General features: G+C 69.8%; 48 protein-coding genes (2 of these 48 running past the window's edge). 25 read left to right on the top strand and 23 right to left on the bottom strand.

All coding sequences use genetic code 11. From position 1 onward, the window contains the following. Positions 1 to 835, top strand: partial view of a sulfite exporter TauE/SafE family protein gene (locus tag G4D86_RS29890; protein WP_163997476.1) — the 3' portion only. Its footprint begins 35 nt before the window's first position; the window shows 835 of its 870 coding nt (coding positions 36-870); its start codon lies beyond the left edge, outside the window; its stop codon occupies positions 833 to 835. On the opposite strand, the gene G4D86_RS29885 is transcribed toward G4D86_RS29890, so the two are convergent. The 6 genes from G4D86_RS29885 to G4D86_RS29865 all read right to left on the bottom strand — a co-directional run bounded on the left by G4D86_RS29885 (position 769) and on the right by G4D86_RS29865 (position 6,650). Continuing rightward, positions 769 to 1,623, bottom strand: coding sequence for a class I SAM-dependent methyltransferase (locus tag G4D86_RS29885; protein ID WP_163997475.1), 855 nt, complete (start codon positions 1,621 to 1,623; stop codon positions 769 to 771). The two genes, G4D86_RS29890 and G4D86_RS29885, sit on opposite strands and share 67 nt — an antisense overlap. Positions 1,624 to 1,678: 55 nt before the next feature. Further along, complete coding sequence (locus G4D86_RS52245; protein WP_205519818.1) at positions 1,679 to 1,927, bottom strand: hypothetical protein; 249 nt, start codon at positions 1,925 to 1,927, stop codon at positions 1,679 to 1,681. 152 nt (positions 1,928 to 2,079) lie between these two features. Beyond that, positions 2,080 to 3,342 carry an RNA polymerase sigma factor gene (locus tag G4D86_RS29880; RefSeq protein WP_163997474.1) on the bottom strand — a complete coding sequence of 421 codons (1,263 nt, stop codon included), beginning with the start codon at positions 3,340 to 3,342 and terminating at the stop codon, positions 2,080 to 2,082. Positions 3,343 to 3,345: 3 nt separating this feature from the next. Continuing rightward, positions 3,346 to 3,951, bottom strand: a complete 606-nt coding sequence (locus G4D86_RS29875; protein WP_163997473.1) for a dihydrofolate reductase family protein — start codon at positions 3,949 to 3,951, stop codon at positions 3,346 to 3,348. Continuing rightward, positions 3,948 to 4,307 carry a YciI family protein gene (locus G4D86_RS29870; RefSeq protein WP_163997472.1) on the bottom strand — a complete coding sequence of 120 codons (360 nt, stop codon included), beginning with the start codon at positions 4,305 to 4,307 and terminating at the stop codon, positions 3,948 to 3,950. Before G4D86_RS29870 ends, G4D86_RS29875 begins: the two co-directional genes overlap by 4 nt. A 120-nt stretch (positions 4,308 to 4,427) precedes the next feature. Further along, entirely contained in the window at positions 4,428 to 6,650 is a 2,223-nt protein-coding gene (locus G4D86_RS29865; protein WP_163997471.1) for a hybrid sensor histidine kinase/response regulator, read from the bottom strand. Between the two features lie 257 nt (positions 6,651 to 6,907). Here G4D86_RS29865 and G4D86_RS29860 point away from each other — a divergent pair, with 257 nt between their 5' ends. The 7 genes from G4D86_RS29860 (at position 6,908) to G4D86_RS29825 (ending at position 14,428) form a co-directional block, all read left to right on the top strand. Further along, a complete protein-coding gene (locus G4D86_RS29860; RefSeq protein WP_163997470.1) occupies positions 6,908 to 7,609 on the top strand; it encodes a hypothetical protein in 702 nt (233 codons plus the stop codon). An 85-nt stretch (positions 7,610 to 7,694) separates the two neighbouring features. Then, on the top strand, positions 7,695 to 8,120 hold the full coding sequence (locus G4D86_RS29855; RefSeq protein ID WP_163997469.1) for a GAF domain-containing protein: 426 nt from the start codon (positions 7,695 to 7,697) through the stop codon (positions 8,118 to 8,120). Continuing rightward, the gene (locus G4D86_RS29850; RefSeq protein ID WP_163997468.1) at positions 8,113 to 8,805 is read left to right on the top strand and encodes a TVP38/TMEM64 family protein; all 693 of its coding nucleotides are present in this window, start codon (positions 8,113 to 8,115) and stop codon (positions 8,803 to 8,805) included. The genes G4D86_RS29855 and G4D86_RS29850 overlap by 8 nt, the downstream gene beginning before the upstream one ends. A gap of 100 nt (positions 8,806 to 8,905) precedes the next feature. Then, entirely contained in the window at positions 8,906 to 10,372 is a 1,467-nt protein-coding gene (locus G4D86_RS29845; RefSeq protein WP_163997467.1) for a S41 family peptidase, read from the top strand. Between the two features lie 318 nt (positions 10,373 to 10,690). After that, positions 10,691 to 12,043 carry an AHH domain-containing protein gene (locus G4D86_RS29840; RefSeq protein ID WP_163997466.1) on the top strand — a complete coding sequence of 451 codons (1,353 nt, stop codon included), beginning with the start codon at positions 10,691 to 10,693 and terminating at the stop codon, positions 12,041 to 12,043. A 9-nt stretch (positions 12,044 to 12,052) separates the two neighbouring features. Further along, positions 12,053 to 12,619 carry an imm11 family protein gene (locus G4D86_RS29835; RefSeq protein ID WP_163997465.1) on the top strand — a complete coding sequence of 189 codons (567 nt, stop codon included), beginning with the start codon at positions 12,053 to 12,055 and terminating at the stop codon, positions 12,617 to 12,619. A 1,011-nt stretch (positions 12,620 to 13,630) separates the two neighbouring features. Next, entirely contained in the window at positions 13,631 to 14,428 is a 798-nt protein-coding gene (locus G4D86_RS29825; protein ID WP_163997463.1) for a hypothetical protein, read from the top strand. 129 nt (positions 14,429 to 14,557) lie between these two features. Here G4D86_RS29825 and G4D86_RS29820 read toward each other — a convergent pair whose 3' ends face one another. Genes G4D86_RS29820 through G4D86_RS29810 form a run of 3 tightly spaced genes read right to left on the bottom strand, consistent with a single transcriptional unit; the run spans position 14,558 to position 19,339 of the window. Beyond that, positions 14,558 to 16,393, bottom strand: a complete 1,836-nt coding sequence (locus G4D86_RS29820) for a hypothetical protein (RefSeq protein WP_163997462.1) — start codon at positions 16,391 to 16,393, stop codon at positions 14,558 to 14,560. A gap of 37 nt (positions 16,394 to 16,430) precedes the next feature. Next, on the bottom strand, positions 16,431 to 18,809 hold the full coding sequence (locus G4D86_RS29815) for an IPT/TIG domain-containing protein (protein WP_163997461.1): 2,379 nt from the start codon (positions 18,807 to 18,809) through the stop codon (positions 16,431 to 16,433). After that, complete coding sequence (locus G4D86_RS29810) at positions 18,806 to 19,339, bottom strand: hypothetical protein (RefSeq protein ID WP_163997460.1); 534 nt, start codon at positions 19,337 to 19,339, stop codon at positions 18,806 to 18,808. The genes G4D86_RS29815 and G4D86_RS29810 overlap by 4 nt, the downstream gene beginning before the upstream one ends. Positions 19,340 to 19,811: 472 nt before the next feature. On the opposite strand from G4D86_RS29810, the gene G4D86_RS29805 reads away from it, so the two are divergent. The 4 genes from G4D86_RS29805 to G4D86_RS29790 all read left to right on the top strand — a co-directional run bounded on the left by G4D86_RS29805 (position 19,812) and on the right by G4D86_RS29790 (position 23,952). Beyond that, positions 19,812 to 20,438 (top strand): hypothetical protein, encoded by a 627-nt coding sequence (locus tag G4D86_RS29805; protein ID WP_240360539.1) that lies wholly within the window; start codon positions 19,812 to 19,814, stop codon positions 20,436 to 20,438. A 248-nt stretch (positions 20,439 to 20,686) separates the two neighbouring features. Then, positions 20,687 to 22,273, top strand: a complete 1,587-nt coding sequence (locus G4D86_RS29800; protein ID WP_163997459.1) for a hypothetical protein — start codon at positions 20,687 to 20,689, stop codon at positions 22,271 to 22,273. 217 nt (positions 22,274 to 22,490) lie between these two features. Beyond that, entirely contained in the window at positions 22,491 to 23,432 is a 942-nt protein-coding gene (locus G4D86_RS29795; protein WP_163997458.1) for a hypothetical protein, read from the top strand. A 142-nt stretch (positions 23,433 to 23,574) separates the two neighbouring features. Continuing rightward, complete coding sequence (locus G4D86_RS29790; protein WP_240360538.1) at positions 23,575 to 23,952, top strand: hypothetical protein; 378 nt, start codon at positions 23,575 to 23,577, stop codon at positions 23,950 to 23,952. On the opposite strand, the gene G4D86_RS29785 is transcribed toward G4D86_RS29790, so the two are convergent. After that, a complete protein-coding gene (locus tag G4D86_RS29785; RefSeq protein ID WP_163997457.1) occupies positions 23,870 to 24,619 on the bottom strand; it encodes an esterase/lipase family protein in 750 nt (249 codons plus the stop codon). The two genes, G4D86_RS29790 and G4D86_RS29785, sit on opposite strands and share 83 nt — an antisense overlap. A 662-nt stretch (positions 24,620 to 25,281) precedes the next feature. Here G4D86_RS29785 and G4D86_RS29780 point away from each other — a divergent pair. The 4 genes from G4D86_RS29780 (at position 25,282) to G4D86_RS29765 (ending at position 27,737) form a co-directional block, all read left to right on the top strand. Continuing rightward, a complete protein-coding gene (locus G4D86_RS29780; protein ID WP_163997456.1) occupies positions 25,282 to 25,797 on the top strand; it encodes a MarR family winged helix-turn-helix transcriptional regulator in 516 nt (171 codons plus the stop codon). Continuing rightward, a complete protein-coding gene (locus G4D86_RS29775) occupies positions 25,763 to 26,608 on the top strand; it encodes a pirin family protein (protein WP_163997455.1) in 846 nt (281 codons plus the stop codon). The genes G4D86_RS29780 and G4D86_RS29775 overlap by 35 nt, the downstream gene beginning before the upstream one ends. A 169-nt stretch (positions 26,609 to 26,777) precedes the next feature. Continuing rightward, positions 26,778 to 27,488: an SDR family NAD(P)-dependent oxidoreductase gene (locus G4D86_RS29770; protein ID WP_163997454.1), complete on the top strand. Its 711-nt coding sequence runs from the start codon at positions 26,778 to 26,780 to the stop codon at positions 27,486 to 27,488. Positions 27,489 to 27,500: 12 nt separating this feature from the next. Beyond that, complete coding sequence (locus G4D86_RS29765) at positions 27,501 to 27,737, top strand: tautomerase family protein (RefSeq protein ID WP_163997453.1); 237 nt, start codon at positions 27,501 to 27,503, stop codon at positions 27,735 to 27,737. Positions 27,738 to 27,819: 82 nt separating this feature from the next. On the opposite strand, the gene G4D86_RS29760 is transcribed toward G4D86_RS29765, so the two are convergent. From G4D86_RS29760 to G4D86_RS29750, 3 genes are all read right to left on the bottom strand, one after another. Further along, positions 27,820 to 28,755, bottom strand: a complete 936-nt coding sequence (locus G4D86_RS29760) for a LysR family transcriptional regulator (protein ID WP_163997452.1) — start codon at positions 28,753 to 28,755, stop codon at positions 27,820 to 27,822. A 175-nt stretch (positions 28,756 to 28,930) separates the two neighbouring features. Next, the gene (locus G4D86_RS29755; RefSeq protein ID WP_163997451.1) at positions 28,931 to 29,569 is read right to left on the bottom strand and encodes a glutathione S-transferase family protein; all 639 of its coding nucleotides are present in this window, start codon (positions 29,567 to 29,569) and stop codon (positions 28,931 to 28,933) included. Positions 29,570 to 29,631: 62 nt separating this feature from the next. Next, a complete protein-coding gene (locus G4D86_RS29750) occupies positions 29,632 to 32,469 on the bottom strand; it encodes a hypothetical protein (RefSeq protein ID WP_163997450.1) in 2,838 nt (945 codons plus the stop codon). Positions 32,470 to 32,704: 235 nt separating this feature from the next. Between G4D86_RS29750 and G4D86_RS29745 the strand changes: the two genes are divergently transcribed. The 4 genes from G4D86_RS29745 to G4D86_RS29730 all read left to right on the top strand — a co-directional run bounded on the left by G4D86_RS29745 (position 32,705) and on the right by G4D86_RS29730 (position 37,232). Further along, positions 32,705 to 33,190: an RNA polymerase sigma factor gene (locus G4D86_RS29745; RefSeq protein ID WP_163997449.1), complete on the top strand. Its 486-nt coding sequence runs from the start codon at positions 32,705 to 32,707 to the stop codon at positions 33,188 to 33,190. Continuing rightward, complete coding sequence (locus tag G4D86_RS29740; protein ID WP_163997448.1) at positions 33,187 to 33,942, top strand: DUF4384 domain-containing protein; 756 nt, start codon at positions 33,187 to 33,189, stop codon at positions 33,940 to 33,942. Before G4D86_RS29745 ends, G4D86_RS29740 begins: the two co-directional genes overlap by 4 nt. Beyond that, positions 33,939 to 35,465, top strand: coding sequence for a caspase family protein (locus tag G4D86_RS29735; RefSeq protein WP_163997447.1), 1,527 nt, complete (start codon positions 33,939 to 33,941; stop codon positions 35,463 to 35,465). Before G4D86_RS29740 ends, G4D86_RS29735 begins: the two co-directional genes overlap by 4 nt. Positions 35,466 to 35,543: 78 nt before the next feature. After that, positions 35,544 to 37,232, top strand: a complete 1,689-nt coding sequence (locus G4D86_RS29730) for an Ig-like domain-containing protein (RefSeq protein ID WP_163997446.1) — start codon at positions 35,544 to 35,546, stop codon at positions 37,230 to 37,232. 126 nt (positions 37,233 to 37,358) lie between these two features. Here the strand turns inward: G4D86_RS29730 and G4D86_RS29725 are convergent, their stop codons facing one another. The 7 genes from G4D86_RS29725 to rdgC all read right to left on the bottom strand — a co-directional run bounded on the left by G4D86_RS29725 (position 37,359) and on the right by rdgC (position 47,981). Continuing rightward, on the bottom strand, positions 37,359 to 38,018 hold the full coding sequence (locus G4D86_RS29725) for a zinc ribbon domain-containing protein (protein WP_163997445.1): 660 nt from the start codon (positions 38,016 to 38,018) through the stop codon (positions 37,359 to 37,361). A gap of 175 nt (positions 38,019 to 38,193) precedes the next feature. After that, positions 38,194 to 38,667, bottom strand: a complete 474-nt coding sequence (locus G4D86_RS29720; RefSeq protein ID WP_163997444.1) for a hypothetical protein — start codon at positions 38,665 to 38,667, stop codon at positions 38,194 to 38,196. Positions 38,668 to 38,994: 327 nt separating this feature from the next. Further along, the gene (locus G4D86_RS29715) at positions 38,995 to 40,980 is read right to left on the bottom strand and encodes a tetratricopeptide repeat protein (protein WP_163997443.1); all 1,986 of its coding nucleotides are present in this window, start codon (positions 40,978 to 40,980) and stop codon (positions 38,995 to 38,997) included. A 742-nt stretch (positions 40,981 to 41,722) separates the two neighbouring features. Beyond that, positions 41,723 to 42,157: a DUF6209 family protein gene (locus tag G4D86_RS29705; RefSeq protein ID WP_163997442.1), complete on the bottom strand. Its 435-nt coding sequence runs from the start codon at positions 42,155 to 42,157 to the stop codon at positions 41,723 to 41,725. A 594-nt stretch (positions 42,158 to 42,751) separates the two neighbouring features. Continuing rightward, positions 42,752 to 45,931 carry an FG-GAP-like repeat-containing protein gene (locus G4D86_RS29700; RefSeq protein ID WP_163997441.1) on the bottom strand — a complete coding sequence of 1,060 codons (3,180 nt, stop codon included), beginning with the start codon at positions 45,929 to 45,931 and terminating at the stop codon, positions 42,752 to 42,754. Positions 45,932 to 46,654: 723 nt separating this feature from the next. Then, positions 46,655 to 47,344, bottom strand: coding sequence for a hypothetical protein (locus G4D86_RS29695; protein WP_163997440.1), 690 nt, complete (start codon positions 47,342 to 47,344; stop codon positions 46,655 to 46,657). Then, on the bottom strand, positions 47,331 to 47,981 hold the full coding sequence (gene rdgC / locus G4D86_RS29690) for a recombination-associated protein RdgC (protein ID WP_163997439.1): 651 nt from the start codon (positions 47,979 to 47,981) through the stop codon (positions 47,331 to 47,333). Before rdgC ends, G4D86_RS29695 begins: the two co-directional genes overlap by 14 nt. A gap of 101 nt (positions 47,982 to 48,082) precedes the next feature. On the opposite strand from rdgC, the gene G4D86_RS29685 reads away from it, so the two are divergent. After that, entirely contained in the window at positions 48,083 to 48,757 is a 675-nt protein-coding gene (locus G4D86_RS29685) for a hypothetical protein (protein ID WP_163997438.1), read from the top strand. Between the two features lie 148 nt (positions 48,758 to 48,905). On the opposite strand, the gene G4D86_RS29680 is transcribed toward G4D86_RS29685, so the two are convergent. Together G4D86_RS29680 and G4D86_RS29675 are read right to left on the bottom strand one after the other, a co-directional pair. Continuing rightward, positions 48,906 to 49,202: a hypothetical protein gene (locus tag G4D86_RS29680; RefSeq protein WP_163997437.1), complete on the bottom strand. Its 297-nt coding sequence runs from the start codon at positions 49,200 to 49,202 to the stop codon at positions 48,906 to 48,908. Between the two features lie 152 nt (positions 49,203 to 49,354). After that, complete coding sequence (locus G4D86_RS29675; RefSeq protein ID WP_163997436.1) at positions 49,355 to 49,648, bottom strand: hypothetical protein; 294 nt, start codon at positions 49,646 to 49,648, stop codon at positions 49,355 to 49,357. 211 nt (positions 49,649 to 49,859) lie between these two features. On the opposite strand from G4D86_RS29675, the gene G4D86_RS29670 reads away from it, so the two are divergent. The 4 genes from G4D86_RS29670 (at position 49,860) to G4D86_RS29655 (ending at position 56,382) form a co-directional block, all read left to right on the top strand. Then, positions 49,860 to 52,889 (top strand): ATP-binding protein, encoded by a 3,030-nt coding sequence (locus tag G4D86_RS29670; protein ID WP_240360537.1) that lies wholly within the window; start codon positions 49,860 to 49,862, stop codon positions 52,887 to 52,889. A 54-nt stretch (positions 52,890 to 52,943) separates the two neighbouring features. Further along, entirely contained in the window at positions 52,944 to 54,659 is a 1,716-nt protein-coding gene (locus tag G4D86_RS29665; RefSeq protein WP_163997435.1) for a hypothetical protein, read from the top strand. Further along, complete coding sequence (locus tag G4D86_RS29660; RefSeq protein ID WP_163997434.1) at positions 54,656 to 55,720, top strand: hypothetical protein; 1,065 nt, start codon at positions 54,656 to 54,658, stop codon at positions 55,718 to 55,720. The genes G4D86_RS29665 and G4D86_RS29660 overlap by 4 nt, the downstream gene beginning before the upstream one ends. A 107-nt stretch (positions 55,721 to 55,827) precedes the next feature. After that, on the top strand, positions 55,828 to 56,382 hold the full coding sequence (locus G4D86_RS29655; RefSeq protein WP_163997433.1) for a GNAT family N-acetyltransferase: 555 nt from the start codon (positions 55,828 to 55,830) through the stop codon (positions 56,380 to 56,382). 16 nt (positions 56,383 to 56,398) lie between these two features. On the opposite strand, the gene G4D86_RS29650 is transcribed toward G4D86_RS29655, so the two are convergent. Further along, positions 56,399 to 56,547, bottom strand: the 3' portion of a protein-coding gene (locus G4D86_RS29650) for a TetR/AcrR family transcriptional regulator (RefSeq protein ID WP_163997432.1). It continues 433 nt past the right edge of the window; 149 of the gene's 582 nt are visible here — the last part of the coding sequence; its start codon lies beyond the right edge, outside the window; the stop codon is at positions 56,399 to 56,401.

Below are 56,547 nucleotides of genomic sequence, written 5' to 3'. Positions count from 1 at the left end.
CGGCCTGTCGCTCGGCCTGCTCGGCGGCGGCGGCTCCATCCTCACCGTCCCCATCCTCGTGTACGTCCTGGGCTTCGGAGCCAAGGAGTCCATCGCCATGGGCCTGGCGGTGGTGGGCGTCACCAGCCTCTTCGGGGCCGCGGGTCACTGGCGCAGGGGCAATCTCCAGTTCCGGGCAGCCCTCGTCTTCGGGGCGGTGGCGATGGCGGGGACGTACGCGGGGGCGCGCCTGTCCGTCTTCATCTCCGGCGCCGCGCAGCTGCTGCTCTTCGCGGCGGTGATGCTCGTGGCCGCCTTCTTCATGTTCCGCAATGGGCGCAAGGAGGCCGCGCTGGCGGCGCGCAAGGAGGCCGTGCACGCGCCCGAGCCCCGCAAGGCGCCCTTCCCCGTCATGGCCGCGGCCGCCCTGGGCGTGGGCGGACTCACGGGACTGGTGGGGGTGGGTGGCGGCTTCCTCATCGTCCCCGCGCTGGTGCTGCTGGTGGGCCTCCCCATGAAGCAGGCGGTGGGCACCAGCCTGCTCGTCATCGCCCTCAACTCCTTCGTGGGCTTCGCCGGCTACCTCGGCCACGTCGAGGTGCCCTGGGTCTACCTGGGCGTCTTCACCGCCATCGCGGTGGCGGGGATTCTGGCGGGCACCTGGGCGTCCCACTTCGTGTCACAGGCGATGCTCAAGCGGGCCTTTTCCGCCTTCCTCGTGCTGATGGGCGTCTTCATCCTCTTCAAGAACCGGGATGCGCTGGCCCAGGTCGTTCACCACGAAGGTCATCAGGAACGTCCTGCCAAGGTGAGCCTCGTCACGCCCCCCAGGGTGACCGTCTCCCCGACGCGGTGAAGTTCCAGCTCGGCGCAGATGTCCGCCTCCCACGCTCGCTGCAGGTGCGCTGGCATTTCGTCGACGAGCTTCACCAGGGGCCCGCCCAGCTCCCGAATCCAGGCCACGATGCCGCTTCCATCACTGGCTTCCACGACGGGGATGTCCAGTTCCTCCACCGCCTCCGTGGAGAAGCCATTCCTCTGGAGGGCTGCGTCCAGGGTGGCGCGGTCCGCGTGACGAAACACCCCGGGGCCGTCGGAGCCTGAGATGGGCAGCGGGACGTCTCGATAGCGCTCGAGCATTCGCCGGGGGAGCGAAGCCCAGGGAACGCGAGCGGGTTCGGCCCACGAGGCGATGACGAGCACGCCACCAGGCTTCAGCGCACGGTGGATGGACTGGAGGGCCCGCTCTGGCGCGCGCATGTACATCAGGCCCCAGCGCAACGTCGCCACGTCGAAGGACTGCTCACCGGCCTCGAGCGCTTCGGCGTCAGCCACCTGGAACCCGATGTTCTTCAAGCCTTCACGACTCGCCCTCTCGCGAGCGATTTGCAGCACGCCCTCCCCCATGTCGGTCGCGAGCACCCAGCCGTGCGGCCCCACCCGGTGGGCCGCGGGCAGGGCGGGTTCGCCACGGCCGGAGGCGATGTCCAGGACGCGCATCCCCGTCGAGACGCGCCCCAGGTCGAGCATGCGCTCACTCACCGGACGGGTGAGCCGAGCCTCCATCTCATCGTGACGGCGCCAGAACCCGACCGCCCGGGCCCGGGCCGCCTCCTCCTGCTGCTTTCGCTCGACGTCATCCATGCCTGCGCCCCTCTCGACCGGGTTGGGAGCGAGGATACAGGCCGGATTCCCGTCGTCACACGGGCGATGCGCTCACGCCTGCCGCTCGCGGCTTCCCATTGCGCGCGTGTCGGCCTGGAGCTTCCGTCCGCACCCGCACCAGCGTGCCATGTGCGGCTGCCGGTGCCGTCACCGGCCGGCGCGCGAGCCGCGAGCCATTCCGGCGACGCTTGCGCAGCCACCACAGCGTCACGGCGGCGACGGCCACCAGCGCGCCCAGGCGCGTCAGCGACGGAAACAGCGGCGATGGATCACGAATGACCAAGAGGGCCTCCCGAGCAAGGACGGGCCCCGGTGTGCACCCGGGATGCCACTCTCCGCCCCTCGTGAGGCCGGGCGGTTGCGCGCCGGCAGCGGCCTCCGGTGCTCCAGACTGGCGCACCGGATTGGCGCAATCGCTCCATCCTGGGGCCCCCGTCACACGTCCGCGCTGCTCCGCAGGCGCTTCTCCAGGAAGCGACGTTCCGTGTCGTTCCTCGCGAGGCCCAGCGCCACCCTGAAGTGCTTCCGCGCGGCCTCCCGATGGCCGCGACGCAGCTCCAACTCCCCCAGCGCCGCGGGATGGAACGGATAGCGGGCCAGCCGTTCGGAATCGGCTATCGCATGCAGCGCCTCCAGCCCGCGCTCGGCGCCGTCGCGCTCTCCGATGGCAATTGCACGGTTGAGCGCAACGACGGGCGACGGAGCCAGCGCCATCAGCCTGTCGTACAGCGACACGATGGCCCGCCAGTCCGTCTCCTCCAGGCTTCGAGCGCTCGCGTGCGTCACGGCAATCGCCGCTTCGAGGTGATACGGCGTCACCTCCTCCCCCGACGCCGAGCGCTCGAAGAGCGCGAGCCCCTCCTCCATGCGTCGAGCATCCCAGTGCGTCCGGTCCTGGTCCACGAGCGCGCTCAGCTCCCCTTCGGAGTCGAGCCGCGCCGGGAGCCGCGCCGCATGGAGCCACATGAGCGCGGCGAGCGCATACGTGGTGGGCGTCGCGGCCGGCGGGTGTTCGAGCAGCAACGCAGTGAGGCGCATGGCCTCTTCGCACAGCTCCACGCGCACCGCAGCCTTCGCGGAGGCGCCGTGGTACCCCTCGCTGAACAGCAGGTACAGCGCGCGACGGACCGTGGAGAGGCGCGACTCGAACTCGGCATCCCTCATGTCGAACAACGTCCGCGCGCCCGCCAGCACCTTCTTCCCTCGGGAGATGCGCTTCTCGATGGCCGCGTGCCCCGTCAGCAGCGCGCTCGCAATCTCACTCGCGCCGAAGCCGCACAGGATGTTGAGGATGAGCGCGAGCTGCGCTTCCTCGGGCAGTCGCGGATGGCAGCACGAGAACATCATCCGGAGCTGCTCGTCGCGAATCGTGTTCGCGGTGAAGGCCTCGTCAATCAGGGGCGCGAGCGTCCACTCCGTCTCGAGCAGCCGGCCCAGCTCGGGCGCGAAGGTGCGCGCCGTGCGCTCGCGCCGGACGATGTCGAGCGCGCGGTTCTTCGCCGCCGCCATGAGCCACGCGGACGGATTCTCCGGAACGCCGCGAGCCTTCCACGCCTCCATCGCCCGGCAGAAGGCGTCCTGCACGACGTCCTCCGCCAGCGACAGGTTGTGCACGCCGAAGATGCGCGTCAGGGCGGCGACCATCCGCCCCGACTCGCGGCGGAAGAAGTGCTCGTTGAGCTCCAGCAGCGTCGCCACGGGTCAACCCGCGCGCGCGTAGCGGAGCGTGACGTTGCCCGCCGGGTGCCGCTTCACCTCCAACAACTCCAGCGGCGTGCGCTTCGACACGCCGCTGATCATCGGCAGGCCGCTTCCGAGGAGGACCGGGTTGACGATGAAGTGATACTCGTCAATCAACCCGTGCTCCGTGAGCTGAGACACGATGGAGCCGCTCCCGAAGATGAGGATGTCCTTGCCGGGCTGCCGCTTCATGGCCTGGACTTCACGGGGGTCGAGCTCCGAGACAAGGCGGGAGTTCTTCCACGTCACCTCCTTCCGGCTCCGGGAGAAGACCACCTTCGCCACGTCGTTCAACCAGACCGCCAGGGAATGGAACTCCGGAGACTGCCGCCCAGGACTGTGGGGGTCGGGCGCGGTGGGTCCTTCGGTGAGGACCCTGGGCCAGAAGCCCTCGAAGTTCTCATACGTCCGCCGCCCGAACAGGAGGGTGTCGAAGCCCGGCATGGCGTCCACGGCGCCCTTGTCGATCTCCGCGTCCGGCACGGCCCAGTCCAGGCCCCCATCGGCTCCAGCGAAGTACCCGTCCGCCGACACCCGGTTGAACACCACGATGCGTCGCGTGCTCATGACAGCGGCCCCTCCATCACCGGGCGCACTTCCACGGAGCCGGCGCCCTCCAACATGGGGCAGCCCTTCGACAGCTCCACGGCCTGCTCCAGGTTCTTCGCCTCGACGACGATGAAGCCCAGGACCAGGTCCTTGGACTCGGCATAGGGCCCGTCGGTGACCACCTTCTTCTTCCCGCGGACCACCGCGCCCGAGCGCTCGAGCGGCTGCCCCGGGTCCTTCAGGTGCCCCTTGGCTTCCAGCTCGCGTATCCACGCCAGCCATGCCTGCATGCTCCGCTGCGCGCGCTCGGGCGTGCCCATGGCCTCGCGCTGGTCCGCCTCGGTCGTCCGGAACAGATAGATGAACCCACTCATGGAATGACCTCCCGTGTCGCACCCTCTGTCGGGTGCTTTCAGGCCCTCAACGTGTGAGTGGACGGCCCCCGGACATCTATTTTTCGGCGCTCCACCCCAGGCGGGGAGCCGGGCCCCCGCTCAGGATGCCGCGCCCACCGTATCCCCTGAAGCGGAGAGCACCTCGCGCAGCCGGACGATGTCCACGGGCTTCACCACGTGCTCGTCGAACCCGGCCTGGATGGCGCGAGCCCGGTCCTCCTTCAGGCCGTAGCCCGTCAGCGCAATGAGCCGCGGCCCGCGCCCCGTCTCGGAGGACGCACGGAGTGCCCGGGCCACCGCGTAGCCGTCCAGCCCCGGCAGGCCGATGTCCAGGAGGACGACGTCGGGCCGCAGCTCGCGCGCCTTCTCCAGCCCGGACGGTCCGTCCTCCGCCTCGTGGACCGTGTGGCCGTCCGCCTCCAGCAGCTCGCGCACCAGTTGGCGGCTGTCGGCGTGGTCCTCCACCAGCAGGATGCGGCGCGCTACGCCGGGGCCCTCCGCGCCAGCTCGGGGATGCTGCGACTCCGCCACCGCGCCCCGGGGCAGGCGCACCGTGAAGGTGCTCCCGCGCGAGGCGCCCTCGCTGCGCGCCTCCACGGTGCCCCCGTGCAGCTCCACCAGGCGCTTCACCAGCGTGAGCCCCACGCCCAGCCCGCCCTGCGAGCGGTCCAGGGTGCCGTCCGCCTGGAAGAACAGGTCGAAGACGCGCGGCAGCACCTCCGGCGGCAGGCCCACGCCAGTGTCGGAGACCTCCAACACCACCTGCTCCGCGTCCACGTGCGTGCGCACGATGACGCGGCCTCCGTCCGGCGTGTACTTGAGGGCGTTGGACACCAGGTTGGTGACCACCTGGCCCAGGCGGTTCTCATCGCCTTCCATCACCGCCGGCTCGGCCTTCACGTCGAGCTGGTGCGCCTGCATCCTCCCGGAGGACTCCAGCGCGGCGACGGCGCGGTGCACGCACTCGCCCAGGTCCATGGCGCCCTTCTGGAGGGTGATGCGGCCGCTGCTGACGCGGGCCACGTCGAGCAGGTCATCCACCAGTCGGGCCAGGTGGAAGGCCTGCCGCTCCACCAGCGCCCGGGTCCGCTCGCGGCGCGCCTCGTCGCGGGCGATGGAGAGCACCTTCACGCCGCTGGTGATGGCGGACAGGGGGTTGCGCAGCTCGTGCCCCAGCATGGCCAGGAACTGGTCCTTGGCGCGATTGGCGGCCTCGGCCTCGGCGCGCGCGGCCTCGGCCTCGCGCATCTTCGCGCGCAGGGCCTCCTCCCGCTCGGCCACCAGCGCGGTGGTGCGTGCGAGCGCCACCCTCACCTCCTCCAGCTCGGAGATGCCGGTGGTGGACAGGCGCGTGAAGGCGGCGGGCGTGGCCGCGCTGTCCGTCGCCGCGCGGGCCAGGGCCCTCAGCGGGTGGGTGATGCGGCGCCCCATCAGCGTCGCCCAGCCCGCGGCGACGGCACAGCACACCAGCCCCGCCACCAGCAACGAGAGAAACGAGCGCTCCATGGGGGCCGAGAAGATGGCGCGAGGCGCGGAGAAGACCATCGTCCAGGGCACCACCTGCGAGCGCGCCACCGCCGAGTAGGCCTTCATGCCGTCCGCCGTCACCGAGGGGAAGAACCCCTCACTGCCGGCCGCGCGCATGCTCTCGATGAACGCCACCGGCGCCACCTTGCCGACGAGGCGCTCCGCGGCGCGGCTGCGCGAGAGAATGACGCCCTCTTCGTCCACCAGCGTGCCGACCCAGTCCGGGGGGATGCGCTGCTCGGTCCAGAGCTTGCTGAAGTGCTGCATCGAGTAGTGCGCGAGCAGGACGCCGGTGATGCGCTCCCCGCTGAGCACCGGCATCGCCACCACCACCGTGGGCGGCCCCTGCATTCGCGCGAAGGGGTAGTCCGAGATGACCGGGCGGCCCGTCTCCAGCACCCTTCGCAGATAGGGGCGGTCGACCGGACTGGGGACGCTCTCCCCGAAGGGCCGGTCGGTGGTGAAGTGCGTCCGCCCGTCCACGTCCACCAGCGCCAGCAACGTCCAGGGCTGGCGTGAGTGCACGACGGCCTTGCACGTCGCGTAGAAGGTCTCCAGGTCGCCACGTGACAGGGTCTCTGCGTGGGAGAGGACCTCCAGCGCGCGGATGGACTGCCCCAGTTCGCGGTCCACCGCCAGCGCCAGGGCCCGGGCCGTCTCGCGCATGCCCTGCTCGCGGGCCGCGCGCTGCGAGACGGCGAAGCGGTCCAGGACTCCCGCCGTGAAGACGACCAGGGGAATGAGCAGCCCGAGCGCGAGCCAGGCCAGATGGAACCGTAATGGACGCGCCTTCATCGACCTGCTTCCAGGAGGGACTCGAGCATGAGGGGAGGTCGGCGCCACCTCGCGGCGGCGCCCCGCGCATCCTGCCCGGCTTCACAGCCACCACCTACCCTCCCGCGCGGGACTGGCACGGGTTGAACAGTCCATCCCAGGCGACCAGGTTGCCGACCCGCACGTGGGGTGTCGGCGGACACGTCGCCATCCGCGATATCCTGAGGCCCGTCCCGCCCGAGCGGGGAAAAGGGGCCGCCGTGAGACTCGCGCCATGGATGCTGAGTGCCGTACTCATGGTGCTGGCCGGCTGCGCGCCCACCACCTTGAGCCCCATGGGCATCCGGATGGTGCCCGGCAGCCTGGACCACGTGACGGCGCGCGCAGGCCTGCGCACCGGGCCCCGGTTGACCGTGCCCCTCCAGGCCCCCGAGGACTTCGAGGGCAACCGCGCGCCCTTCTCCTCGCCTCAGTGGAGCGTGGCGTACGACGCGGACCTCCTCATTCCGGTGGGCGCCAACACCCGTGTGCATGTCGGCTTCCAGGGCGAGGTGGGCTGCGACGAGATTGAAGCCACCTGCCCCGTCCCCGTGCCCGGCTATGGCCTGTCCATGGGCCTGTCCCACTACTTCCAGCTCGGCGACGTGAGCGTCGCGCCCGCGGTGATGCTGCGCGGGGCCACGGACTTCGGCCTGGGCACGGTGGGAGGCCCCGGCAGCATGATGGGCGTGGAGGCCTCCCTGTCGCTCGCGGTGCACCTGGACGACACTGCGCTGGGGGTGGTGCCCTTCCTCGGCGTGCACCGGCTCATCATCTCGGAGCGCACGGCCTCGGCCACCTACGGAGGCCTGGCGCTCGCGGGCCACTTCGAATTGGGCGACGGCGAGTTCATCGAGCTCACCGCCGGCGCCGGCCGTGTGGACATGCGCGGCGTGGAGCCCTGGTGGGCGCCCATCTTCGGCATCCGTGGCGGCCCCTGAGTCCGAGGTCAACGTCGACTGCCGCATGGTTGCCGGGCCGGCGCGTTGACGCTCTCTCGGACGGGGGCGCACAGTCAGACGCGCCATGAGCATGAATCCCCCCTCGTACCAGGCGTGGCTGGAGTCCTTCGCCGCCGAGCACGGCGCCTCCGCGGGCACCATCCACCTGCAGCGCGGAGAGGACCTGGAGCTGGTGGCGGCCCTCAACATCCCGCCGCCCGTGCTGAATGCCGTCCGCCACGTGCCACACGGCAAGGGCATGGCCGGACTGGCACAGGTGCGCAGGGCGCCGGTGCAGACGTGCAACCTGAAGGAGGATGCCACCGGCCGCGTCAAGCCGGGCGCGAAGGCCGTGGATGCGCGCGCGGCGGTGGCGCTGCCCGTGCTGGACGGCACGGGGCAGGTGCGCGCGGTGGTGGGCATCGCCTTCATGACGGAGGGAGAGATTCCCGCCGAGCGCGAGCAATCGTTGATGTCCGCCGCGGCCCGGCTACCCTTCGGGGATGCTTGAGCCCGCACGGCAGCTGACGCCCCCGGAGACACAGCGTGCACGCGCCGTCGCGGGCTGGGTGGCCTTCTGCGTGCTGCTGCTGGCCCTGGTGTTGGTGCCCTTCGCTCTCTTCGGCGCCGACGTGGACGCGGTGGCCCAGCGCTTCCTCTCCGCGCGCCCTCCGGCGTGGCAGGTGTCGCTGGTGCTGGGAGGCCTGCTGGCTGGAGACATCCTGCTGCCCGTGCCCTCCAGCCTCGTGAGCACCGCGGCCGGAGGGCTGCTGGGCTTCTGGGGCGGATTGGCCACCAACTGGCTGGGGATGATGGTGGCCTGCGTGCTGGGCTACGGCCTGGGCGCGAGGGCGGGGACGGTGGCGCTGCGGCGCATGGCGGGCGACGCGGAGGTGGCGCGGCTGGCGCGCGCCTCCGAGCGGCTGGGCCCCTGGTTCCTGCTGGTGTTCCGCGCGGTGCCGGTGCTGGCGGAGGCCTCAGTCGTCTTCGCGGGCACCAGCCGCATGTCCCGGCGGAGCTTCTTCACGGTGTGCGCCCTGTCCAACCTGGGCGTGTCCGCCACGTACGCGGCCCTGGGCGCCACGGCGGCACAGCTGGAGTCCTTCCTCATCCTGTTCGCGGGCATGGTGCTGGTGCCCGGCCTGGCGCTCGCGTGGGTGCGCCGCCGGAGCCGCGCGCCCGGGGCTTCACGCTGAGTCCCGAAGCGCCCGCACGGGTGAGCTCGCGGGACGCGAGACGCGCAATGGGCGCTACGTTCGGCCGTCCTGAAGACACAGCCCGGAGTCTCCCCGCACGATGTTGTTCCCGACCCTCGTCATTGGACTGTCGCTGACCGCCACCAACCCCTGGGCGCAGATGGCGGAGCAGGACCTGAAGGCCATGCGCCAGGCCATCCTGGAGAACCACCCGGGGCCGGTGGACCCGCTCAACCCGTCCTTCAAGCAGTGGCTGGACGGTGGCTATCGACAGGCGCTCACCCGTGCCCGGCAGGCCCGCTCCTTCGGCGGCTATGACTTCGCCATCCGCTACTACGCCGCGGGCTTCCGGGACGGTCACCTCCGTGCGGGCGCCCATGTCGCGCCCCTCCGTGCGTCGTGGCCCGGCTTCATCCTCTCGCTGCGCCAGGGCCGGTACGTCGTCGCGAGCGTGGACGAGAAGGACCCGGCGCAGGACACGCTGCCCGCCGTGGGCAGCGAGCTGCTCGACTGCGACGGCCGGGCCGCTCAGCAGATGCTGGAGCAGGACGTGCTGCCCTTCGCCGCTGGCGCGGACATCGAGTCGCTGCGGATGAAGCTCACCCCCATCCTGCTGCAGGACGTGGGCAACCCCGAGGTGAAGCCGCCCTCCCAGTGCCGCGTGAAGACGGGCACCGAGGTGCGCACGGTGACGCTGCGCTACCGGCCCATTCCCACGGAGGAGCACGAGAAGAAGCTGCAAGGCGCGGCGTTCGGCCCGACGCCCTCCTTCGGCACGCACACGTTCGGCAAGAGCGGTGTCTGGGTCTCCATCCCCACCTTCGGCCCGCGCGAGGGCTCCGCCGACTTCGAGGCCATGCGCTCGCTGGTGCAGCAGGCCGGCTCCTGGGGCGGCGCGGAGGTGCTGGTGTTCGACGTGCGCGGCAACACCGGCGGCAACTCGGCGTGGGGCAAGCAGCTGGCCCAGGGGCTCTTCGGGGAGGCGCTGGTGAAGGCGCGCTACGAGGACGACCCGAAGGCCCGCGCCGTCTACGTGGACTGGCGGGCCTCGGCGGACAACGTGCGCTACCTCGGAGAGATGACCGCGCAGCTCGGGCGTCAGTTCGGCAAGGACAGCCACGAGGAGAAGTGGGCAGGCGCGGTCGCGAAGGGCCTCGCAGAGGCCCGGCGCTGGGGCCAGCCGCTCTGGAGTGAGAAGGAGGACGCCTCCTCCACCCCGCCCTCCTCGGAGCCCGCCAATCCCGTGCGCACGCGCGTGTATCTGCTCACGGACGGCCGCTGCGGCAGCGCGTGCCTGGACTTCGCCGACCTGATGCTGAGCCTGCCCGGCGTCACGCACGTGGGCCTGCCCACCTCCGCGGACTCCGTCTACATGGAGGTCCGCGCAATGGACCTTCCGTCGGGCACGACGCGCATCATTGTCCCCATCAAGGTCTACCGGAACCGTCCGCGCGGCCACAACGAGCCGTATGTCCCGGCGCGCCGCTTCGACGGCGACATCGGTGACACCGCCGCCGTGGAGCGCTGGCTGCTGGAGCAGGACGCCGCGCGGGACGCAGCGAACTGATTCAGGACGCGGGAAGACACTGCACTCCCTCTCCGGGTGGCGGACTCGCGGAAGGAACCTTCCTTCCACCGCGGTCGGCCGCCGGGGGGGCTCCTCACTTCGACATGTGCGGTGTGCCGCATCAGGACTGATGCCGCCGCGAGGAGTCTGCGGACATCCCACGACCCCTGCGGGCTGGCCCCTGCCATTCACGATTCGCATCCGCGTGGTTCCTCAGCCTATTTGAGACTCAGGAACCGGCCTCTCCGTGTCGTGTCGGACTCTTCTGGTATTCCCGGCCTAAGCTCGTGGGAACGCACCCGGCCCCGGAGGACGTGGATGAGAGCGCCTGGAGTCATCTGGTTGTTGCTGGCGCTTGCTGTCTCAGGCTGCTCGACCACGCGGGTCGTGCGCCTGGACACCGGAGACGGACCTCCGGTTGTCCACACGCCCTTCGAGGAGGAGGACAGCACCGGGCCCGTGGAGCTGGACGACGATGAATTCGAGGAGGCTGTAGTGGAGCTCGCCCGGGACGTGCGGCCCTTCGCAAATCCCCTCCGAGAGGCTCGCCAGCTTTTCGGAGTCCCCGAGAGAGGCGGCGTGTACCTGTACCAGCACCGGGGCCCTCGACTCATCCCTCAGGAAGAGGAGACGGCCCCGGACGGCCTGCGCCTCCTGGAGTCATACGCGGATGACGAGCTGACGCGCGCCTATGGCCGCTGGTGCGAGCGCAAGTCTCAGCCCGGCGACTGCCTGCGTCTGCTGGGAGAAGGCCCTCTGCTGGCCAGCGACGGCAAGTACTCGCTGGCCATGGCCATCGCCATGGACTCGGTCTGGGATGAGACCACCGAGGCGCTGAAGGACATGGCGGACCCGCAGGCGCTCATGGCAACGGTGACCGCCTCCGTCAGCATGTACCTGCTGCTCTGGTCGCTGCCCGAGCCAGTGAGCAAGGGTCTGGCGGCCCTGATGACGGCCTCGGCCATTGCCTACCTGGGCGTGGACACGGTGTGGCGACTGCTGGACGGGTGGATAGCGCTGGTGCGCGAGGTGGACCGGGCCACCACCTTCGCGCAGCTCAGCGAGGCTGGTGAGGCGTACGGCGAAGTCCTCGGGGAGAACGCAGCGCGCATCTTCGTCATGCTGGCCACCGCGGTCATTGGGAACACGGCGGGCCTGGCGGCGAAGGCATCGGGGTTGCCGGGCTCGGCGCAGGCGGCGGTCGCGGTGGAGACGCAGGCGGGCTATCAGTACGTGGCCATCGGGAGCGTGAAGTCGGTGGCAATGGCGGCCGAGGGCTTCACCATCGCGCTGGCCCCCAACGCGGTCGCCATGGCGGCCCGGGGAATGCGCGGCGGCCGGACCAGGGACCATCACCTCGCGACGGACAAGAACAGTGTGTCCACCGCGCGCGGAGGGCCTTGGACGCCCCGGTTCAAGAGACTCTTCAAGAAGGCCGGGATGGAGCTGAAGGACCCTGAGAACATCGTGCCGGTCGAGGGCCACAATGGGCCCCATCCGCAGAAGTACCACGAGCGGGTCTTCAGTCGGCTGAACAGTGCAACCGCAGGCTGTCGCTCGGTGGATGAGTGCCGCAAGCTCCTGACGAAGGCGCTTCAACAGCTGGCCAAGGAAGCTGTCACGAAAGGGACGGACATCAACAGGCTCCTGACCGAGCGCCAGCAGCGGTAGAACCGCACCATGCCGACTCGATTCTTCGACCTTGCCGAGAACGTTCAAGCCGGGAACTGGTACCTGGGGGACCCCGAGGACGAACGTGGCCAGGAAGTGGAAGACCCCTGGATCTTCAGGGCCGGACGGCCCGTCCAGGTCAAAGGCCCTCTGAAAATACCCGTCGACGAACCAGGCAAGGCGCTGGACTTCTCCATGGCGGGCGTGGGCGTGACGCCTGTGGTCCACGTCAGGGTGGCGGAGATCTTCAAGGAACTGGCCCCCAATGACGTGCAGTTCATCCCCGTGTCCATCCAGGGGCACCCGGACCAGTACCTCATCCTCGTGGCCACGAAGCTCATCCGCTGCATCGACGACGCAGCGTCCAAGGTGCAGCGATGGAAGCCGGAAGACGGACTGCCCGAGAAGGCAGGTCAGTACTACGCCGTCGATGACATGCGCATCGACCCCAGGAAGTTGGGAGATGCCAAGCTCTTCCGCACGGAAGGCTGGGACATCGCCCTCATCGTGTCCGAGGACATCAAGCAGGCCTTGGAGCGCGCGAAGGCTACCGGCGTGAAGTTCACGCAGGTGTAGCCCGTGCAAACGGCCCCCTTGTTCTCCGAAGCGCGCTCACACCAGGAGGCAGGGGTCTTGACAAGGGGTCGGGACACCGAGCGCCTCCAGGCATTCACGGATATACGCCGAGGCAAAGCCATCAACCGACATGCCTCAATGGCGCGGGTCATTGCAAGGGGACGAGAACGCCTGACATCCACGAAGCAAGCAATTGCGAAGGAGCTCTGCTCTCCCTATTGACCAACCATACCGTCTGGCTTCACAGTTGGCGCGCTTCCTTCTCCTAACAACGAGGTCCGAATGCGTTCAGGATTGGCCGTGCGCCGCTGGGCTATTGCAAGCGCGATGTCGCTGCTGATGGGTTGCGGTCCGGAAGTACTCGAGGAGAAGCAAACGCAGGAGCCGGTCACCTCCGGCGAGCAGGAGATGGTCGGCGGCAGTTGCTATCCGGGCGAGGAGCTGTGCAACGGGGTGTGTACCGACACCTTCAGTGACGTCAACAACTGTGGCTGGTGCGGTCACAGGTGCTGGGCTGTCCCTTCGGCGATGTGCTATTCTTACACATGCTACCAGTGCGATTACGATGGCACGAATTGCGTCGCCATCTAATCAAACTCACGCGGACCGGGGCCTCCTGGCGGACGTGCATCGCCAGGGGGGGCCAGGGACACGGCCGCCAGTGCCCCCATGAGGATGTGCAGCTGAGCCCCGGCTCCCCCATGCAGGTGCGGAGGAGGTGCGCGTGGCGCCCCAGGCAGCGGCGAGGAGGGAGCCGCTGAAGGAGAAGACGCCGCGAGTGCGGTCACGAAGCGGGCCCTGACATCCATGTCCGCTGGAGCGCCATGCCCACGTGCCAGACCTGGCACGTTATGCCCTCCGTCATCGCGCCCGGCGGAGCCCTGACTGCTTCAACCTGATGATTTCACTTCGGGTTCCTCCCTCCGCGCGCCCTGGTCCCACGCTTGCTCATGTGACTCCCCGCACCCGCCACGAAGCGCGAAGGCGCTCGCGGCTCAACAGGAGCGACACATGCAGAAGCAGCTGCTCGGAGGTCTGGTGTTGTTGGCGATGACGGGTTGCGGTGAGGACCCGCGCGCACCGGAGGACACGGCGGAGGAGCTCGCCCGGAGCCAGAATGCTCTCGTGGGAGACATCCACTCCATCCGGGGCGACACGGTGTGCCCGCCGAATGAGTACCTGATGCCCGTCGCGGAGGCGCGTGCCCACCAGGAGACCCTCTGCGCGCAGCTCGGCAGCTTCGACCTCATCCGGCTGGCGGGTGGAGGTACGCTGGCGGGGCCCGCCTACGGTTGCACCGTGCAGGACCTCGACGTCCGCACGCCGGGAGCCAGCCTCTGCATGCCGCGACCCCTGCCGGCCTGGTTCAAGTCGCAGGGAGACAACCTGTGCCCGGCGAACGCGGCCCTCATGAGCCCGGAGACCGCGGTCGCCAGACGCACGGAGCTGTGCGCCTACCTGGGCCGGTGGGACATCGTCCGGCTGTCGGGAGGCGGCTCGATGGTGGGCTCCGGCGCGGGCTGCGTCATCCGGACGCAGGACACGCAGCCCATGGGGTGGTCGCTCTGCGAACCCACGGGCTTCCCCTTCTCCGTGGTGGCCGCGGAGGGCCCGTGCGCGCCCGGGACGGCCGAGCTCTCTCCGAACGAGGCCCGTGCCCGGCAGGCTGAAATCTGCGCCACGCTCGGCAAGTGGGACATCCAGCGGCTCTCCGGGCGGGGAACGATGAAGGGCCCGGGGGCAGGCTGCGTCATCAAGGACTGGGAACCCAACCCCGTCGGCGCGACGCTGTGCAAGACGCTCCCGTGACGTAAGGAATTGAAGCGGAATGCCTCCACGGGCTCGAACCCGTGGAGGCGGCAGGGCCTGACTCCCGCTTCAGGGGCGGCCGGGCCAGGAGCGCTGGCCATTGACGCGGTACGGGACCTGGAGCTCCTCTCACTCCTCCCGCAGCGTGAAGCTCCATTCACCGGTCCGGATCGAGCTGCCCGAGGACATGAACACGGTATAGGTGCCAGTCACCGGAGCGGTGAACCGGTACCGCAGCGACGTGTGGTCCGGCGCGTAGGCCACCGCCGAGGCAACGCCTGTCGACTCCAGGAGGTAGGTCCGGCCCGCCTGGAGCACGACGGAGAAGGTGTCCGAGTCGGCCCCCGACTGGAGCGCGCCGGAGGCCGAGGCCGGCAGCGTCAGCGGCGTGGCCCCGAGCTCGTCGTCCCCGTAGTCGTCGGTGCCAATCCGTTCCACCCGCAGCGTGAAGGTGTAGGAAAAGCCCGCGCGGTGGACCAGCATGGCGATGGGCTCCGCGGCCCGAGCATCGATGATGTAGCCATTCGGCTGGCTCAGCCGGGGGACCCAGCCGCTCGGAGCCTCCAGGTTCATGCCGCAGTCCGGCTCGCAGGTGACGCGATAGATGCCGTCCGCGTCGGCCATGAAGCTGATGGCGTCGACTTCATACTCCTCGTGGAGCAGCCCCGTGACGGTGCTGCCCACGGCGATGCGGGTGGCCGTGGCCGCCGTGTCGCCATGGTCATCCAGACCCAGGTCCTCCAGCAGGAACGGGAAGGTGCTGCCCCAGGCGGAGGCGTTGGAGAGCTGCACGTAGTAGGGCCCGGCCGTCGTCACCTCGTAGTAGACCTTGTAGCCCCCGACGAAGTCCCAGCGCTTCAGCTCCGTCCCGGCGGCATTCGTGATGCGCACGAGGCCCTGCGACGCGATGCGGTAGACGTGGCCGGCCACTCCGGTGAAGGACAGCACGTCCACATCGGTCCGTGACTCCATGCGCACGGGGACCTCGGTGCCGGGCGTCAGGGGCGTCGCGCCCGTCGTCACGTCCGCATGCTGGTCGGCCCCCAGGTCCTCCAGCCGGCAGCGGTACGTCACCGGGGCGGGCACCTCCACGTAGCTCACCTCCACGAACCAGCTCGCCTCGCCCGCGGCCTTCACGCCCACGGCGACCCCGTTGAGCACGTTGGACGTGGAGTCCACACGCGCGCCCAGCGCCGTGCGTGCCTCGAGCCGCGGGCTGCTGCCGTTGCCCGGGTCGCAGGTGAAACGGTAGCCATGGCCCGCGACGGAGCGGAAGGTGAAGACGTCCACGTCGCCTTCGTACCCGAGCGTCACGTCGAAGGACTCGGCCGAGGGCTGGCGCACCGTGGCCGTCGCCAGCGCGTTGCCATGGTCGTCCACCCCCGCGGGGGACACCTGGAGGGAATACGCCCCCACCCGCCCGGCCAGCGCCCCGGAGACCTCCACGAAGAGGACCGTGGGCTGCTGGACCGGCCTCACGAGCAACCGCGCCGGCACCGCCGCGCCCTGACTGACGGCGGACCCCACCACCGCCCCCGAAGCGTCCATCAACCGCACCGCGCAGTCGGGCATCGTCCGGGGCGTGCAGCGCACCTCGTAGAAGTGCATGGCCTGCGCGGTGAAGGTGAAGACGTCCCGGTCCGCCACGCCCGCGGTGGGGAGCTGCACCGCCCCCTCCACCTCCTCGCCATCCGCGGCCAGCGCGGTGGCGTCTTCCGGTGAGTCGCCGTGCTCGTCCAGCCGCATCGCCGGGGTGACCTGCTCGCAGGTGATTCCGGCGGCCTCTTCCCACTCGGCACAGCGGCACCGCGGCTTGCCGTCATCCGCGAAGCAGAGGCCGGCGGAGCACTCGACGTCGGCGCAGACCTCGGCGTCGTCACCGGAGCTACAGCCGGCGAGCACGACGAGGAGGGCCGCGGTCAGCGGCCCGAGGGCATTCCGGGAAGAGGAACGGAACAGGGACATGACGGGACTCGACGAGGAAGAAGGAAGCGGACCGGGGCTACAGGCCCCGCACCGTGGACACCTGCACGCCGAAGCCTTCCGTGCCCACGTAGAGCCGGGTGGAGTCGGGGTGGAAGGTGATGGACCGGACCGACTTGCCGGTCATCCCGGCGCTGATGTCGGTAAAGGCGGAGAACACGCTGGGAGACACGGTGGCGCGCCACAGGCCCGTCGGGCCTCCCGCGAAGGCATTATCCTCGGGAGCGTCGATGAGGTGGACGACACGCCCTTGCGACAGCACCGCTCCCAACTGCCCGCCGTCTCCGCGTCCACTGAAGACCCCCCGCGGACTGGCCACGAGCACCATGCCATTGCTGGCCACCGCGACCTGTCCGAACGGCGACGTGTAGTCGGACGTGAACCGGCCCGCGAGCGTCCACTGCGTGCTGTCCGGGGTGAGCGCGAACAGGGCCCCCTGCTGCGTGACGTAGAGGGTGAAGGAGGGCCCCGGCCCCGCCACCGCGAGCCCCGTGGCCAGCCCGGACGTGAGGCCCGCGTTCATCTCGGCCCAGGTGTCGCCGCCATCCCGGGACACCTGCACGCCCACGTCCGTCGCGGCGTAGACGGTGGGAGGCGCCGTGGGCAGCACGGCCAGGTCCCACACCTTTCCCTGCGGACCCGCGGCCTCCCAGGTGCCACCTCCATCCCGCGAGCGGCGCAGCCCGGACGCGGAGGCCGCGAAGACGAAGCGGCCGTCGGCGCTGCCCACCCGCACCACCGTGACGGGAGGAGGCACCTGCTCCCAGGGCACCGCCTTCCACAGGTCCCCGTCGTCCAGGCTCTCGAAGAGGCCGCCAGTCGTCCCCGCGAAGAGGTGTCCGGAGCGCGAGCCGTCCACGGCCAGCGCGATGACATCCGCGGCGGGCAACCCCGTGTTGGAGGCCGTCAGTCCGCTCCCGACAGTGCCCCGGAACACGCCAACGCCCGCCGTCGCGGCGAGCACCCGTCCCCCCGTCACGTTCATCGAGTTCACCGCCATCGCCGGAGGCAGGCCCGCCACGGGCTGCCAGGTGACGCCCGAGTCCACGGAGAGCCGCAGCCCGGCGGACGTGAGGAGGTGGAGCCGCCCGGCCTGGCTGGCGTCGGGGAAGAGAGAGAGAACCCCGGCGGTGCCGTTGAGCCGCACGGGCGCCTTTCCCGGGTCCAACCGGTAGAGGCCCTGCGCCGTGCCGGCGTAGAGCGAGTCCGCCGCTCCCGGCACCGGGGCAAGACACGTCACCGGCACTTCCGTGCGCCAGCCCCACGTCCACGAGTAGTACTGCGTCCCCGTCGCGAGCCGGAACACCCCCGCCGAGGTGGCCATGTAGATGCGCGCCGGAGTCGTCGCGTACATGGACCGAACGACCTCCGCGTCACCGGTGCCGACGAAGAGCCTCTCCCAGTTGCTTGCCCCCGGCGCCAGCCGCATGAGCTCAAGGGCCTGCAGCAACAGCAGCGCACCGTCGGGGGCCAGCAGCAGGCTCCCGCTGTAGCTGAAGAACTGGAAGACCCGCGACCAGCGCTCCCCGAGGTCGGCGCTCACGAGGAGGATGTCGCCGACCATCGTATAGAGCAGCCCCGAGGACGGGTGCTGGACCAGGACCTCCAACGTCTGCCCTCTCATGCTCTCGACGGGCTGCCACGTGGCACCGCCATCCCGGCTGCGCTGCAGCCCGGCCCCGGCCACGGCGGCGAGCACGTGCGAGGCGTCCGCGGGGTTCACCCACAGCCCCCGGACATTGCCTCCGAGCAGCCCCGCCCGCTTCTCCACCCAGGGCACGTCGATGCGCATGGCCCCGGAGAGGACGGTGACCCCGCCGACCGCGTTGCGCACCTCCACGTCATGGGTGCCCGGGGGCAGGGGCGGAATGGACGCGGTGATGCGCGTCTCCTCGCGGTTGATGGAGGGGTACGTCACCTTCACGCCGCCGATGAAGACGACGGGCGAGGGCCCCAAATCCCTGCCCACCAGGGTGAAGGTCTTCCCTCCGTTGGACGAGGCATACCCGGGCGAGAAGGACGTCACCTCCGGCCGGGGCTCGTAATGGAAGGCCCCGGGGAGCGTCACCGTCTCGTACTTGCCCCGCACCACCACGTCCTGGCGTCCTGACGGATGCGGCGGCGTGACGAAGATGAGCCGCGTCGCGTTCATGACCTTCGTCGTCGCCGGGACGCCGCCCACCTCCACCACGGTCTGCGCGTCGATGGCGTTGCCCGTCAGCGAGACCTCCGTGCCCCCCGCCGCGGGGCCCACCGTGGGGCTCAGCTCCGTCACGCTCAGCGTGCACAGCTCGGGATGCTTCGCGCAGTAGGCGTCCCCGTCGAAGTCCAGGCACCCGGCGGCGAGCACTCCCGCCAGCAGCAGCCCTGCCCAGCAAAGGCTCCGGCGCAGGCTCATGGCAGCACCCCCTGGAGGGACAGCATGCCGCCGCCCGCTCCGGGCACGAGGGAGACGGTGGGGCCCTCCTGCTGGGGCACCGGCTGCAGGTAGACCCAGGTGGCCGCGCCGAAGGCGAGGAGCGACGCGCCGCCCAGCACCAGCGCCGTCGTCTGGGCATTGCGGCCGCGCTGCGTGGTGGAGAAGGCCTCGTCGCGCGTCAGCGCCTTGCGCTTGTCCAGCGTCTCGCGGGCGCTCAGGGCCTTGCCGTAGTAGAGCCCGCCGGCCGTGGCGAGCCCCAGCCCGGCGACGCCAGCCACCCAGAACAGGGGCCGCTCCAAGCGCGGATAGCGGGGAACCCGTGAGCGCTTCAGCGCCTGCTGGCGCACGGACTCCTTCGGCGTGTCTTCGGGCGCGGAAGCCGGCTCCGCCCGGGGCGCGTCCGGGATTTGCGAGGATGCGCTGCTCGAAGCGGCCTGGGCCTCCGTGGACTTCACGAGAGGCTCCGCCGAGGAGACCGACACGATGGTGAGTAGAAGGTAGGCGTTCATGGATTCCCAGCCCCTCATCCGGGAGAACGCTGCCTATCTATCGAATGGACGAAGCTCCGTGAAGCGACGGAGTGCGCTACTCCGGCCGCTCCTGCCGGAAGCCGGTGCGCCTTGCTGGAGGGCTTCTCTCTGCACGCCAACACGCACCTGCACGCGTGAAGGAAACGGGAGGGGTGCTCGCGATTCTGGAGCACCTGGGCTTGCCCACGGCAGGTGCGCGCCTGGCCCCGGCGCGTTAGCCCCCGCAGGCCGCGGGGTGTTGAGGCTCAAGCCGCCACAGCCAAGACAGCCAGGCCCCTGCCGCGCACCTCATGGGAGCGTGGCGAGGGCCGGCGTGTACCCCAAGCAGGCTCAGGCGGCCTCTCCACCGGCCGGGCTCTCTGCTCGGGCGGCTCCCGTCAGCGGCCCTCCTCGGCTCCTCCGCTCCAGCCCTCACCTTCAACATGGCTTCTATCCCGCCCATACGCACGGCGTGACGCGCATCCAGGGACTCACCTACAACAGCCACCGTCACCCGGGCTGGTATCTCTACGAGAACGGCTCGGAGTGGGGCTCGCTGCAATGTCCCTACATGCACGGGCTGGGCATCGCTCCGAACGGAGACGTCCTCGTCGCGAACGAGCAGATGCTCGGCGTGCTCGTGCCGAGCGACAAGCTCGAGGACTGGGACCGGGGGAACACCTGGGACGGGCCCACGCCCTGGAGGTTCAAGAGCTTCAACGAGGCGCTCAACGGGCAGGCCACCGATGACTACTGGCGCGCCTTCGAGCAGGTCACCTCGGGTCGCTATTACCTGGGCAGCCAGGAGTACGGCGTCTGGGCCATGACGCCGAAGTCCCGCTCGGCGGGGAACTGGTCCAAGCTCGCCGGGCTGCCGACGAATCGCATCCAGTCGCTCAAGGCGACGGACGATGGCGCGCTCTACATCGGCACGATTGGCGAGGGCCTCTGGCGGCTGGAGCCAGACGGCGTGACGCTGTCCCGGGTGCGGCAGGTGTCCGGTCAGCGCGTCCTGCAGCTCGTCTACGAGCCCACCGTGACGCCGAGCATGCTGCTCGTCCTCACCGACCAGGGCCTGACGGTCCTCCGAGGACCGTAGCGCGGGCGTCTCGCCGCTGGAGCTTCGTCTCGGGGCGGGCGGGATGCCCTCTGCATCCCGCCCGTGCGCCCTGTAAGGGTTTCCCCGTGTGGGCCCTGGCCCACGGACGGTGCGGGCAAACCCGCCTCAACAAGACGCGCGCTGTGCGTTCTATACGCTGACGACCCGGGTCAGGTGGTCGTCACGTATTCCGTCAAGGGCCGTGGTCCGCGTCAGGGCCGCCCCCAACGCCCACGGTACCCAGCGCCATGCGTCCCATGAAAACCGCCCTCTTCTGCCTGGCCTTCACCGTGGTGGGGTGCGCCACCGCCCACAACCGCGCCAGCGACCTCTTCGCTCGCGGTGAGTACGAGGCCTCCGCCGAGGCGTACGAGGCGCTCCTGGGGGAGCAGCCGGAGCGCAAGGAGTTCCGCCTGCGCCGGGACACGGCGCGCTCGCACGCCCTGCTGAAGCAGGCCCAGGCGGTCCATGACTTGCGCACGAGCGGCCGGATTGCCGAGGCGCTGGGCGCGGCCGACCTGCTCCTCTCCCGAAGCGACGCGTGGGCGCCGCACGGCGAGGACGAGGTCCGCGCCGCCGTGGAGCGCGAGGCCGCCTGGGTGGACCAGCACCTGCGAGCGGAGGTGGCCCGCCACCTGGAGGCCCGTGAGCCGCTGGGCGCACAGGCCCTGGTGCAGCGCCACGAGTCGCTGCTCGGCCGCTCGCTGCTCGCGGCAACGCGTGGCGCGCTGACGGCCTCCATCCAGCGCTCGGGCCAGGAGGGCTGCACGCGGCTGGCCCCCGCCGCGGCCGAGGCCCCCTACTGGAGCCACCTCGTCCAGCGCTATTGCGCGCACTTCGGAGCCGAGGCGCCCCCGGCCCCCGACCTTCCGGACGTGTACGGCAGCCTCGCGTTCTCGGGCGGCGTCACCGGCGTGGACAAGGCCCCCCACTCCACGGTGCTGGCCTCCGCCCTCACCGGGGCCTTCGAAGCCAGCCCCTGGTACGCCCCCGGCGCGAAGGCGGCGGTGGCGGACCTGTCCGGCAGCTTCTCCGCGGAGGTGAAGACGCGCACCGTCCGGCGCGACGTGCCCTGGGTGGAGAACGTCCCCTACACCACCTTCGAGCAGGTGCTGGAGCCCCACCAGGTGCCGTACACCGCGACGGAGTATCGCTCCGAGCAGGTGCCCTACACCGCCATGGAGTCGTACACCGTGCAGGTGCCCTACACCGCCTCGGAGTCGTACACGTACAGCTGCGGCTACGGCACGAGCCACCGGACGTGTACGGGGCACCGCTCCGTCACGCGCCACCGCTCCGAGACGCGCACGCGCACCGTGACGAAGTACCGGTCGGAGATGCGCCCGCACATGGTGACGAAGTACCGCACCGAGCACCGCAGCGTCTCGCGCGCCGTCACGCGCTACCGGCAGGCGCCGCGCGTCTTCTCCTACGAAGCCGACCAGCTCTCGGCCGACTACCGCACGGCGATGACCGTCCGGCTGACGGGCGCCCTCCACCTCGAGACCGGGGTCGAGGACGCGCTGAGCGCGCAGGGCGACTGGCACGACGCACAGCACGCGCCCTCCAGGGTCGCGCCCGAGCGCCCGGGCTTTCCCCCCTCCGAGGACTGGTTCGCCGCCCGGGCCGAGACGCTCGCGCGGCGGCTGGAGGCCGAGCTGGCCCGCGCGTGGCGGGAGTCCTTCTGCGCCCCCGCCTCGGCCACGCTGGAGGCCGCGTCACGCTGCCTCTACGGCCACCCCGAGGCCCCGGGGCTCGACGCCACCTTCGCGCCGGTGCTCGGCGGTGATGCGCCGGCGTTCATCCGCGTGGTGCGCCAGACACCCGCGCCCTGAGCGGACCGGGGCACCGTCACTCCCATTGCAACACGGTGTGTGTGATTCCTTGGACTGGGAGGGTGCGGGCCGTGCCGCGGGCCTGGAGTATGCCCATGGCGGATGTGTCAATGCCTTGCGGCGATACCCTCCATTCCCCTGGGTATCGGGGCACTCCTTTGACACCTGCGCGGGACGCTTCCTGGCCTGCGCATCCTCACGAAAGGGCAGGTCATTCATGAAGGCGTTGTATTGCTGGGGGCTGTCTGTGCTTGCGCTGTTCGCGGTGGCATGCGGAGGCGACGCAGTATCCGAGACGCCCGCCCAGGCGGCACCAGGGACGCTGGAGCTTCCGCTGACCGCGTCCGGTCCGGAAGGCACCTACCGGCTGGTGGGCGCTACGTTCGTCATCACCGGTCCCCAGTCCGTCAACGTCACCGATACGTCGGCCGACACGGTGAGCGTGCCGCTCGCCGCGGGCGCCTACACCGTGCAGCTCGCGGGGAACTGGCAGCTCGAGCGGGTGGAGAATCCCGGCCAGGCCGTGCAGGCCACCCTGGTCTCCCCCAATCCGTTGTCCCTTGTCGTGGACGAGGGCCAGGTACGCACGGTGCGCTTCCTGTTCAAGGTCGCCGCCGCGGGAAGCGCGGACGTGGGCATCACCGTGGACAGCGGTGGCTGGATTACCGGCACCCTCCAGCTCAACGGCCTCGAGGGCAGCGTCCCGAACATCTTCCAGGAGGTGTACGGGAGGACGGTGCCCTTCACCATCAGCTACCAGACGGCCACGCTCATCCGGATGGACTACGGGGAAATGAAGGAGCTGAGGGTCCGGACCGGGCCGGTCTCCGTCCAGTTCGGCGGCGCTCCGTCCCTCCTCCTGCACGAGCGCATCGAAGCGGCGCTGGAAGGCTATGAGGCCGAGTTCTCCCTGACCGCGACGGCGAACGGGCAGGTCAAGTTCCTGGGTCTCCACCTCGCCGCCAATGCGCCGTTCTCCGAGCCCTTCATCTTCGAGCTGGGTGCGGGCCCCTCGTTCCCGGGGCCACTGGGGCGTGACGGCTATCCCGCCGTGGGGCCCTTCAAGTTCGAGGGGCAGGGCGCGCTCCGGCTGTTCAGCTACGGCTCCTCGTCGGCCGGAGCGTCGGGGCCTGCGAGCGGAACCATCATCCCCTACTGACGGGTTCGTGGAACAAGATGTATCCCGGACGGGCACTCCCAGTGCCAGGCGCCAGTGGCGCGCGTGTCCCGTAGACTCGTCCCCATGGACTTCAACATCGGGGACGAGGTGCGCAAGCAGATAGAGGAGGCCTTCCGCAAGCGTGGGAGGGTCACCCTCATCGACACGCGCGGCCTGGAATGTCCACGTCGCCTGGCTGTGCATCGGCGAGGACTCGCGGCGCGTGGAGGACGGCGACATCCAGGTGTGCGAGATGCTCGCGCGCTACGTCCCCGTGGTGGCCGTCGTCACCAAGGCCCGGAGCGACCAGGGCTTCCGCGACGAGGTGCAGCGGCTGCTGCCCCAGGCGCGCAACGTCATGCGGGTGCGCGCGCTCGCGGAGACGGATGACGAGGGCCACACGCTCCAGCCGCGCGGGCTGACGGAGCTGGTGGACATCACCATGGAACGCCATTCCACACGTGGACGAGGCCGAACTTCCGCGTGCTCACGTTCTCACCCCGGAGCCCCCTGCAGATGAGCTCGAGGTCATCGGCGTCGAACTCGGTGAGGTCCCGAGCCGTGTGCTCCCCCGCGAGGTCGGCATAGAACACCCTGCGCTGCCTGGAGAAGCCAGGCCGGGTGTTCAGCGTCTGCATGAGCGCGCTGCCCGAGGTGAGGTCTCCCCATCCCGGCGCGCAGTCGGAGACGAGCAGCGGAGCATCCATGAACCCCTGGAAGATGGGGTCGACCAACGTCATGCGCAGGTCGAGCTGACTGGGGGAAGGCGCCGGCTCGAGGACGAAGTCCTTGCGATGGCGACCGCGCACCTTCTTCATCCACCCGCAGTTGAGCGGGACCTCCGTTGGCATCCACTCGCTGTCCGCGAGCGAGTGGTCCGCCCCGGCCGCGATGACCGCGCCGAGCGAATGCCCCACCACCTGCACCGTCTTCCCCGAGTGCTGCCTCAGCACCTGCACGATGGCATTGCGCAGACAGTCCGACGTCTCCATGGGGTGCCGGTTGTCCGAGAAGAAGAAGTCGTAGACCTGCGCGTTGGACGGGAAGTGGTTGATGGCCCGGTTCATCACGTCCGGGCCGTCCTTGATGCCATGCACGGAGAGGTACGGCACCCTGCTCGGGTGCATCCGCGCCCCCGTCCGCCCCCGCGTCGGCTCCGCCATCCGCTCCCGCGTCGGTGCCCGCATCCACTCCAGCATCGGTGGTGACACAGGTGGTGGGCTCGGTGAACTCCAGGTCCTCCGGAGCACAGCCCGAGTCTCCCGCGTCCCCCGCATCCCCGGCGTCAGCGCCCCCATCACACTCCCCGCAGAGCTCGGGTTCCTCCTCGTCGTCGATGAACTGCTGCTGGAACCGGTCCTCCGTGCGCCCCGCCTCATCGTCCTGCGCGAGGCAGGCTGACACGCCGGCGGTGAGCACGAGCAGCGCCAGGAAGCCTGCGCGTGAAACAGCGGAACAGGACGTAGGCTCAGGCGGCCTCTCCACCGGCCGGGCTCTCTGCTCGGGCGGCCCCCGTCAGCGGCCCTCCTCGGCTCCTCCGCTCCAGCCCTCACCTTCAACATGGCTTCTAGCCCACCTATACGCCCGCTCGGGACAGAGGCCTTCAAGGTAGGCCCCGCCGCCGCGTGCCCCCATCGGCCTTCAGGGTGGGAGCGACTTTGGGGCGGGGCTTCGTGCGACCCCTCCGACCGGAGGGCGTGCTCCGGGGCAAAGGCGAGTCCGGGCGCGCGAGGAGGGAGCGACCGTCCCGGCTCTGCGAGCAATGGGGGCTCATCGTCCACCCTGCCACCCTCGGGACGCCCGGTCCGATTTGCTTGACCTCAAGAATCTTGACGTTAAGACATCTGCCATGAAGAGCGCCACGCCGAAGAAGAGAGCCGCTGACGTCTCGGGCACGCACCTGTGGCTCGTGATGATGAAGGCGCATCGGACGCTCGAGCGCCTGGCCATCCACAGCATCGAGTCGTCCGAGGTGGGGCTCTCCGACTTCGCGGTCCTGGAGATGCTCCTCCACAAGGGAGCCCAGCCCGTCAACGAGATCGGCCGGCGGGTCGGACTCACCAGCGGGGCGATCACCACGGCCGTGGACCGGCTGGCGTCTCGCGGCCTGGTCGCGCGCGAGGCCCACCCGAGCGACAGGCGGGCGCGCATCGTCCGGCTGACGGCAGCGGGCGAAGCGCAGGCGGCTGAGGTCTTCTCCGCGCACAAGGCCGCGATGGACCTGGCCGCGAGCGGGCTCTCGAAGACCGAGCGCGCGACGCTCATCCAGTTGCTCAAGAAGCTCGGCATCTCCGCCGGAAACCCGGCCCCTCGGCATTCGGAGGCAGAACATGTTGGCACGTCCGCTTCAGCACCCCGTCCGTGAGCTCCTCTACCGCACGAGCGGGCACCCACACGGCCCCATCACCCGGCTGATGAGCCCCGGTGACCTCGGCGAGCTCATCAAGCCCTTCGTCTTCCTCGATCTCTTCGGCTTCGACGGCCGGTATGCGCCCACGCCCATGGACTTCGGGTGGCACCCGCACTCGGGCATCGCCACGGTGACGGTGATGCTCGAAGGCAGCGTCCGCTACGCCGAGACCACCGGGAAGGAAGGCATCCTGCCGGTCGGAAGCGTCGAGTGGATGCGCGCGGGCGGCGGAGTCTGGCACACCGGCGCTCCCGAGCTGGGGCGCGTCAGGGGGTTCCAGCTCTGGGTCGCCCTGCCGCCAGAGCTCGAGAACGCAGCCAACGCCAGTCACTACGTGATGCCGGAGGACGTGCCCACCGAGGGGCCGGCCCGCGTCATTCTCGGAGCGTATGGCGGACTGCGGAGCCCCATCGCTGCGCCCCCGATGAACTACCTGTCGGTCAGCCTGAAGGCAGGCGAGCGTTGGACCTACCACCCTCCCCAGGGACACACGGTGGCCTGGGTTGCCGTGCACGAAGGCGTGCTGCGTGCCCCCTCGCCCATCCCGAGCGGCGAGCTCGCAATCTTCGAGCCCTCGGAGAGGTCCATCGACTTCGTCGCCGAGGGCGCCACGATCTTCGTGCTCGGCTCCGCGGCGAAGCATCCGCACGACCTCGTCCTCGGGAACTACTCGGTGCACACCAGCGCCGGCGCCCTGCGCCAGGGGGAGGCGGAGATTCGCCGCATCGGCCATCAGCTCCGGGCGAACGGAACGCTGAGGCGCTGACCCCAGAGGCCGCGAGAGCCCCGCGCACCGAGATTCTTCCACGCAGCGGAAGAGTCCCTGCCGGGCGGTGGGTATTCAGTCAGCGGACGCCGTCTCTTAAATCTCTCCTCGACGCCCATACCAGGGCCGACGGCGGCACTTCGGCTCGCCGTAGCAACGAGGAAAGATCATGAACTCCCACCAGAAGGTCGCCATCATCACGGGCGCGTCGCAGGGCATCGGGGCCGGGCTCGTCGAGGGTTACCGGGGCCGCGGCTACCGCGTCGTCGCGACCTCCCGCTCCATCAAGCAGGGCAGCGACCCGGAAGTGCTCGCCGTCGCGGGCGACATCGGCGATGCCTCTACCTCCGAGCGCGTGGTCAAGGAGGCCATTGCGCGCTTCGGGCGCATCGACACGCTGGTCAACAACGCCGGCATCTTCATCGCCAAGCCGTTCACGGACTACACGGCCGACGACTTCACCGCGATGATCAAGACCAACCTCGGTGGCTTCTTCCACCTCACGCAGCGCGCCCTCGTGCAGATGGTGAAGCAGGGCTCCGGCCACATCGTCAGCATCACCACGCCCTTCGTGAACCAGGCCATCGCGGGCGTTCCGACGGGGCTCGCGAACCTCACCAAGGGCGGTATCAGCTCCGTGACCCGCGAGCTCGCGGTCGAGTTCGCCGGGAGGGGTATCCGCGTCAACGCCGTCGCCCCGGGCTTCATCAAGACCCCCATCCACGCGCCGGAGTCCCACGCGTTCCTCGCCACCTTGAACCCCTCGAAGCGCATGGGCGAGGTCAGCGACGTCACGGATGCGGTTCTCTACCTCGAGGGTGCCAGCTACGCGACGGGCGAGATCCTCTACGTCGACGGCGGCCAGAACGCCGGTCGCTAAGGGGAGCCTGCCATGCCCATCGTCACCATCCAGATCACCCGTGAGGGCTCCGGCCCTGGCCGGGACTCCGTCACGCCCGAGGAGAAGGCCCGCCTGATTGCAGGCACCAGCCAGCTCCTGCTCGACGTGCTGAACAAGCCCCTCGACTCGACCTACGTGGTCATCCAGGAGGTCGAGCTGGAGGACTGGGGCTGGGGCGGCTTGCCGGCGCTCGAGTTTCGCAAGCGGCGCGCCGCAGGCAAGTCGTGAATCCGCACGGAGACCACCCAAGCCCCGGCGGTCTCCGTCCCCTGTGCGCCCGAGGGGGCCCCTGCCCGGGGTGCCGTTCCCGTCAGCCCTGGAAGGCCTGGGCCTGCACGGAGAGCCTCGAGAACTCGGCGCGCAGGCGTGGCACCGCGAAGTCCATGAAGGCGCGGACCTTGGGCACCGAATTGCGACCCTGCGGAGTGAGGAGGTGCACGGGGAGGGCTGACGGCTCGGCGTTGCGCAGGATGACCTTCAGCGAGCCATCCTGGACGCGCTCCGCCACATGGTACGTGTAGAGCCGGGTCACGCCGTGGCCGTCCACCGCGGACGCGAGTGCGGCCCGCACGCTGTTGACCACGAGCCGCGGCTTGAAGTGCACGGAGCGGGAGATGGCGCTCCCGGCGGCTGGCGGAAACACCCACGCATCGTGCCCGAAGTGCGTCGTGGTGATGATCCGGTGCTTGCCCAGGTCCGCCGGCTCGAGGATGGGCGGATGCCCGGCGAGGTAGCGCGGCGATGCCACGATGACCCGCTTCACGTCGCCCCCGACACGGACGGCGACGAGGGAGGAGTCGGGCAGCTCGGCGACGCGCAGCGCGACATCGATGCCTTCCTCGACGAGGCTGACGTACCGGTCGAGCAGGACGAGGTTCGCCGAGACCTCGGGGTAGGCATCCAGGTAGGCGTCGAGGATGGGCCGCAGGATCTCCTCGCCGCTGATGGGTGGCACGCTGATCGTGAGCGTCCCCCGCGGAGCGACGCGCTCGCCCGCGGCGCTCAGCTCGGCTTCCTCGAGATCCGCCAGGATGCGGCGGCACGCGGACGCATAGCGCTCACCTGCCTCGCTGAGCTTGAGCGTGCGGGTGGTGCGGTGCAGCAGCTCGGCGCCGATGTGTTGCTCCAGCAACGCGATTGCACGGCTCACGGCAGCTGGCGAGCGCGCGAGCCGGCGTCCGGCGCCCGCCAGGCTGCCCTCGTCGAGCGCCGCGACAAACACCTTCATCGCCTCGATGCGATCCATGTCCCCTCTTCCGCAGCGCCGGATGCCCCTCATCCGCGGGGGCCCCTGCAGCGCGCCGGGTGACGGTGTACCGCAGGTCACCCCGGGCCCTCCACGCAAGGACACGTGTCCGTGCGGGTGAGCCGTCCACGGCCGCAGCCGGGGGCACCACCCGCCCCGGGGCGGTGCCCCGCGCTCAGGCCGCTTCGACGCGGTCGCAGTAGGCGTCGAACGTCTTCTTCCAGGCCGGGCGCGCGATGCAGCGCCTCTGGAAGGCGAGCACGTTTGGATGGTCCTTGACGACACTCTCGTCGGTGCCGGCGCCCAGCACATGCGTCATCAAGATGTCCGCGACGGTGAACTCGTCGGTCGCGACGAACTCTCTGCCCGCGAGCCAGCCGTCGAGCTGCTTCAGGCGCATGTCCCCCCACTGGTGAAGCGCATCGCTTCCCTTGGTGCCCTTGCCGCCGTTCAGGTCGACGAACCACGCGGTCAGGAGCGGGACTTCGATCGAGTTCAGCGCCGCGACGCACCAGCGCAGCACCTGCGCTTCGCCGGCGAGGTCGCGCGGCATCAGCTTGCCGCTCTTGCGGGCGAGGTAGAGCAGGATCGCGCCCGACTCGGTGACGACCACGCCGTCGTCGTCGATCACCGGAATCTGTCCGAACGGATTGAGCGCGCGATACGCGGGCGTATCGAGGTCGTGCCGCGGATGATCCATCCCCACGACCTCGTACGGCAGCCCCATCTCCTCCAGCGCCCACAGCACGCGCAGATCGCGGGTCTTGCCGCGGGCCATCTTGTTCACTCGGGAGAATCCGTAGACCTTGAGCATGCGCGCATCCTACTTCGCGCGCAGCTGGATCGTGCAACGCTCCCAAGGGGACAGGCTGTCACTCAGAACGACGGCGTACCGCCGAGCGTCCAGCCGATGCCGCCCGCGTTGTGGTACCACCAGTTGTACTTGCGCGGCGGCGTCAGCCGGTACTTCGCGAGCCCGGACGAGCTCCGCGTCCAGTAGGCAATCACATACTCGTGGGTCGTCACCAGCTCGCCCGTTGCGGCCAGGAGCGTGTCGCGGCGGCTGGTGTCCGTGGAGAAGAGCGCCCCCGTGGCGAGCAGGTAGGCCACGTCGCTCGCGTGCTCCATCTCGGCCCAGGGGTCCCACTGGGCCTGCGTCGAGCCGGCGGGAGCGTCGAGCTCGCGGACCGGGCCGGTGGACGCACCGCCATAGAGCGGCACCCGCCGCGAGACGCCATCCAGCCGCGTGGTGAAGTACGTACCGCGCGAGAGCACGCAGCTGGCGAGGTCGCTCAGCATCGGCGGGATGCGGCTGTCGCCCGTCACCTGGTAGGCGCGCACCAGGGCGTGCCCCACGAGCGCGCTCATCCACGGTGAGAAGCCATACTCGGTCTCCCAGTCGGGCCCCTTGTGATTGAAGCAGCCGTTCGCGGGGATGCCGCCCGCGGGCGTCTGTTGCATGGCTCTCAGGCTGCCAATCGTCTGGAGCACCCTGTCCCTCACCGCCGTCTCGCCGGTCGCCTCGTAGCGGATGACGTCCGCGAGCAGCCCGTTGCCGGCATTGCGCTCGGTGAACTGGCCCGTCAGCGTCGCCACGTCGAAGCTGCTGTCTCCGTAGCGCGTCGCCACCGCGACGTCGTCGATGATGCCGTAGGGCAGCGAGTCACCCGTGAGCAGGTACCAGGTCCACAGGGACTCGTTGTACGAGTACTTCTCGTCCTTGTAGAAGTCGGCCGCGTCGGGGTTCTTCAGCTTGAAGAAGCCGGCGCACCGCTCGGGGGCGAGGCTGCCACAGTCACCCGGTTGGTAGAGCTGGTTGAACAAGAAGTGGCTGGCGCGCACGCCCTCCCGGAGCATGTCGAAGTTCCCCGTGCGGACGTACCCGTTGAAGAACACCTGCGCCCGGTCATAGAGCCACGGCTCGTAGTCCGTCTGGTAGGGAATGCGGTTCGCCGGGTCGACCTGCCAGCCGAAGGACTCGTTGATGGCGGTGTAGAAGAAGTCCCCCTGCGCCGTGTCTGTCTTCGCCAGGACCGAATCGCGGCCGGCCGGGGCGGACGCCGTGCCGATGCCGGCGCAGGCCAGGATTTCCTTCGGGATGGCGGCGTAGACCTTCGGCTCGTAGACGCCGTGCGAGGCGCTGAAGGTTCCCTCGTTCACCAGCCGGAACGTGCTGCGGACCGGCACTTCGGAGGAGAGCCGGCTCGCCGGCGTGGCGTTGACGATGATGCGGATGCGCTCCTCCGTCGTGCTGGCGAAGGCCCGGTCGAGCTGGACCAGCAGGCTGCGAATGCCCGGCCCCGCCGTGGTGCTCACCCCGGCGCAGCGCACCTCGGCCGGGGGCAGCGCCCGCCAGACGGCCAGGGCGCGGGTGAAGGCTGGAATCTCGACGCCCGCCGAGGTCTGCACGACGACCTTCGTCGCATCCGTCAGGAGCCCGGGCGGCAGCGGCAGGCCGAAGGACACCCGCGTCGTCCCCGTGCCGGCGACGCTGGCGTGCGGGCGCAGGTCGACCTCGATGAGCTTCGTGCCCGTGGGCGCGGGGCCTGGCGTCGGGTTCGGGATGGGGTTCGGGTCGGGAGGCGGCGGCGGAGGCGGCGGCGGGTTGCCTCCCGGCGCATTGCCATTCACCAGGACGAGCGAGGCGTCATCCAGCGTCAGATCGACGGGGCCGTTGCCCTCGAGCTTCACCCAGAAGTAGACGCGGTCCAGCTGCCGCGTCCCATCCAGCGGGGTGGTGAGGTCCAGCGACTGGAGGGTGCGGGTGCCGGCGTCGACGTTCTGGCAGGTCCGCACCGCGGTGGAGCTGTCCTGGTAGTACGCCATGGGGCAGATGACGAGCGGCGCGCCGGCCGGGCCGGCGTCGACCCGCAGCTTCGCCCGCAGCCGGAGGGCCGTTCCGGTGGTGCCGCTGTTCCAGTCGAAGTCGCGGAGCGCGAACAACGTGTTGCCCCAGCCCGCGACGTGTGCCCGCAGGCTCGCCGTGCCCGACAGGGGGGACGTGGTGCTCCGGGAGACGGTGCTCGACGTCCCGGTGACTTCGAAGCCGGCGGTCGTGCTCTCGAAGCTACCGCCCGACAGCAGCTCCTGGCCATCGCTCGTCGGAGGAGGCCCGGACGGAGTCGTGGCCCAGAGGGTCAGGTTCGCATCGTCAAGCTTGACGGTCGCCGGCCCCTGCCCGTTGAGGCGCACCCAGAAGTAGACGCGGTCCAGCTCCCGCGTCTTGTCGAGGTCCAGGGAGACCGAGGCGACGCGGTCGTCGCGCGTTCCCGCGTCGACATCCTGGCACTTGAACACCGCGGTGGAGCTGTCCTGGTAGTACGCGTACGCGCAGAAGGAGATGGGCGCGCCCGCGCTCCCCGACAGCACCCGCAGCTTCGTCGACATCGTCAACGTCTGGGCAAAGGTCCCGCTGTTCCAGGCGGGGTCCACCAGGATGGAGGCCCTGTCGCCCCAGCTCGGCAGTCCGAGGTCCAGGCTCGCCGTTCCGGTGATGGGCGCCACCGTGCTGCGGGTGAAGGCCACCGCCGTCGAGCTCCCGGTGAAACCGGAGGTTCCACTCTCGAAGCCCGGGTCGGGGATGAGGTTCTGCCCCGAGGTGTAGTGCTGCTCCTGCGCCTTCAGTCCGGCTGGAGCTTCGCGTGCTTCATTGCCCCCACACGCCGCCGCCAACAACAACCACCACGCCGTCCCCCACCCTCGTGTCGCTCGCATACCCCTCCCCCGTGGGCACACCTGCACTCCACGTGAAGACAATGGGCATCAAAACACCGCAGGCAACACGCGATTTCCGACAGCGCAAGTGAGGGCCTCGGAACAGACGCAGGTCCAGCCGGGGGATTTGCCTCAATCCCAGGGTGCGTAGTAACCACCCCCGCAGTTTTCTTGCGCAGCCGGCTCCCGCCGCGGGTCGTTTCTTCGGGAGGCTGGCGTCCCCGGACGCCCGAGCATGACCGCAGACCGACTCGCCCAGCTCTACCGTCAATACGGGCCGGCCATCTACGCCCGTTGCCAGCGGCTCCTGGGAGACGGCGCGGCGGCCGAGGACGCCACCCAGGAGACGTTCATGCGAGTGCAGCGGCACCTCGACAAGGCTCCGGACGCACAGGCCGGGCTGACGTGGATCTACCGGGTGGCCACCAACTACTGCCTCAACCAGCTCCGCGACGCGCGCTTGCGTCCCGAGCCGGTGGCCGAGCTGCCCGACGTGCCGGGGCGCAGCCTGGAGGAAGCCCTCGCCGACCGCGACTTCGCCGTGCGATTGCTGTCCCGGATGCCGGAGAAGCTGAGCGCGGTGGTGTGGCTGCACCTCGTGGACGGGCTGGACCAGGGCGAGGTGGCCCGGGTGCTGGAGTTGTCGCGCCGCACCGTCGTCAACCGGCTCGCCGAGTTCCACGAGCGCGTCGAGCGCTTCCAGCGGAAGGCCGGCGTATGAGGGGGCACCTGTCCCAGTGGGAGCTGGACGCGCTCGCCCTGCGCGCGCTGCCGCCGGAGGCCACCACCGAAGCCGAGGCGCACCTGGAGGCGTGCACGCGCTGCCAGCAGGCCCGGGCTTCGCTCCAGGCCACGCACCGACACTTCGAGACGGACGTGCTGCCACGCACCCTCCCCAGGCTGCGCGCGCGGAGGGAAGGGACGCCTCCCCGCCCGCGCTGGGTCTGGCTTCTGGCGCCCGCCGCCGCGCTCGGCGTGGCCCTGGCGGTGCTGCCGCACTGGCGCTCCTCCAGCCCCGAGCCGCTGCCCCCGGAGTACAGCATCAAGGGCGGGCCGCTGCTGCGCGTCTTCGCCCGGCAGGGGGAGCGTGTGGAGGAGGCGCACGAGGGAGCTGTCCTCTCTCCGGGAGACGCGCTGCGCTTCGTGGTGGAGCCCGCGGGCCTGCCCTACCTGCTGGTTGTCTCGCTGGACGGCTCGGGCGGGGTGAGCGTGTACTTCCCCTATGGAGGCGTCCGCAGCGAGCGACTCTCCCAGGCGGCCGGCCCGGTGGAGCTGCCGGGCAGCATCGTGCTGGACGCCGCGCCGGGCCCCGAGCGTGTCTTCGCCCTCTTCTCCCGCGTCCCGCTGGAGCGCACCGACGTGGAGGAGGTCCTGCGCGCCCTCGCCGCCCGGGGGCCTCGAGCCCTGCGGGAAACGCGCCGGCTCCCCGTCCCCGCCGACGGGCAGGCCTCCTTCCTTCTCGAAAAGCCATGAACGCCTTGCGCCCCACCCTCCTCGCGCTCCTGCTCCTGCTGTCAGCGCCCGCCCTGGCGGAGACCTGGCGGCTCGCTGTCGTGGTGGGCAACAACACGGGCAGCGGCGAGCGCCCCTCGCTGCACTTCGCGGAGACGGATGCCGGCAAGCTCGCGCGCGTCCTCGTGGAGCTGGGCGGCGTGGCCCCCGAGGACCTCTTCCTGCTCCAGGGGCGCGGGCTGGGGGAGGTCCGCCGTGCGCTCGCACGGGCCGAGCAGCGCGTCCGGCGCTGGCACGGGGCGCCATCCACCCGCGTCATCCTCACCTTCTACTTCTCCGGCCACTCGGATGGAGAGGCGCTGGAGCTGGGCGGTGAGCGGCTGCGCTTCTCGGACCTGCGGGCCTGGCTCGACGACACCGGGGCGGACGTGCGGGTGGCGCTGGTGGACAGCTGCCGCAGTGGAGCGCTGCTCACGGCCAGGGGGGGCGCACTGGGGCCCGCCTTCCAGGTACGCCTCACGGACGAGCTGGCCTCCTCCGGGCAGGTGCTGCTCACGTCGAGCGCGGCGGACGAGGTGGCGCTCGAGTCCCGCGAGGTGGGCGGCGGCATCTTCACCCACCACTTCGTCTCGGGGCTGAGGGGCGCGGCGGATAGCTCGGGAGATGGCCGCGTCACCCTCGCGGAGGCCTACCAGTACGCCTTCTCGCGGACGGTGACGCAGACCACGTCCACCTTCGTGGGCACGCAGCACCCGGCCTACGACTATCGCCTGTCCGGCCGCGGTGAGCTGGTCTTCACCGAGCTGTCCCGCCCGGACGCCCTGCTGGAGCTCCCCGACGGCTTCGAGCGCGCGCTGGTGGCCCAGGCACCGCGAGACCAGGTCATCGCCGAGCTGGTGCCCGGAGCCGCGCGGCGTGTGGCCGTCACCCCGGGGGCCTACGCGGTGCGGCTGGTGCGCGGCGGAAGGGTGCACGCGGGCCGCGTGGAGGTGCGGGCGGGACAGACGCGCGCGGTGACCTGGGAGGAGCTCGCGGCGCTTCCCAGGTCCGCCAGCGCGGCCCGGGGAGGACCGCTGTTCGAAGAGCAGGACTCACCGTGGACCGTGCGCGTGATGGGGGGCGTGCAGGGAGCGGTGGCCCGGGGACTCGGACCGGTGCCGGGGGCACGCGTGGCCCTGCGGCGCACGGGTGGAGACGGATGGGGCCTGGCGGCGCAGGTGGCCTCGGGACGCGGCGAGTCCTTCCGGGAGACGAGCCTCCTCGGGTGGCTCGGCCACGGCTGGGGCATGGTGCTGGGGCCCGTCAGCGTGGCGGCGGGCGTGGAGGTGGGAGGGGGTGCCGTGGTGCAGCGGGTGCAGCCGGAGGGCGGTGGCTGGAGCGGCGTGGTGGGAGGCGCCGGGTGGGCCGGGGCGACGCTGCCGCTGGGGGGACCGGTGTCCCTGGCCCTGGAGGCCCAGTTGCCCCTGCTGTTGCTGCGCCGGGATGGACAGCTCACCGCGGCGGCGCTGCCGGGCACCTGGGTGGGGCTGACCTGGAGGCGCTGAAGTTTTGCGCAGTTCCGCCCGCTCACGGGTCTTGCCGGTGCGCGCGGCCGTTGGCGGCCCGCACGGCGAGGACACGACATGAGACGGTGGATGAGCTGGATGGTGTTGGCGCTGCTGGCCGCCTGTGGCCCGGGCGTCGCGAAGGACCCGGGAGCCGAGGGTGCGCCGGACCCGGGAGCCGAGGGTGATCCGGACTCGGGCGGCTCGACGCCTTTCAAGCCCCCCCGCGGAGTGCTCGCCAGCCCGGAGGATGGGGCCTCCGGCATCGCGCCCGTGACGGCCCTCCGCTTCACCTTTTCCGAGCCGATGGACCGCGACGCCACCCGCGAGGCCTTCGTCATCCATGAGCCCGCGGGAGTGAGCGGGAGCCTCAGCTGGACGAATGAAGACCGGGTGTTCACCTTCAAGCCCACGTCCCCGCTGCCGGCCGAGGCGACGGTGCGCTGGGAGTTCACCACCACCGCGAAGAGCGCCGCGGGACTCCCGCTGGAACAGCCGTTCGCCGGCAGCTTCTCCGTGGGAACGCCGCCCGCCGATGGCACCTACCCCACCGTGGTGTCCGCGAGCCCCGCGGATGGCGCGAGCGGCCTCGCCGTCGAGGAGGTGCTCAGCGTCACCTTCTCCGAGCCCATGGACAAGCCCGCGACCGAGGCCGCCTTCTTCGTGGAAGGAGTGGCGGACGCGGCGGGAACCTTTGCCTGGAAGGGCAACACGTTGGACTTCACGCCGTCGGTGCCCTGGCCGGACTCGAAGACCGTGACGTGGGGCGTGAGCGCCGGAGCGAAGGACGTGGGGGGGGCGGGACTGGCGCAGAGCCTGTCCCGGACCTTCTCCGCCAGCTCTGTCGACACGAGGCCTCCCTCCCTGGTGGAGATGCCCACCCCGGTGGCCATCGGCGTGGCTCCGGCCTTCTCGCTCACGCTGGGCTTCTCCGAAGAGATGGACCGGGCCTCCGTCGAGCGCGCCTTCACCGTCTCTTCCTGCCAGGACGCGTCCAGCCAGCAGCAGGTGCCCGGCTCCTTCACCTGGAACGAGCTCGGCACCCGGGTGACGTTCCAACCCGCCACCGCGGCGCCCTACGGCGCCTACATCGCCTATGACGTCTCCGTCGAAGCAAAGGACCTGGCGGGCAATCGGCTGGGGGAGGGGGAGCCCCGGCAGACCGGCCCCTGCTTCTCCATGGCCGTGCTGCGCATCATCCAGCGCTACCAGGTCACGATGGAGCGTCGCTTCGAGCTGAGTGGCTCGCTCGTGCACAACCTGAAGTCGGGCACCACCACCGTCAGCTCGAACACGGACGTGCTGCGGGTGGGCGACGCCACGGAGAGCCAGGCGGGGAGCGGCGTGCGGCGCTACCGCGGCTATCTCGGCTTCGACCTGTCCTCCCTGGAGCCAAGCCCCCGCCGCATCGTCTCCGCGAAGTTGGAGGTGGAGCAGTGGACGACGCAGGGCAGTCCGTATGGCGTGCTTGGCACGCTGGACGTGGCGCCGGTGGACTACGGGCCCACGCTGGAAGCCGAGGACTGGATGCTGCCCGTGGGCCCCTCACAGGTGCTGGCCCGGGAGGCCGCGCCGACCGTGAAGTTGCTCGATGTCACCGCCAGCGTGGCGGCGCGTTGGGATTCGCGCGAGACGGGTGGTCCGCGCGCCCAGTTCCGCATCGCCTTCGATGAGAACGCCGCGGCGCAGCCGGGCAACCTGGTGGACTTCTACAACTCCGGCTCACTTCTGACCCCGGAGCTCATCCTCGAGTACGAGGCACCCTAGGCACCGCCGTGGGTTGAAGCGGCGCAAAGCGGGGCCGCATGGGCGGCCCTGGCCTTCCGTGTCCCCAAGGGGATTCGAACCCGCAGACAAGGCGATGGAAACACAAGCAGTCCCGCCTCGACGGCTTCACTTCTCTATCAGCCCCACCGGCGACGCAACAGATGCTCTCGCCATCAGACTCAAGACCTGGCTCAGCCCTCCGTATTTCAATACCTCCCGCTCTGCCCTCCTCGTCGTCTTCGCGGCCCGAATGATCTCGTGTCGCGTCGGTTGGAGCGGCGTCAGAGTCTCTGCGAGCGACTGGAGCACTTCGCGACGGAGAAATCGAATGACCATCCGCCGGCACCACACGAGCGCGACCACTGTCACCACCATCATGGCCAGGGGCATGGGAGGCTTCAGGTCCTGCATCAACCAGAGTTCGGATAGCACCAGGGCCGCGAGCCAGAAGAGGGGTGCCCCCCACCACGAGGCGCGCCCCACGGCCCGTGACGCGTCACGCACCGCATCCGCGATGAACGCCGTCTGCTCCGCGTCGCTGATCAGCTTCCGGCCCGCGCTCACCGCCCCTTCTCGCTTCAGCCGCTCAGCCAGGCCGGGGTTGGTTCGTTCCACCAACGCACGAACGTCCAAGCTCGGAGACGCTTCCACAGCCAGATAGTCCGCGGCCCTCGCATCCATCAACTGGGCGCACCGGGAGCACGCCACAACCTCGCGCACGGCTCTCCACCATGTCGGGATGAAGAAAACCGAGAGACGTGCCTCTTCACGAAACAGCGTGAACATCCTCATGTCACGGCAGCGCAGACATTTGTCCGCGACGTGCCCCACATGCACTATTCGGTAACTTTCCTGAAGCAAGAGACCATATCCGGCGGACATGTTGCCGAGCCCCTTTCTCGCTCATCGAGCCAAAGTCATTCGTTGAGTCGCACGCCTATCGTCCTCGGGATGGTGAGGCTCACCCGGAACGCCACCACGGCCTGGCCTGTGAGTGCGCGCCAAGGAAGACGGCCGCTGGCTTGCGGACGAGCTTACCCATTTCGTATTGAATGCCGCGCCTCGTTACCTGGTAGGGAATGACAAGAAAGACTGAGTCGCCAGCTTCGTGCTCCAGCAAGGCAACTATCGCGCTGGCCTCTCCCTTGGTTTGTGCGGGCTGCGCGGGATCTGCCAGTCCAACCCCATGGAAGATGATAGCTGAAGCGACGATGCTACCTTCCTCAGCCGCCCGGCGAAGCTCCGACTCAAAGTGCGCGAGCGCTTCCGGAACAGTGAGATGGCAACCGTTATCAGTGGCCAGTAAGGACCCTTTGATCTGGCCCGCACCGTTCATGGACGCAGCATGCGGCGCCATTTGACCGCGCGAATGAAAATTCTGCACGTTCGGCAGCACCACATCAATCATCTCGCTGAGCTGATGATGTATCGTCATGCATTCCCCCCTGGAATGACCTGCACTCTCATATCACGGGCGAAGTTGCACATACATGCGCGCTCCATCCCTGCATATCTCATGACGTCCAAGGTTGAGAAGTATGAGATATAGGCGTACCGGGGTCCTGTTGCCTGGAAGGCTCTCACCGTCAGGTCTCCACGCGGAGCGTGGCGCGCCCTGGCTCCGATGAACGCGCATCTCCTTGGACCGGGTCGCTTCCCTTGCATCCGTTCGAGGCACTCGGCGCGAAGGCTCAACCGGCGTCCGGCGCTCGGGCTTCCCGACGCCCCGGCGCAAGGCCACGCGCGACCTGGGGGATGGGGTTTACTGCCCGGGCGCGTCGAGCAACGCCGCCAGCTTCGCTTCCACCTCGGCACGGTCCTCGGCATCGGGGCGCAGCCGCAGATACGCCGAGAGGTCCGCGAGGGCCTCCGCTCGCCGACCCAGGTCGGAGAGGACGACGGCGCGGTTCTGGTAGAATTCGGGTGTATCGGATGCCAGCGAGATGGCGCGATCCAGGTCGGCCACGGAGGCATGCAAGCGTCCCGCCTCGTAATGCAAGACGGCCCTGTTGGCCAGGACGGGCGCGTCGTCGGGCTTCAGCAGGAGCACGGCATCGTAATCCGCGCAGGCTCGCTCCGGTTGGCCCAGCAGCTCATGGACCTGCGCCCTTCCCACCAGCGCCAACACGTTCCGGGGCTCGAGCTCGAGCGCGAAGGAATACACTCGGAGGGCGTCCTCCGCCCGCTCCATGGCGCGGTAACACTGGCCGAGGTTCACCCCAATTTCCGCATGGGGCGGACTCAGCGCGAGGGCCTGGCGGAAGTCCGCTTCCGCTTCCACGAAGCGACCGGCCTTGAAGGCCGCGACCCCGCGCAGGCCGTAGTATTCCGACTGGCTCGGGTCGATGGCGATTGCCGCCGAGTAGTGGGCGAGCGCCTCGTCATGCGCGCCCATGAAGAGGAACAACTCCGCGAGGCGGAGCATGAGCGCCGCCCGCTGCAAAGGCCGTCCTTGTGGACCGAAGTGCTCGTCGAGGATGACCAACGAGGCCTGGCATATCCGCAGCGCCTCGTCTGGCCGTCCCTCGTGCAGCCGCACCAGTGCAAGCGCATTGTTGTTCACGATGCTCAGGGTTCGGGCCTCGTCCGTGGAGGGCGCGAGCCGTGACACCGCCTCGGCGGCCCTTTGCACGCACTGCTCCGCCGCGCGTACGTCGCGCCTGGGCAGGTAGCGCAGGTGGTAGACGGCCAGCGTCTGGAAGGCGCGGGCGAGCAGCGCGGGGTCGTCACTCTTCGCGACGACTTCTTCCTCCAGGAGGCGCGCCGCCCGCTCCCCCCTCCCGGTGATGGAGAGACAGGCACAGAACTTACCCAGGATGTCCCAGCGCGCCTTCGGCTCGCGGTCGCATAGGGCGTCCAGCGCGAGAACCAGCGGCTCGCCATACCGGAGCGCATCCTCGTAATAGCCCTGCCGCACGCACAGGCGCAGCCCCTCGGTTCGCCACCGCGGGGCGTTTTCAGGCTCCGTGCTCTGCTCCCAGAGCTGGATGAGGCTCGCGAGGCTCGCCTCCACGGCGTCCGGTTTGCCCTGGACGCGGTGCTCCAGCTCGCGTGCCGCGTGGGCATTGGCGCGCTGGACCTCCGCGGACATCGGAGCTTGGGCCTGTGGCGCGAGGGACAGGCGCACCCCGGAGACCCGCCCCGCACCGGACAGCTCCGTGCAGGTCGCGTCGCCCATTCCGGGGTCGACGGCGACCAGGAGTGTCAGATCGAGGTGCTCACCTCGGCGGCGTACGAGCTCGCGGAAGAATCGACGCGCCAGGTCTCCCGCGCGGTCGAAATGCTCGCAGACGAGGACCCACGGACCTCGTGCGGTGTCGGCGGCACGGAACCCGGCCAGCAGCTCGATGGCCCCGTGCACGAGCCGGTCCGCCCGCCTCAGCGCATGGAGCTGAAACAGCTCCTGGTCGGCGGAGAGCTCGACGAGCGACTGGTGGCGCGGCCGAGTCGTCTCGCGGAGCTGGGGGAGAATCGCCGTGAGCTCGGTGTCATGCGAGACGAGCAGAGCGGGCGCCACGGCACGGATGCGCGGGAGCAGCGCGCCGAGCAACTCGGCGACTCCCGCCCAGACGCCCCCCTGCGAGAAGTCGCAGTCGAGCTGCTGGCTGAAAAGAGCCTGCCCGCCTCGGGCCCTCTCGAGCCATCCGGCGAGGGCCTCGCGGCGCTCCGACCCGGGCTCCGCTTCCAGGACGAGCACCCGCTCCCCGGATGACAGGGGATGGGACGGCAGGTCGTTCCGCCAGTTCATGTGCACAGGGTGTCTCAGCGCGGCCCGGGACAGAAGCCACGCGCTCACTCGCATGGACCGAGGAGCGCTGGCGATTCAATCCCTGTCGAGAATGCGCTCCGGTGGGGCCACGAAGCGCACCGGAGAAGCCTGGCTCCCGCGGGAATGCGGGTCAGAAAACAAACGCCCACGCAACAGGACTGGTCTTCTCGGTCTCGGTGCTGCGAATGGTGAGCTTCTTCATGGCTTTCCCCCTTGGAGTGACATCCTCACGATTGCGGGGTCATCCCGCCCTCGTTCAAACGATGCTAGAGAGGCCGGCTACTGACTGTCAATAGTTGCGGGACGCAAAGGTTTGCATCCGTGTCTTGACGCTAATTTTCACACAAGCCCTACGACACAGGTGCAGGCCCGAGGACGCGCTGCAGGCGTACCAGGCGCACTCCCCGGAGCAACGGCTGCGCTGGACGGAGGTGGACGTCCGGCCCCCTCCCCGAAAGCAGCCCCGGTGCGCCTTGCTGGAAGGATTCTCCCTGCATGCCAACGACAGGCAGGGGATGGAGCGGCTGTGCCGCAGCTAAGGGGCTGCACGGCCTCTCCACCTGCCTGGCGCACAGCCTGGGGGCCCCGTCAGCCGCCTTCTTCGGCCCCTCGGCTCCAGCCTCACCCTCAACAGGACTCCCGTTCCTCCCATACGCCGCAGAAAGGGTGCGATTTCCAGTGGAAGCGTGGACTCCACCACCCGCGCTTCCGGGCCTTCACGTCACTGCACGTTGAAATGGAAGTTGTTGCCGAAGCTCGAGTCCCACGCCTGGCAGCCCCAGCGGCTGGTGTTCACGAACCAGATGGCCAGGTCGCCACGCGTGTTGAGCGGAATGGAGGGCGGGGGCGGAAAGGGCGTAGGGTAGCCACCAGCCACCCAGAAGCTCTGCACCGGGCCACCGTTGAAGCTGTATTGGCCGAAGATGGACCACCCTGGCGTGGTAGCGGTGATGTTGCCACGGCACTGGGTCAGCCGGTCTGCGCTGTAGTTGATGGTGACCGTCTGTCCAAAGGGCAGCGGGTTGGACGACGCGACGACATTCCAGCCCTGTGAAGGCGACTGGAAGGTGATGGTTGGCGTGGACTGCGAGGAAGCCACGGTGCCGACGAGCAGCGCGGCGGTGGCGACGAGCCAGCGGGAAGAATGTTTCAGCAAGGCGAAGCTCCTGGGTGAGGGGCACTGCATTGAGGATACGGAGGCCTCTGGAGTCTTCCACACCTCGTCCATCCACTCTTCAAGCCCAGCGCAATGGCTGACCGCTTCTCCACCTTCGACTGCCTCGCCGTACAGGTGGACGCAGACCAAGACACACTGAGCCTACGTCGGAGCAATCCCTTCCACGGCGTCACGCATAAGAGGGATAGGGGCCGGAAGCGCTGGCTGACGTGGCCGCGGTTGTCATGGCACAGCCGCCCGTGTGGGAGACGGCGCGGAGGCCGGCCGCGCCGGGAGGAGCATGGATGCGCCTGAACAGGATTCAGTGGGCCGTGCCGGTGGCGGCGGTGGGGGGGCTGGTGGGGTGCGGCGGAAAGGACACGCGGGTCTACGACGTGAAGCTGGACGCGGCGGCGCTGAGCGACGTCCCATTTCGTGCATTGGGGATCTCCAGGCGCCCCGGGGACCGGCCCAGGTGGCCGTCCAAGTGTTGGGTTCTCCGGAACGTGGAGCTCAGCTCGACCGCGGCGCGGGCCTGGAGCCGGGGGCAGCCCCGTCACCGGACCTCCGGTGACGGGGCCTCCTGCTCCCGCGCTACGGTGCCACCTCGTGTGCCAGCACCTCGCGCACGCCGTCACCGTCCAGGTCGACGAAGACCGCCGCCGCCCCCGTCACCGCCAGGCCGTCATCCGATGGGCCCAGCGGGAGCGTCCACCGCAGCCACCCGGGCTCCCACGCCAGGAAGCCCAGCACGCCCAGCCGGTCCTCGCGGCGCACCACCAGGTCGTCGCGCCCGTCGCCGTTCAGGTCGCCCGCGGCCTGGAAGACGTCCTCGCGGCGCAGCTCCCAGTCATCCAGCTTCTGGTCATACCAGCCCTCCAGCAGCGGGTAGAACTGACCGTTGTCAGAGCCGAGCACGGCGACGCCCTCGTGCAGCTGCGCCAGCAGCTCGTCCCGGCCGTCGCCGTCCACGTCACCGGCGAGCCGCAGCGAGTCCTCCGGACGCAGCTCGCCGACGCCGGTCCAGGTTCCCCACGGCCAGAAGGCCAGCGGCTCGGGCCAGCCCTGGGACAGGACCACCACCGCGTACCCGTGCGCGCCGCGCACGAGCAGCTCCACGGGCCCCTGGGCCGAGAAGAAGTGGCCGGTGGCCTCCACATGGCTGTCCGGGCTCAGCTCGTCATCCCCCAGCTTCTCCCCGTAGGGCATGAAGCCCCAGGGCTCCAGGCCCTGCTCCATCCCGCGAAGGAACGTCCAGCCCTTGGGCCCGCGCAGCACCACGTCCAACCGCCCGTCCCCGTCGTGGTCCGCCACGCCTTCCAGGGAGTCGTCCGGCATCAGCGGCCCCTCCCCCAGCTCCATTCCATCCGGGTACACCACCCACGACTCCAGCGCGCCCGCGCCATTCGCCCGCAGCAGGCCGATGGCACCCTCGCGGCTTCGCACCAGCAGCTCCGCGCCCGGCTGCCCGTCGAAGTCACCCAGGTGCACCAGCGTGTCCTGCGGCCGGAGCGTCCACTCGCCCACTGACGACTCCCACGCCTGCGCGGTGGACACCCGCGCCTGCCCCGTCTGCGCGTCCCGGCCCAGCAGCGCCAGCCCGCGCTCGTCGCGCAGCACCACCTCTTCGCGCCCGTCTCCATTCACGTCCCCGGCCAGCACGGCCTCCTGGGAGCGCGTCCAGTCCCAGCCGTCCGCGAGCGCGCCCTCCGCCAGCAGGCCCTTCACCCCCAGGCCCTGGAACCCGCCATGAAGGGTGACGAGCAGGCCCGAGCTGTTGGCGCCGTCGCCCGTCAGACTGGAGCTCATCGGGAAGCAGCGGGGGATGAACATGCAATACCGCTCCAGCGGCGAGAGGATGCCCCAGCGCTTCAGCCAGGAAACGAAGGTGATGGGGCCCTTGACGGGGGGGATTTCGGTGTCGGGGACCTCGTCGAGCGGCGCCTTGGTGCCAGAGGCCAACGTGGACAGGTGGGTGATGATGGACAGCGTGGTGCCCAGGTCCTCCACGAAGACGACGTCCGCCTTCTTGTCCCCGTTGGCGTCCACGAAGCGCACCGCCGCGGAGTCGCTGGGGGCGACGAGGTTCTGGGCGACGATGCGGCTGAAGCCCCCCAGGCCATTGGACAGCTTCACCCAGAGGTGGGTGCCGTCATAGGAGACGAAGTCCATCAGCCCATCGCCATTCATGTCGGCCCAACTGGCGTGCTCGTTCCACTTCTCGCCCCACTCGATGGGGGTGGGCGTCATCGCCGGAGAGAAGGCACCTCCCCCGATGGCCAGCTGCGTGTAGAGGAAGTTGTTCCGGATGGCGACCCAGTCCTGCAGCGCGTCGGGGCTCGTCACCTGCTGGAGGCTCGCGAAGGGGGACCACCCCGTGCCGAAGGCGAGGGGCGTCTCCACCAGGACGCCAAAGCCACCGGTGACGGCCGGATAGACGGACACCCTGCCACTGTCCAGATAGGCCAGGTCCTTTCCGGGGTTCCCGTCGAGGGTGCAGGCGGTGAAGTAATCGAAGTTCCAGGCGGAAGGCAGCGTCTTCACCTTGAAGGCCGGGAGGAAGGTGGACGTGCCTCCCGAGCGGCTCCAGTACACCTCGTTGCCGCGGAGCTGGACGTAGTCCGCGCCGAAGGCGCCATCCACGTCCGAGAGGAGGACGGAGCTCTGCCAGCCGCTTCCTCCCAGGGGGTTGCCCTTGGGGGTCTCGAACTTGCCATCCCCCTTGCCCTTCCCCACCCAGAACTGGGTGTCGCCCACGAAGAAGTAGTCCGCCAGGCCGTCTCCCGTGAGGTCCGTGGCGAGCGCGAAGTCCGACCACCCCGTTCCCCCCAGCGTCGTCGACTGCGCCGTGGGGGCGTACGTTCCGGACGCGGTGGCCAGCACCACCGCGGCCGAGGCGTCACCGAAATAGACGTAGTCGAGGCCGTGGGCACCATCCACGTTGGCGAAGTCGAAGTCCGTGCCCTTGCCCGCGCCACCGAGGAGCACCACCTGGGGGTTGGCGTCACCGACCAGGGTGCCCGCGAAGGCGATGCGGGCGAACTCCGCGTCGAACGTGTCGGTGCGCACCAGGATGGTCCTGGCGGGCGTCACGCTCGTGTCCACGTCGGTCATGACTCCGGCCACGGGCCCCAGCAGGCCGGTGGTGGGGTCAATGGCGAAGCAGGGCCCCCCCGAGTCCCCCTTGGCCGGTGTCTGCCCGGCACCGTTCGCCACCGTGGTGAGGGTGCGTCCCACCTGGGCGCTGACCGGGACGTCCGCGTAGCGGAGCGTTCCGGAGCCGCCCGAGGGGGTGAAGCGGCCGTAGCCCATGCAGCGGACGGTGGAACTCATGAGCGAGGGCCCCCGGTAGAGCTGGAGGGGGATGCCGGTGATGATGGGCTTGGCGAGCTTGAGGAGCGCGACGTCATCCCCGGTACTCACGGAGAGCGGGTTCATGGTGCCAAAGGCGTCCCCCTTCGAGGTGCCCACGGTGCCCAGCGTGACGGTGATGGTGGTGGGGTCCATCCACGCACCGGCCTGCGTGCCATCCACGGTGAGGCAGTGGTGCGCGGTGAGCACCCAGCGGGAGGACAGCAGGGTTCCCGAGCAGGTTCCCAGCGAGCTGGTCAGCTGGACGACCCGCGTGAGCTCGGGAGCAATGTCGGAGCCGGAGATGATGGACCCGCTCCCGGTCTCCAGTGGCTCCGGTGTCGCAGTGCCAGTAGCAGGGGGGGACGTCCGCAGCTCGCAAGCCACCAGGAGTAACAAGAGTAACGACAGGCGCTGAGACATTCCGGCTCCTCATCAAAGAGGTGAGGATTCTCGTCCACCTGTCTGACATTGGAAACCCGCCTCGGTTGCTCCCCCGCACGAGCTCAAGGCGCGGGAGAGCGACTCGAGGCTTGTCGCCGAAGCTCCTTCAGCGAAGCCCTATCCGGCACGAGCCGTTGAACCTGCGCCATGACGGCCTCTGCAGCGTGAAGCAACGCGCCTACGAGCCCCTGGCGGAATGCCCCCGCTGCATACTCGGGCCATTCGTTCCAGCGGGCATGGAGGACCTTGGGCCACTCCGCGAGCCGCACTTCCGCGAAGAAGGGCTCGCCCGGTCGCGCGTCCTTGAAGAGGGGTGAAGAGCCTGCCTGGCGAAGGAGCTCCTCGGGAAGAGGCGGACCACACCGCAGGAACCATCCTTCTCCCTCGAGCAACAACAGTCCCTGGCCCTTCCACACCCCCTCGTACGCGCAATCGAAATAGCCACGAGAGAAGCGGATGCGATGCTCCCAGGAGGCGAGGCAGTCCTGGTGCAACGGCGCATCACAGAACTTCCACAGCGCGTCTGTCGGAGGAAACGCGAGCCCGGAGGTCGCGATGAACGGGCGGTCCAGCGCCGCGTCACCGCAGATTGCGCAGCGGCTCTGCCCATGAATGATGGCCATGCAGCTCGAGAATAGGGCCGCGGCGCTCTCGCTGCCACCGGGCGCGCCCACGAGGCGCGCCCGGTTCCCGTCACGCGACTCAGGCCCGCGCGGTGCGGGCGTCGCGGCCCCGGGCGCGTGCGGCCTTGGAGAGCGCGTCAGCGCCCTTCTCGTCGCCGCGCATCCACTCCTTCATGGCGGGCACCACCTGCTTGCTCCAGCCCTTGCCCGCGCGGATGCCGAGGAAGTCCTTCACCAGCGCGTCGACCATGGCCGACAGCTGCTCGGTGAGGAAGAGGCGCTCGGAGATCTGGTCGTCCTCCTCCTCGCTCATCAGCGCCGGGAGCTTCGCCGCGCGCACGTCGAGGAACTCGGAGTCCAGCGTGACTTCGTACTCCTTCTCGCCGTTGGTGAGCCGCAGCCGCGCCTGGGCCACCAGCAGGCCCCTGTCGAGCGAGTGCTTCACCTGCTCGGAGTACGGCGCCAGCGTGCCCTTGGCGCTCATCTCCGTGACGTCGCCCGCCACGCCGCGCAGCACCACCCGGCCCATGAAGAGCACGGTGACGCCCTCGCCCTCGTGCTCGATGAGCGTGTCGCCCGACTCCGAGCGCCACAAGAGCCACGTGAGGAACTCACGGCCCAGGTAGGCCCGGCCGCGCAGCAGCGCTTCGCGGGCCTTGCCCTTCTCGGCTTCGGCCTCGTCCTGCTTCTCCTCGGTGGCGGCGCCGTCCACGCCGGTGTCGCCCCGCATGAAGGCCGCTTCGGCCCGAGCCTGCTCACGCCCCGCCATGGGACACCTCCTCCACCGCCGTCGCCGGCAGGTCCATGCCAATCAGCTCCGCCGTGGGCCCCAGCGAGGCCTCGTCGAGCCCCTCGGTCCGCGCGTGGTCCGCCGGCGTCATGCCGATGAACTTCACGCTCAGCGCGCTCTCCAGCGCCACCATGATTTCGTCCACCGTCTTGCGCGACGCCGCCCAGATCTGCACCTGCTGCGTCTTCAGGTTCCAGCTCACGTCCAGCACCGCGGTGCGGGGCGTGGCGCGGTTGCGCAGCATCTGCCGGATTTCGCCCTTGAACTGCGTCTTCTCGCCACGGCTGGGCGGCCGGTCATTCTCTTTCTCGAAGGCGGCGGCCCACTTCGTCAGCTCGGCCTTCATGGCCGCGGCGGGCACCTTGATGGAGTCGATGCGGAAGGCGAACAGCGCGTACTCGCCGTAGAAGAGATGGCTGGTGGCGAAGTCGATGGAGTCGGCGTTCTCCAGCTCCACGAAGCCAGCCGCGCGTTCCTCCTCGGACTTGCGGTCGATGGGCTCGAACGCGTGCGCCTTGAGGCCGCGCGTGAGCCAGCGCTTGATATCGGAGGGCGCTTCCTTCGCCGGTTCAGCCCGGAAGCGCGAGAAGGTGACGGCACCACGAAGGACGGGCATGGGGCGCGGCAGGATGGGGGGCTCGCGCCGCGCCGTCAAGGCACTCCCTGTCGCTGGACGGCCCTCTTGTCCGCACGCGTTTTCGCGGTAGCGTTTTCCCCATGTCCCGCCTTCTCGCCATCCTCTTCGTGTGTGCGCTCCTGCCCCGCCAGGCGCTCGCTCAGGACACCGCCTCCCCCGCGCCCACGGATGACTCGCTGGTGGCGCCGCCGCTCGTGCCCGCGCCGGAGCAGGCGGAGCCGGAGTCCTTCGCCCCGACGTCCGTGCGGCCCGAGCCCCTGAAGGCCGACGAGGGAATCCCCGCCGCGCCCCGCATCCTCCTGGAGACGCTGTCGGGTGGCGCGGGAATGATGGTGGGAGGCCTGGCGGGGCTCGTGGTCGGCGTGGTGACGACGGAGTGCTCCCTCTTCGAGACGGACTGCACCACGGCGGCGCTCTTCGGCCTGTCCGGCATGGCGCTCGGCGCCACGTTCGCGACATGGGGCGTGGGCAAGGCGATGCGAGGCAGGGGCGGCTTGCTGAGCACCCTCATCGGCGCCCTCATTGGCACGGGCGCGGGGTTGTTTGCGCTGTCCGTGGACAACGACACGCTGGGGCCCATCGGACTGCTGTCCCTGCCCGCCATGGGCGCGGTGGTGGGCTTCGAGCTGTCCGGGAGCACGGACCCGGGCCCCTCTTCGCACTTCTCGCTGACGGCAGGCCGTCTCCCCGTGACGCCCGCCTTCGGCCCCACGCCGCACGGCGGCTTCATGGGCGGCGTCACCGGCCGGTTCTGAGAGCGGGTGATTCTCCGTGGACTGTCATTGGGATACGCGGGCCCCTGTGTCGACACCGGGCCTGGACATCCGCCAGGCCCGCTGAATCCCTGACATTGCTCAGCGGCGTGCGCCTGCACGCATCATTCGATAGGGATTACCGCCCCAATCAGGGGCAGATCCATCTCTGATTCGAGCAGGTGCAGTTGGCGGTCGCGCAGGTGGTGCCGGTGTTCCAGGAGCACACCTTCGTGCCAGTGCCCTTCCCACAGAACGTCCAGTTCAGGGCGTCGCAGTCCGGCGCGACACAGTTGCAGGTTCCATCGGCACACAGCGCGGCCTCGGCGGTGTCCACGGACTCATCGGTCAGCGCGGGGCTCTCGGCGGGAACACCACCACAGGCACCCAGCACCAGCCCGAACAGCAGGGGCAGAAGCGACGAGCTCTTCCGAATGAATGAATTCACGAGTTTCTCCATGGAGTGGGTTTGCGCTGGAGCGCGCCAAACCCATATCACGGGCTGCCCTGGAAGCTCAGTGTATTCACAACAAGCCGATGATTCATCATGGACCCAGGGCATGGGGCGGGAGGTCAGCTCCCGCCCGCACGTCCCGCCCATCAGATGCTGCAGAGCGCGCCATCCCACCGCTCGAAGTACGGCGAACGACTGCCGAAGACCTGCGAGCCCGAGGAGTTGCAGGTGCAGACGATGTTCCCCACGTAGGTGAGGTGCTCGGGCTCCGCGTAGTAGGTGATCTCGTACTCCCGGCCGCCACAGTCCGGCAGTGCATCCTCGCGCGACTCCAGCTCGGCCTCCGTCGAGACCTCCGCGTCCACTTCCGGCCCGCCACACCCCGCCGACACCAGCCCCGCGCAGAGCATCGCTCCCACAATCATGATGTTGGTCTTCATGTGCCCTCTCGACGATGGTTTTCAGTAAGTACTGCTTTTCCAGATTAACATGGCATCATGAGAGGAGCGCGCGTGATGTTCATGGCCCGACGTTGGCGGCAGTCCGGGCGCCCGGTCCCCCGCTCCGTTTCGATTCAGCCCCCTTCCACCGGCCGGCACGAGGCACTCTTCGTCGCTAGATAGCGCAGCCTGCCTCCGCACCCGACCGCCCGTGAAACACCTCACCTCCCCCTCCGAACCCCCTGCCCCTGGTGGCGAGCTGGGCGCCCTGCTCCGCTCGCACGACTGGAGCCGCACGAAGCTCGGCCCCGTCGAGTCCTGGCCGCAGAGCCTGAGGACCTACGTCGCCATGATCCTGGAGATGCCGGCCCCGGCCATCATCTTCTGGGGTGACGAGCTGGTGCAGCTCTACAACGACGGCTACGCGGTCATCATGGGTCCCCGGCACCCGCGGTACCTGGGCTCCACCTACCGCGAGTGCTGGCCGGACACCTACCCCGTCATCCACCCCTGGATGCGCAAGGTGCTGGAGAGGGGTGAGGTCATCCAGGTGGAGAAGACCTTCTTCCTCCTCACCCGGCATGGCTTCAACGAGGAGGCGTACTTCACCTTCGACTTCAGCCCGCTGCGCGATGACCAGGGGGCCATCGCGGGAGTCCTCCAGCCCGTCTTCGAGGTCACCGACGTCGTGCTGGGCGAGCGGCGCCTGGAGACGCTCCGCGCCTTCGCGCCCAGGGGCGACTCGCCGGAAGGCGCGGCGATGGAGGCCATGCGCGCCCTCGCCGGCAACGCGAAGGACATTCCCTTCGCGCTCATCTTCCACTCGGACAAGGACGGCCAGCGGCTGGAGCTCGCGACGACCACGGGCCTCGACGGGCTCCTGGAGCACGACACGGCGGGCCTCGCCCGAATCACGGACGTCGCCCGCCAGGCCGTGGAGTCGGGCGCGCCGGTGATGATCGACTCGGTGGAGACGCTCCTCGGGGCGCGCCACTTCGGCCCCTGGCCCGAGCCCACCGAGCGCGCGCTCGCCCTGCCCATGCGGCGCACGGGCCCGGAGGACCTCCGGGGCGCGGTCGTCCTCGGCATCAGCCCCCGGCTGCGCTTCGACAGCGCCTACCGCCGGTTCTTCGAGGACCTGGCCCGGGAGCTGGCCACCCAGCTGTCCCTGGAACAGGAGAAGCGCGCCGAGCGCGAGATGTTCGCGCGCGAGCAGGCCGCCCGCGCCCAGGCCGAGGCGGAAGTGGCCCGGCGCGCCCAGGCGGAGTCCGCCCTCCGTGCGAGCGAGGAGCGGCTGCGGATGGCGCTCGAAGCCGGTCAGCTCGGAGTCGTCGAGCTGCAATACGCGCGCGGCGTGCTCGAGTGGGACGACCGGGCGCTCCAGCTCGTCGGCCTGCCCCCGGGCCGCACGCCCACGGGCCCGGAGACCGTCGCCCGCATCCATCCCGGGGACGTGGACAGGGCGCGGACCATCATCGAGCAGGCGCTGCGCCCGGGTGCGGAGGCGGTCCGGCTGGAGTGCCGCGTGCGGGGCTGGGACGAAGTCGAGCGCTCCATCCTGGCCATGGTGAAGACGCACTTCGATTCGCGGGGGCTGCCGGACCGCGTCGTCGGCACCCTGCAGGACGTGACGGAGCAGCGGAAGGCGGAGCTGGAGCGTGAGCGCCTGGCGACCATCGTCGAGCAGTCCACCGACTTCATCGGCGTGGGCGACGCGGAGGGCCGGGCGCAGTGGGTGAACGAGGCGGGGCGGCGGCTGCTGGGCCTGGGGCACCATGAGGACGTCACGCGCTACCAGTTGCGCGACTTCTTCCTGCCGGAGGACCGGCCGTTCGTCGCAAGCCACATCGCGCCCACGCTCCTCAATGGCGGCCGGTGGGAGAGCGAGTTCCGCTTCCGGCACTTCCAGACCGGAGAGGCCATTCCGGCGCAGTACAACGCCTTCGCGCTCATGGAGCAGGGCACGCAGCGCCAGACGGGCATCGCCACCGTCAGCCGGGACATCCGCGAGCAGAAGCGGATGGAGGCGGAGCGGGAGGGCTTGCTCGCGCGCGAGCGCGCGGCGCGCGAGGAGGCGGAGGAAGCCAACCAGCTCAAGGACGAGTTCCTCGCCACCGTCTCGCACGAGCTGCGCACCCCGCTGACCGCGGTGCTGGGCTGGGTGCAGTTGCTGCGCACGGGCACCCTCCCAGCAGACAAGCGGGAGCGGGCGCTCGCCACCGTGGAGCGCAACGCGCGCGCCCAGGGGCAGCTCATCGAGGACCTGCTCGACGTGAGCCGCATCATGACGGGCAAGCTGAAGCTGGAGGTGTCGTCCGTCGACGTGAGCCACGTGGTCGAGGCGGCGCTCGAGTCGCTGCGGCCCGCTGCCGAGGCGAAGGGCATCCGCATCCAGGCCGCGCTCGACTCCGCCGGAACCATCATGGGCGACGCGAGCCGGCTGCAGCAGGTGGTGTGGAACCTGCTCTCCAACGCCGTGAAGTTCACCCCCAAGGGAGGCCGCGTCCAGGTGCTGGTGGAGCGGCGTGACTCCTCGGTGGAGGTCTCCGTCGCGGACACGGGCCAGGGCATCTCCGCGCAGTTCCTGCCCCATGTCTTCGAGCGCTTCCGCCAGGCTGACGGCAGCACCACGCGCAAGGCGGGTGGGCTCGGGCTGGGGTTGGCCATCGTCCGGCACCTCGTGGAGCTGCACGGGGGCACCGTGTCCGCCGCGAGCGAGGGCGAGGGCCAGGGCGCCACCTTCGTGGTCAGCCTTCCCCAGGCCGTGGCCATGCGGCGGGAGCTGCAGGTGCCTCCCACCCTGCGCGGCCCGCTGCAGGCGCAGGAGAGCCACTGCCCCCCGCAGCTCGTCGGGCTCCGGCTGCTCATCGTCGACGACGAGGAGGACACGCGGGAGCTCTTGCGCAGCCTCCTGGAGACCTGTGGAGGCCTCGTCACCACGGCGAGCTCGCCGGAGGAGGCCCTCTCCATGATGCGGAGGGAGCCATTCGACGTGCTCGTCTCCGACATCGGCATGCCCGAGGAGGACGGCTACCGCTTCATCGCCAGGGTGCGCGCCCTGCCGGCCGCACAGGGCGGTGACATCTCCGCGGTCGCCCTCACGGCCTACACCCGCATGGAGGACAGGACGCGCGCGCTGCTGGCCGGGTTCAACACCCACGTGCCCAAGCCCATCGAGCCCGTGGAGCTGCTGGCCGTCATCGCGTCACTGGCGACCCGGAGGGGGCCCACGCGCGGCTGACGCGGAGACAGGGTGTCCGGGGCGAAGGGAATGGCCCCTCCGCGTTCGAGTGGAATGACAAGACCATTCCCTCCTTCCGCCGCGCTGCTGGCAGGGCTGCTCGCGCTCGGTCTGACCGGGCGCGCGGAGGCCCACAACACCGGGGTCCATCGGAAGCTGACGGACCATGCCTACGAGGTCATGTTGATGGTCCAGAAGGAGGGACCCTCGCAGACGCGGCTCCCGGGGCTGCCGCTGCCGGCCTCGGAGAAGGCGCTCTCCTCGGCGGACTCCGAGTTCCCGGCGCTGCGCCCGTGGCGGGCGGTGAACAAGTCCGTCACCGACGCGGAGCTCAAGGCCCGGTGGACGGCCTACATGGCGGAGGTCCGCGCCGCCCTGCCGCGACTGCGCGGACTCAAGGGCGGGTTGCCGAAGCCGGGCAAGCCCGAGTGCCAGGTCGACACGGTCGGCTGGGGCCAGCCGATGAGCAGCTTCGAGGCGATGACGCTCGGCGCCACGAAGAAGCCCATCGCTGGCGACTACCTCAGCGATGACGTCGACGGGTGTGGCATCCAGGACGGCTGGGAGCCGGGGGGCATCTTCAACCACGTGAACAAGGGCCCGCAGCGGGACTTCGGTGGGACGGTGCTGGGCGTGTGGTCCCGCCACCCGGACGATGAGATTGACGACGTCCACATGTGGATTCGCCCGACGAACGCGGGCGGGCTGAGCGAAATCAAGAAGATCCTCGCGGGCATCGCGGGCGCGGGGGCCGGCGTCGCGTACATCTCCTACAAATGCATGCTCACCTGCCTCAAGTCGTTCTTCGGCGGCGAGTGCAAGAAGTGCGTCACCGACGAATGGAACAAGGGCCAGCAGCAGGGAAGCAGCGCCGTCGCATGGGTCGACGGGCTGGTTCCGGGCTTCGGTGACCACACGAGCGAGCAATACGTCGGCCTGTGGCACCACATCATCGCCCTGCCGCCCCCTCCCGACGGGAGCGCGACCTACGACACCCTGCCCGGCTTCCACCTGGAGCAGGCCGGCGTCGTCGGCAACCCGGACGGCATCGAGGTCGGGACGCGCGCGCTCGCCGATGCCCTCGGAATCACCGTGCACTACGAGACCAGCCAGGGCTGCCAACGCTACCAGGTGACTGGCGCCAATGACGGACACGCGGACAGCGTCATGCGCGGCGAGGACGAGTGGCAGTTCCTCAGCATGGCGCACACGCCCTTCTCCCCCGTGGACAACGTGGCCTGGGCCGGCTGGAAGGATTTCCGGGACGCGGGCGAGGCGCGGGCGGCGCGCTCGCTGGCGGGGCCGCTGCATGCCATTGGCGACGCCACGGTGCCCATGCACGTGACGGGCACCTTCGGCTGGGGGCACCGCCCTTTCGAGGACGCCATCGACTGGCGCTACGAGGAGCTCATGTTCTACGGAGACAAGCTGGCCTCCTTCCACCAGGCCCGCGCCATCCTGGAGACGTCGTTCATCTGGCGCGAGTTCATCCGCGACTGGAGGCAGAAGCACGGCAACACGAAGGACGTACCCGTGAGGGACCTGGTCACCACGGTGGCGCAGCTGACGGCGGTCTACGTGAAGCAGAACTTGAAGGAGGACTGGCCGTTCCATCCGCTGATGTCGACTCAGTACTTCGTCTCCAAGGACGACGCCGTCGCCTACTACATGGACTACGCCAACTCGGACGAGCTGGTACGGCCGCTGCTGGTGAACGCCGTCGCGGCGGAGCTGGCCTTCCTGACGGCCGCCTCGGAGGTGATGCCATGAGCCGCCCACTGCTGGCGGGCGTCGTGGCGCTCTGGGCCTTCGCGGCCGGCGCACAGCCCCAGCCTTCGCGTTCGGACACCGTCACCTCCCCACACTCGCTGCCGGCGAAGCCCGTGGAGATCGGCCCGCTGAACCGGCGGGGCCCCGACATCCGGCGCGTGGATGACCGCGCACGCTGCATTGCCATTGCGCAGCGCCAGACAAAGCGGCCGCAGGCGGGGCGCAGGTCGCCGGCGCAGGTGGAGCTGGCCTTCCAGACGGCGCTCGCCTCCTGCGCCGGCCCTGACGTCCCGCCCGAGCGCGCCGCCGTGGTGGGCGCGGCCAATGTCGAGTTCCGGGAGCTGGCACTGAAGTTCCTCGACGGCGAGCTGAGCGGCCCGGCGTACCTCGCGGCGGTGGGGGACCGGAACCGCAAGGTCGACCGCGCCCGCACGGACGTGGCCTGGCGGTCCGCGCTCGCCAGCGGAGACGCGGATCGGGACTTCGTCCCGGACACGCTCGACACGTGTCCGGGCACGCCCGCGCACCAGGTGACGGATGACGCCGGCTGCCCGCGGCGGGTGGCCCTGCCCAGGCAGGACCCGGCCATCTCCTACCGCCGGATGATGGAGCAGCAGCACCTCATGATCTCCCCCGCGTGCACGGGGGCGCCCACGCCCGCCTCTCCCGCGCCCAGGCGCTACAGCCGCGCCCCCTCCGACCCCGGCGCGAACAACGAGGGCTACAAGGTGGCCGTCACCCGCGTGGGGAACCAGCCCGCGAACTGCCCCGTGTTCTACGAGCTGGCCTTCCGGATGAGCGGCCCCATCCGGCAGGACTTGCCGAGGGACCGGCTCATCACCGTGACCTACCGCGACACCGAGGCGCACGCGGCAACCCACCCTGGCGAGGTCCTCTTCCGGATCCCCGCGAGCTCGGAGGGCGAGCGCCGCGAGCTCTTCGAGCAGCTCGGCCTGTACCAGCGCACCCAGATTCAGGCACGCGCCGTCAACGGCGATGGCCAGCCCTCCGCCTGGAGCGAGGTCCGCGAGGTGAAGGTCTCCTCTTCAACAATCCAGTGAGCGGGTGCGCCCTCCTGGGCTTCGCACCGCGCTCCGTGCGAAGAAGCGGAGGGCGTGCCGCCGCCGGGCTCACGGGGTGGCCAGACGTTGATGGACGGAGGAGTGCGATGGAGCGCAGCTACCGCGGCTACACCTTGAGACGCGCCCTCGTCGGGGAGCTCCCGGCACTCCCGGACGTCGAACACCTCGCGGCACAACAGTTCCGCCACTCGTCGCAGCCGTATGCGGCGGGACTCCCGGTGCAGTCGCTCGAGCAACTCCAGGAGCACCAGCAACAGGGTGGCGTCTGGGTGGCCGTGACGAAGGAAGGAACCGTCGCGGCCTTCGCCATCTGCAAGCCGGTGGACGGCGCCCTCTTCATCGTCGAGGCGGACGTGCACCCGGCCCATGCGCGACAGGGGCTGGGCGCCGCGCTCTTCGGACTCCTGGGAGAGTGGGCCCGGGAAGAAGCCTGGCCGGCGCTGCTGCTCACCACCTTCCGGGACGTCCCGTGGAATGCCCCCTACTACGAGCGTCTCGGCTTCCGCGTGCTCCAGGAGGACGAGCAGGGTCCTGGGCTGCGCGCCATCCGCGCCCAGGAAACGCAGTTCGGCCTTCCCTCCGAGAGCCGCGTCTGCATGAGGCTCGCGCTCGACGCGCCACCTGCCCCGCCGGGCGGGTGAAGCATGGACCGCCGCTTCAGGACAGCCAGCTGACGATGAGCGAAGCCAGCGTCGCCGCGGCCGTGGCCTCGTCGACGCGGCCCTGGAGCATGTCGCGGGAGATGGCCTCCGCCGCGCCGATGATTCCCACGCAGCGCAGGTGGAGCTCGTCCTTCTTCAGCTTCG

The sequence above is a fragment of the Pyxidicoccus caerfyrddinensis genome (assembly GCF_010894405.1).
Taxonomy (GTDB): domain Bacteria; phylum Myxococcota; class Myxococcia; order Myxococcales; family Myxococcaceae; genus Myxococcus; species Myxococcus caerfyrddinensis.
This window is presented reverse-complemented; position numbering and strand designations above follow the sequence as displayed.

What these genes read in the sequence shown, in the direction of transcription:
- G4D86_RS29885 (WP_163997475.1), bottom strand. Translation starts at nt 1,623, where the DNA reads ATGGATGACGTCGAGCGAAAGCAGCAGGAGGAGGCGGCCCGGGCCCGG.
- G4D86_RS29875 (WP_163997473.1), bottom strand. Translation starts at nt 3,951, where the DNA reads ATGAGCACGCGACGCATCGTGGTGTTCAACCGGGTGTCGGCGGACGGG.
- G4D86_RS29870 (WP_163997472.1), bottom strand. Translation starts at nt 4,307, where the DNA reads ATGAGTGGGTTCATCTATCTGTTCCGGACGACCGAGGCGGACCAGCGC.
- G4D86_RS29865 (WP_163997471.1), bottom strand. Translation starts at nt 6,650, where the DNA reads ATGAAGGCGCGTCCATTACGGTTCCATCTGGCCTGGCTCGCGCTCGGG.
- G4D86_RS29860 (WP_163997470.1), top strand. Translation starts at nt 6,908, where the DNA reads ATGCTGAGTGCCGTACTCATGGTGCTGGCCGGCTGCGCGCCCACCACC.
- G4D86_RS29855 (WP_163997469.1), top strand. Translation starts at nt 7,695, where the DNA reads ATGAGCATGAATCCCCCCTCGTACCAGGCGTGGCTGGAGTCCTTCGCC.
- G4D86_RS29850 (WP_163997468.1), top strand. Translation starts at nt 8,113, where the DNA reads ATGCTTGAGCCCGCACGGCAGCTGACGCCCCCGGAGACACAGCGTGCA.
- G4D86_RS29845 (WP_163997467.1), top strand. Translation starts at nt 8,906, where the DNA reads ATGTTGTTCCCGACCCTCGTCATTGGACTGTCGCTGACCGCCACCAAC.
- G4D86_RS29840 (WP_163997466.1), top strand. Translation starts at nt 10,691, where the DNA reads ATGAGAGCGCCTGGAGTCATCTGGTTGTTGCTGGCGCTTGCTGTCTCA.
- G4D86_RS29835 (WP_163997465.1), top strand. Translation starts at nt 12,053, where the DNA reads ATGCCGACTCGATTCTTCGACCTTGCCGAGAACGTTCAAGCCGGGAAC.
- G4D86_RS29825 (WP_163997463.1), top strand. Translation starts at nt 13,631, where the DNA reads ATGCAGAAGCAGCTGCTCGGAGGTCTGGTGTTGTTGGCGATGACGGGT.
- G4D86_RS29820 (WP_163997462.1), bottom strand. Translation starts at nt 16,393, where the DNA reads ATGTCCCTGTTCCGTTCCTCTTCCCGGAATGCCCTCGGGCCGCTGACC.
- G4D86_RS29815 (WP_163997461.1), bottom strand. Translation starts at nt 18,809, where the DNA reads ATGAGCCTGCGCCGGAGCCTTTGCTGGGCAGGGCTGCTGCTGGCGGGA.
- G4D86_RS29810 (WP_163997460.1), bottom strand. Translation starts at nt 19,339, where the DNA reads ATGAACGCCTACCTTCTACTCACCATCGTGTCGGTCTCCTCGGCGGAG.
- G4D86_RS29800 (WP_163997459.1), top strand. Translation starts at nt 20,687, where the DNA reads ATGCGTCCCATGAAAACCGCCCTCTTCTGCCTGGCCTTCACCGTGGTG.
- G4D86_RS29795 (WP_163997458.1), top strand. Translation starts at nt 22,491, where the DNA reads ATGAAGGCGTTGTATTGCTGGGGGCTGTCTGTGCTTGCGCTGTTCGCG.
- G4D86_RS29785 (WP_163997457.1), bottom strand. Translation starts at nt 24,619, where the DNA reads ATGCGGGCACCGACGCGGGAGCGGATGGCGGAGCCGACGCGGGGGCGG.
- G4D86_RS29780 (WP_163997456.1), top strand. Translation starts at nt 25,282, where the DNA reads ATGAAGAGCGCCACGCCGAAGAAGAGAGCCGCTGACGTCTCGGGCACG.
- G4D86_RS29775 (WP_163997455.1), top strand. Translation starts at nt 25,763, where the DNA reads ATGTTGGCACGTCCGCTTCAGCACCCCGTCCGTGAGCTCCTCTACCGC.
- G4D86_RS29770 (WP_163997454.1), top strand. Translation starts at nt 26,778, where the DNA reads ATGAACTCCCACCAGAAGGTCGCCATCATCACGGGCGCGTCGCAGGGC.
- G4D86_RS29765 (WP_163997453.1), top strand. Translation starts at nt 27,501, where the DNA reads ATGCCCATCGTCACCATCCAGATCACCCGTGAGGGCTCCGGCCCTGGC.
- G4D86_RS29760 (WP_163997452.1), bottom strand. Translation starts at nt 28,755, where the DNA reads ATGGATCGCATCGAGGCGATGAAGGTGTTTGTCGCGGCGCTCGACGAG.
- G4D86_RS29755 (WP_163997451.1), bottom strand. Translation starts at nt 29,569, where the DNA reads ATGCTCAAGGTCTACGGATTCTCCCGAGTGAACAAGATGGCCCGCGGC.
- G4D86_RS29750 (WP_163997450.1), bottom strand. Translation starts at nt 32,469, where the DNA reads ATGCGAGCGACACGAGGGTGGGGGACGGCGTGGTGGTTGTTGTTGGCG.
- G4D86_RS29745 (WP_163997449.1), top strand. Translation starts at nt 32,705, where the DNA reads ATGACCGCAGACCGACTCGCCCAGCTCTACCGTCAATACGGGCCGGCC.
- G4D86_RS29740 (WP_163997448.1), top strand. Translation starts at nt 33,187, where the DNA reads ATGAGGGGGCACCTGTCCCAGTGGGAGCTGGACGCGCTCGCCCTGCGC.
- G4D86_RS29735 (WP_163997447.1), top strand. Translation starts at nt 33,939, where the DNA reads ATGAACGCCTTGCGCCCCACCCTCCTCGCGCTCCTGCTCCTGCTGTCA.
- G4D86_RS29730 (WP_163997446.1), top strand. Translation starts at nt 35,544, where the DNA reads ATGAGACGGTGGATGAGCTGGATGGTGTTGGCGCTGCTGGCCGCCTGT.
- G4D86_RS29725 (WP_163997445.1), bottom strand. Translation starts at nt 38,018, where the DNA reads ATGTTCACGCTGTTTCGTGAAGAGGCACGTCTCTCGGTTTTCTTCATC.
- G4D86_RS29720 (WP_163997444.1), bottom strand. Translation starts at nt 38,667, where the DNA reads ATGACGATACATCATCAGCTCAGCGAGATGATTGATGTGGTGCTGCCG.
- G4D86_RS29715 (WP_163997443.1), bottom strand. Translation starts at nt 40,980, where the DNA reads ATGAACTGGCGGAACGACCTGCCGTCCCATCCCCTGTCATCCGGGGAG.
- G4D86_RS29700 (WP_163997441.1), bottom strand. Translation starts at nt 45,931, where the DNA reads ATGTCTCAGCGCCTGTCGTTACTCTTGTTACTCCTGGTGGCTTGCGAG.
- G4D86_RS29695 (WP_163997440.1), bottom strand. Translation starts at nt 47,344, where the DNA reads ATGGCGGGGCGTGAGCAGGCTCGGGCCGAAGCGGCCTTCATGCGGGGC.
- rdgC (WP_163997439.1), bottom strand. Translation starts at nt 47,981, where the DNA reads ATGCCCGTCCTTCGTGGTGCCGTCACCTTCTCGCGCTTCCGGGCTGAA.
- G4D86_RS29685 (WP_163997438.1), top strand. Translation starts at nt 48,083, where the DNA reads ATGTCCCGCCTTCTCGCCATCCTCTTCGTGTGTGCGCTCCTGCCCCGC.
- G4D86_RS29675 (WP_163997436.1), bottom strand. Translation starts at nt 49,648, where the DNA reads ATGAAGACCAACATCATGATTGTGGGAGCGATGCTCTGCGCGGGGCTG.
- G4D86_RS29665 (WP_163997435.1), top strand. Translation starts at nt 52,944, where the DNA reads ATGACAAGACCATTCCCTCCTTCCGCCGCGCTGCTGGCAGGGCTGCTC.
- G4D86_RS29660 (WP_163997434.1), top strand. Translation starts at nt 54,656, where the DNA reads ATGAGCCGCCCACTGCTGGCGGGCGTCGTGGCGCTCTGGGCCTTCGCG.
- G4D86_RS29655 (WP_163997433.1), top strand. Translation starts at nt 55,828, where the DNA reads ATGGAGCGCAGCTACCGCGGCTACACCTTGAGACGCGCCCTCGTCGGG.